Here is a 56,858-nt window from a genome sequence, read left to right as displayed (position 1 = left end):
TCGGCGGGCGCTGCTCGATCAACTCACCGTCGCAGTACACGACCGCACCATCCCCGCCGAGTTTGAGAACAACCTCCGAAGTCCCCCACCCCGCAAGGGATTCCGCCATCGCCGCCGGTCTCCCCGCCGGAACCAGCAGCGCCGCCTCCTCGGCCCCGGCGAACACGATGTCGGCCCGCCCGGCCAACTTCGCCAACTCGGCGGCAGCCTCGGACTCCGTCCACAAAGCGCTCCGAAAGTTCACGTCGAGCGATACCGTCACCCCCGCCTCGACGGCGGCATCCACCGCCGCGTGCACCGCCGCGCGCGCCGAAAGACTCAGTGCGGGAGTGATTCCGGTGATGTGCAGAACTCGCGCGGCGGCAATGGCCGCCGGATCGACCTGTGCGGGCGACAGCCGCGCCCCGGCCAGCTCCCGGCGGTAGTACGTGACCCGAATCCGATCGGCCGTGCGCCGCTCCCGCAGCATGAGCCCGCTCGGCAGCTCCGCATCGACCCGGCATCCCGACACATCCACCCGCTCGGCACGCAACCGATCCAGAATCATCACCCCCACGGCATCCCCGCCGACGCTCCCGATCCACGCACTCGCATGTCCCAGCCGACTCACCCCGATGGCAACGGTCGCCTCCGCCCCCGCGAAATCCAGTCGCATAGTCGCCCCCGGCGCCAAGGGCCCGGGTTCGGTCGCCGCGACCACCCCCAGCGCCTCGCCGAGCGTGACCAGTCCGCCCCTCATGACAGCTGGTCCCGCACCACGGCGGCGCGGTCACGCAGGGCGTCGAGATCGCCTCCGGCGCAGGCGTCCCCGATGAGTGGGGAGCCGATGCCCACGGCTGCCGCGCCCGCATCGAGATACGCCCGGATTTCGTGGAGGCGCACCCCGCCGGTGGGCACCAGCGGAATGTCCGGCAGCGGAGCGTGCACGGCGCGGATGTATTCGGGCCCGCCCACCGCGATGGGGAAGACCTTGACCATGGCGCTGCCCTCCACCCATGCCTGCCGAATCTCGGTGGGAGTCAACGCGCCCGAGATCACCGGCACCCCGAGCCGCCGACCCTGGGCAATGACCTCCGCACTGACGACGGGCGTGATCAGGTACGCGGCACCGGCCTCCACCGCGTGCTCGGCGTCGGCGGCGCTGAGCACGGTACCGGCGCCGATCGGGTGCTCGAACTCCGCGCATTCGCGCAATGCGTCGAGCGCACCCTCGGTGTTCAGCGTGAATTCCACAGCGGTGATCCCGGATTCGTGCAGTACGGCCGCCACCTCGGCGAAGCGGTCGGCCTTCGCCGCGCGCAGGATCGCGATGACCGGTATGTCGGGCCGCAGTACGTCCGGGCGCTGCGGGGTCGTGGTATCAGCGGTCATCGGTGTGCACCAGTCTCAGGTCGGCGAACGGGGTCATCGGGAGGCCGGTGATCCCCGGCGTGCAGGCGAACAGGCGACCGGCGTTCGGTTCCCGGGCCGCGTCGGCCTCGGCGGCCGTGGTGATCACGAGGATGTCCAGGTCCGGGCCCGCGAAGGTGCAGCTCGATACCTGGGAGGGGCCGACTTCGATTTCTGCGCGTGGGCGTCCGGCCGGGTCGAAGGCGCGGACTCGGCCTGCGCCCCAGACGGCGGTCCAGACACAGCCGTCGGAGTCGACGGTCAGGCCGTCGGGTTCGCCGTCGTCGAAGTGGGCGAAGGGGCGGCCTTCATCGGAAGTTCCTGTGGTGAGATCGTATTCGAAGGCATCGATGCGGTGGGTGGGGCTGTCGGCGTAGTAGAGGGTGGCGCCGTCGGGGCTCCAGCCGAGGCCGTTGGAGATGCTCACGCCGGTGCGGAGGGTGGTGAGGGTGCCGTCGGGGTCCAGGCGGTGCAGGGCCGCGCTGTGGCGGGTGCCGTCCTCGGCCATGGTGCCCGCCAGGAGGCGGCCGCGAGGGTCGACCTTTGCGTCGTTGAGGCGGCGGGGGATGTGGTCGGTGGGGAATGGCAGTCTGGCCAAGGGCGTGCGGTCGCCATTGCCGTCCAGGCGGACGATGGTGTCGCCCACGGTCGCCAGGAGGCGGCCGGAAACGCAGGGGAGTACGGCGCTCACGGGCGGGGACAGTGTGAGGGTTCTCGGGTTGGTGAGGTCCGTTGTGGCGGAAGACATTTCGGCCCGGTGAATGTGCCCGGCGCGGATGTCGACCCACAGCAGTTCTCGAGTGCGCGGATCCCAGACCGGGCCTTCGCAGAGGCGGCCGGGCGGGGGAGCGCACACGTGTGCTCTCAGGGTGTCCATGGGAATCCTCGGTGAGGTCAGGTCGGCAGGCCGACGGCGCGTTCGCCGCCGCGGCGCTGCTGGATGACGACGGCGGCCACGAGCAGGGAGCCCTGGGCCACGTTCTGCCAGAAGGTGTTCACGCCGACGACGTTCAGGCCGTTGTCGAGTGCGCCGAGCAGGAGGACCGCGAGCAGGGTGCCGCCCACGGTGCCTTTGCCGCCCTTGAGGGCGCAGCCGCCGAGGGCGGCGGCGGTGATCGCTTTGAGTTCCAGGCCCTCGCTGCCGGATACCGGCTGGCCGGATCCGGTGCGGGCGGTGAGGATGATGCCCGCGATGGCGGCGATCACGCCCGCGAGGACGTAGACGGCGATCAGGTATTTGTTGATATTGATGCCGGAAAGGCGTGCGGCGGTGTCGTTTCCGCCGATGGCGTAGATATTGCGGCCGATATCGGTGTACTTCAGCAGGACGTGCACGGCGAGCGCGACCAGAGCGAGGATGATCACCGGCACGGGTAGTCCGAGGATCTTGCCGCGCGCCAGGAAGATGAAGATATCGTTGCCGAGGACGAAGCCCTGCGCCTTACCGCCCGAAATCAATTGGGCCAGGCCCTTGTAGGCGGCCAGCGTGGCGAGGGTCGCGATGACCGGGTTGACCCGGCCGTAGACGATGATCAGCCCGTTCGCCAGGCCCAACACCAGCCCGAGACCGACGGCGGCCAGCACCCCGAGCAGGGCGTTGCCGGAGGTCGCGGTGAAGGCCATGGCGCTGATGACCGAGGCCACACCGGCCTGCGAGCCGACCGAGATGTCCAGGCCGCCGCAGATGATCACCACCGTCTGCACGACGGCCAGCAGTCCGAAAACCGTGACGGCATCCCCGATTCCGGCAATATTGCGCGGATCGAGATACCCGTCGTTGAGCCAGCCGAAGATGGCCACCACCACCGCCAGCGCGCCGAGGAGGCTGAGATTGCCGGTGCCGATGGCCTGCGCGATCCGGCGCGGGGTGAGGGTGGACAGGCCGCCGAGATAGCGGGCGAGCGCCGGTGGCGCGGCGGAAACCGCGGGCTCCGTGGCCGGTTCGAGTCTTTGGTCGGTCATTGTCTTCCTACGCTTGCGATGTCAGGTCGTCGGCCATGGCGAGGGCGAGAATCGCCTCCTCACCGGCGTCGGCGCGGTCCAGTTCGCCGGTGACGCGGCCCTGCTGCATGACGACGACGCGGTCGGCCAGGCCCAGCACTTCGGGGAGTTCGGAGGAGATCACCAGCACCGCCACGCCGGACTCGGCCAGCTCCTCGATAATGTGGTAGATCTCGATCTTCGCGCCCACATCGACGCCGCGGGTCGGCTCGTCCAGGATGAGCACCTTGGGCTTGCGGGCCAGCCAGCGCGCCAGCACCACCTTCTGCTGATTGCCGCCGGACAGCTTGCGCACCTCCTGTTCGATGGAGGGCGTGCGCACGCGCAGCGCCGCCACATAGTCCAGGGCCAGTTGCCGTTCCGCGCCGCGGCGCACGAATCGCCAGCGCCGCAGGCGATCCAGCATGGCGAGGGTGATGTTGTCGCGTACGCCGCGATGCAGCAGCAGCGCCTGGGCCTTGCGTTCTTCGGGGGCGTAGCCCATTCCGGCGCGCACCGCATCGCGCGGCTGGCGCAGCCGCACGCGGCGGCCGTCCACGCGAACCTCGCCGGAGTGGATGGGCAGATCCCCGGCCAGCGCACCGGCGAGTTCGGATCGGCCCGCGCCGACCAGCCCGGCCAGCGCCACCACCTCGCCCGCGCGCACCCGCAGGGTCACCTCCCACACATCGTCGGTGGTGACCGCGTCCACCTCGAGCATGACCCGCCCGAGCTCGGTGTGCTTGCGCGCGAACACCGTCGACAGATCGCGGCCGACCATCATCCGGACGATGTCCTGATCGTTGGTGTCGGCCGTATCGCGCACCCCGACGAGCGCGCCGTCGCGAAGGACAGCCACCCGATCGGCCAGCTGGAAGATCTCCCGCATCCGGTGCGAGACATAGATGATGGCCAGCCCGCGCTCGCGCAGGCGGCCGATGAGGGCGAACAGCGCATCGGTCTCGTGCTCGGACAGCGAGGAGGTCGGCTCGTCGAAGGCGATCACCTTGGCGTCGGTGGTCAGCGCCCGCATGATCTCGACCAATTGCCGTTGCGCGGCAGTCAGTTTCGAGCCGGTGGTCTCGGGGTCCAGATCCCGGTCGAAGCCGAGCCGGGTGAGGTCGGCCCGCATGCGGGCGCGCAGGGCCGCGCGGTCGAGCATGCGGCCCGCCCGGCGCGGCAGCGCACCCAGGTAGACGTTCTCGGCGACCGACACGTGCGGCACGATCTCCGGTTCCTGCGCGATCACCCGGATGCCCGCCGCGCGCGCATCGGCCGGGCTCGCCAATTCCATTGGCGCGCCGTCGAGTTCGATCCGGCCGGTGTCGGGAAGATGGTCGCCGCCGAGTATGCGGATGAGCGTGGATTTGCCCGCGCCGTTCTCACCCATGAGCGCGGTCACCATACCGGCGGGAAAATCCAGGCTCACCTCGCGCAGCGCCGGAACCCCGGCGAAACTCTTGGCGAGCCCGGACACCCGCAGTCCGGTCAGCTGCACGTGACGCCCGCCTGCTCCCAGTTGCTCGCGTCCACCATCTCGGTCGGCGCGAAGACCTCGGCGGGCATGGCCTTGCCGTTCTTCAGGTAGTCGTACATGGTCTGCACGGCCAGCGCGCCGACATCCTCGCCATTGATGAACAGTGCCGCTTTGAATCCGGTCGGCTTGCCGCCGTGCCATTCCTTGCACGCCAGATACGCGCCCAGGCCGACGCCGAGCACATTGTCGGCGGCGTATCCGGCATTCTGGATGGCCGCGACGCCGCCGCTGACGTTCTCGTCATTGCAGCCCATGACGATCCAGTTCTTGACCGAGCGATTGCCCGCGACCGCGGCGGAAATCTTGTTCTGCGCATCCGAGGGAGTGTTGTCGGTGCCGACCTCGATCACGCGCACATCCGCGCCCGACGCCTCTTCGAAGGCTTGCTGATTCGCTTTCACGCGGTCGGTGCAGACGGTGATATCCTGTTTCCAGGCGTCGATGATGGCGGTCTCCTCGGGCTTCCAGCCCAGCTTCTTGAAGTCCTGACCGGCACGAGTGCCGACCTCGGCGCCCATCTGGGCGCCGCTGAATCCGACTCGGGGAACCAGGTTCTCCTTGGCGCACGCGGCTGGATCGGTGCCATTGGTGCAGATCTGATCGTCGGAGGTGAGCAGGGCGACGCCGCCGGATTTCGCCAGCTGCACCAACTGCGGACCCACCGACGGGTCGGGGACGACCACGATGACGCCGTTGGCCTTCTGGTTGATGGCGTTCTGCACCTCGGTGACCGCCTTGTTGGCGTCATTGCCCAGGTTCACCACCTTGAGGTCGATGCCGAGCTCCTTCGCCTTGGCCTTGGCGCCGTCGGCCTCGCCGATGAAATACTCCTGATCGCCTTGCTTCTGGGCGTACACCAGGCTGATCGGGCCCGTGGTCTGCTGCGGACCGCTCGTATCGGTACCGGATTCCTTGCCCGAGGAACAGGCGCTCGCCGCGAGCGCCAGCGAAATCCCGAGAATCGTCGCACTGGTCCATCGGCGTCGGTGGGTCCAGGACATGAGCACTCCTAGGTGGATCTGCCACAGATTGGCATGAGTTGTGATGCCGGTTACAGTAGGACTTCGGATAACTGTTGTAAATACTGTTGGCGGAATAGAGTTCGCACGGTGATCCGGTATCTTGGCGACATCGGACGGAAGGGATTGGGCGGGGCCGTGTTTCAGCTGACCGCACGGGATATCAGGCGCCGCAACAGGTTCTGCGTGCTGCAGGCGGTCTATGCCGCCGAGGGGCCGACGAGCAGGCAGGACATCACCAAGGCGACCGGTCTGTCCTTCGCCACTGTCGGCAATATGATCGCCGAACTCCTGGATGTGGGCGTGCTGGCCGAGCTCGGCTACGAGGCCCCCGGCATCGGCCGCCCCCGCGCCCGGCTCGCCATCAACCCGGGCCGGGGCGTGCTCATCGGCGTGGACCTCGCCGAAACCAGCATCCACATCGATGTTTTCGATCTCGCCATGGTGGTGCTGCGCTCCACCGAGATTCCGGTCGATCCCACCGCCACCGCGCCCGCCGATATCGCCGACCTCATTGCCCGCGGTATCGAGGAGGTGGTCGCGGCCGATGCCGACAAGGTGCTCGGGGTCGGGGTGAGCGTCCCCGGTCTGGTCGACCCGCAGGCGGGCGTCTCGGTCTTCTCGCCGTACTGGCACTGGCACGACGTCCCGGTGAAGCAACTGCTGGAGGCCCGCCTGCCCTACCCCCTCTATCTCGACAACCCGCTCAAAGCCAGTGCGGCGGCACAACTCTGGTTCGGCGCGGGCCGGGATGTGGACTACCTGATCGTCGTCACGCTCCGCGCGGGCGTCGGCATCGGCGTCGTCATCGACGGCATGCTCTACCGCGGCGTCACCAATAGCGCGGGCGAATGGGGCCACACCAACCTCGTCCTGGACGGCCGCCCCTGCACGTGCGGCCGCAACGGCTGTGTCGAGGCGTATGTCAGTGCCCCCGGAATCGTCGCCACCCTCCGCGAATTCGCCCCCGAGAGCCCACTTCTCACCGGCGACGACGCCACCGTCATCGCTGCCCTGGCGGCGGCCGCCGCCCGTGACGACGAGATCGCCCTGTCCGTCATCGACCGTACCGGCCAATATCTGGGCGTAGCCGTGGCCAACCTGGTCAACCTCTTCAACCCCCGCCGCATGGTCTTCGGCGACCTGGTGGCCCGCCACCTGGGCCCCCGCCTCCTGGAATCGGCCCGCCGCTCCGCGAGCCACCACGCCATGTCCGACCCGTTCGCGGCCGTCACCCTCGAACTGGACGCGTTGTCCCACAACCCCTCCAGCCTCGGCGCAGCCACCTTCGCCCTCGAAGGCTTCCTGGCGGACCGCGAACACTTCGGCTCGGTGGCTGCCCGCCGCGCCCTGCGCGCCTCCACGACCTGAGTCCTTCGGCGAGATCGGCACTGGTGTGCCATGATCGGCGGATGGCAATGAGAAAGGCCCATGGCCGATAGTCGCGCGCTGGCGCTCCACGCCACGCTGCCCGAGCGCTACGACGAGTTCCACATTCTGGCTTCGATGATCGACCACCGCGGCAGGCTTGTCGCTTTGGCCATCGATCCCTCTGAAGGCGTTCCACCCCCAGGGTTTTGGCGTCGTCCGCCCCCGCGCTACACGGCGACGGCGGTGATTTGCGACGGCCCTGAGGTGCGAGAGATCGTGCTGCGTGATCTCGATTGGTGGTTCGGCGAGATCGACACCCTCGGCGATGGTGTGGTGATCGCCGCCGGTCGTTGCGCCCCGGCGGGGACGGAGATCGACCGCTGGGAGTCGGTACCGGAGGAAGAACTGCATCTTCCCGCGAATGTGCGGGTGTTCGATGGTGGCGGGCAGCAGGTGGCCGCCTTCTACGCCGGTGATGCGATCGCGCAGTTGATGACCGATCCGCAGGGCCGGATCTGGACCAGCTACTTCGACGAGGCGACCTACTGGGCGCCCAACGGGGACGGCACCCGCTCCCACCACTTCATGGTGGGCCTGATTCGCTGGGACGACCATGGCGGGACTCCGTGGATGGCATGGTCGCACACGCGCGATGTGTCATGGCTGGACTGCTACTCGTTGAATGTCGGCCGGGAATTCGTCCGCGCGTGCCCGTACACCGAGTTTCCACTCGTCGAAATCGGTTCCGGGCGTGTGGATGTCGTCACCGACAACCCTGTGACCCGCTGCACCGGCCTGGCGGTCTCCGGCTCCGAGCTCGCCTTCCTGGATCTGCACCGGGACGACGGCGCGGTCCGCTGGGAGATCCGCAGGGCCCGCCGAGAGGGGTCGTCCATCGTCGAGACGGGCCGTGAGCGCCTCGTGCTGCCGGACGGTGGGCAGCCGACGGAGTGGGCGCGGGGAAAGGTCGGCCGGGACGGGTCGCTATGGGTGCAACACGGAGACGATCAGCGGCGGTGGTATCACTACGAGATTTGAGGGAGGACCATGGTCGCGGCGGTCGAAGGAGGCGAACGGAGGCCATGATCATGGATCAACGCACCGCGAAGGTAGCCTTGGCCAGGTTGCAACCAGCCGAGAATGGTGCGGTCGGTGGAGCCTCGGCGAAGTAGTCGAGATGGTCCGCGGTGGGGTGGCCGATTCCGACGACGAGGCTGGGCGGGAATCCGGTGAACCAGGTCAGGGCCCGGGAGACGTGCACGACCAGGGGCAGCCACAGGAACGGGTCGAGGACGTAGAGAATGGGCGGGGGGCGTCACGGTCGCCGGTGCTGGGCGGCGCGGCGACGGCGATCTCCAGGGGAACGTCGAGGTCGGAGGGGTGAAACAAGAAAGTTTCGGTGTTGTCGAAGTGGAGTGGTCCGCTGCTTTCCCAGGTGTCGTGGTCGGTGTGTATGTGCATTGACCCAGTTGAGGTTCGATGAGTTTTCGGTCGTTCCTCCGTCTGATCAGGTGACAACGCCCGTACCTGCACGAGTAAAGGAATGATTGCCATGAGTGAAATGCGTGGACTGGGGATCTGTCTGTGGTTCGACGATGAGGGCGAGGACGCCGCTCGGTATTACACCTCGATCTTCAAGAATTCGAAGATCACTTCGGTCGTGCCCTACGGGGAGGCGTTTCCCGGTAAGGCGGGGCAGACGATGGTGGTGGAGTTCGAGATCAATGGGCAGCGGGTGACCGCGCTCAATGGGGGGAAGATGGACTGGGCCTTCAATGAGGCCATCTCGCTGATGATCGACTGTGAGGATCAGGCCGAGGTCGATTACTACTGGAGTGCCCTGAGTGCCGACGGCGGGCAGGAAGGGCCGTGCGGGTGGCTCAAGGACAAGTACGGGGTGAACTGGCAGGTCACGCCGATGCGGTACTACGAGCTCGCGGATCCGGCGGATCCGGCGCGCGCGGACCGGGTCAACAAGGCGCTGGAGTCGATGAAGAAGATCGACGTGGCGGCGTTGGAGCGGGCGGCGGCGGAGGGCTGACCGGACGAATCGAACTGACAGCTCCGGCGTTCCGCGCAATACTGGGGCGCCGGAAACCGTCCGGTACTCGAAACGAATACTGGGGGAACCATGTTCACACGAGGCTCTATGGCCCTGGCCGCGCTCGCGGCCGTCACCCTGCTGAGCGGATGCGCCAGCTCGGACACCAAGACCAGCTCGCCGACCACCACGTCCGCGGCGCAGCAGGCCACCACCACGGTCAAATCCACGACACCGGCGGCGCCGCTGCTGAATCGCCGCGCCGATAACGGCGAGATCGTCCAGCAGGCCGGGCTGGTCGGGATCATTGACCATCATCAACGACACCAATGGCGACTGCGCCGTCGTGGTCACGAACAGCGACCCCAAGGCCCCGCAGGCGACGATCTACGTGCAGGGCAATTCCCAGGCCACCCTCGACTGCATCGCCGGGACCTATTACGTCTACCTGAAGTACGGAACCGACTGGGACCAGGCCGCTCTCGGTTTCACCCGCGATCGCGATTTCTCGAAGTTCGACGACTCCTTCGACGCCGACTCAGACTGGGAGATCCAGCTCCAGCCCTCGATCGGCGGCAACGCCTCCACGAGCGACGTTCCGGCCTTCTGAGTAGCTGCTTGCGGCGCCGAAGGCTCCGACATCCCCCGCCGCCGCGAGCAATACTGGAACGGGGGGAGCCGATTCGGTCCCCCCCGTGAATGAGCTCAGGGGGAGATCATGTCGAAGCGAATCGTATTTGCCGTGCTCGCAATCGCGGCGCTCACGGCCGGGGGATGCGACTTATCCGGTGGAAACCGCGCCGCGCCCGTCACGCACACGAGCCGCGCCGCCACCACCACGACGACGCCCACCACGACGAGAACCACGACACCCACCACCACGACCACCACGCCGCCGCTGCTCACCCGCCGCGGCGAAAACGGCCAGATCTACGAACAGAGCGGCCTGGTGGGCACCGGGAATCTGCGCATTATCAATGACGAGGACCGGGATGTCGCGATCGTGGTGACCAACGACGACCCCAAGAACCCGCAAGCCACGATGTACGTCCACGCCAATTCCGAAGCGACCATGAGCGGAATCTCCGGCAACTACTACGTCTACCTCAAGTACGGAACCGACTGGGACGAGGCCACGCTCAGCTTCACCCGTAGTCGCCAGTTCGAAAAGTTCGACGAGCCCCTCGACGAATGGACCAACTGGACACTGAGCCTGGAGCCCTCACCCGAGGGCAATGCCACCGTCAGCACGGTGCCCGCCTTCTGACCACGGAACGGTGTGCGGCGCACCGCGATCGGCAATATCTTGCGCGCTGTCCCGTAATTCGAGCTGGCGCATGGCTGTTGGCCGTGATCGCATCCGGCCGACGCTATGCTTCGGCGATCGCCGGTCAGGAAGATGAAGACATGGGGAAAACGACGCGGATTCTGGTCGCCTCTCCACTCGGGAAAATCATCGCGCCGACGCTCGACGAATCGCCCACCATCGCGAAGGTGGTGGTGGCGACCGACCGCAAACAGGTGCACGACGCGATCACCGATACGGTGCGTTTCGATGTGGTCGTGGCCGACCTGATCTGGAACAAACCACATTTGGAGTACACCTTCGACGGACTGGACGTGGTCGACATGCTGGCGCTGGTCGACCGCGGGGCCCGGGTGCTGCTCGCCGCGCAGGGGCACAGCATGGAGCAGGACCATCTGGACGAGGCGCGGCTGCTGCCCACCGTCGTCGGCATCTTCGAGAAGTCGGCCGGTCCGGGTCCGCTGCTGGCGGCCATCGACAGTGTCGCGGTCGGGCAGCGCATGGAGTGCCGACCGGCGCCGGGTACGGCCATACCGCTGTACCAGCATTTTCAAGGGCGGCACGGCATTACCGCCGGGCGGCTCGCCGGGGCGATCGCGGCGGGCCGCGCCACCGACGCGGCCAGCCTGGCGGTGGCCGCGGAGGTGGCGGTCAATACGGCCAACAAGGTGACCAGCGCCTATCTGGGGCCGATCATTCAGCAGCGCGGCGAGCACGATCCCGCGCTGCCGATGACGATCGTCGCGGTCTATCGGTGGTGCGGGCTGCATTCCAGATATCTGGTGAGCTGGTGCCGCCGCAACGGCCATATCGACATGCTGCGCGAGGGCCAGCGCTCGCCGAACGTGCCGTTCTCGCGGTCGCGCTGAGCGCGAGAACGGATTGCGTTCGGCTGCTTCAGCGTTCGGCATCGGACGGGTTCGCCGAGAACAGCTCTTCGAGATCGATCCGGTAGCGGCCCGAAGGCAGGGGCGGCCGCCGACGATGATCCGCGCCGCCAGGGCGGCCACTGCCCCGGCAATGCCGACCGCGGTGCCCAGCTGCGGCCAGGACGGCAGCGTCCGGCCCACCTGCCCGAGCGCACGGCTGGTCCGAGCCGAGATGTCCGCACCCACAATGGCCCGCGCCAGCTCGATGCGCCGCCCCGGATCGGCCAGTTCGGCGGCGGTGAGCCGAGCGAGATCGCCCGCGCGGCCGCCGAACAGCGGGGCCTCCGGTTCGAGGTCGAAGCGCTCGATATCGGCGAACGCGCTGTCGCCGTGATCGGTCACCATGACCACCGGTATCCGGGCGGCCCGGGCGCGGAGCCGGATATCCACTTTCATAGCCAGATCGTCCATTTCCTCGATCAGGACGTGCAACCGCTCGGTGCGACCATTGAGGAACGCGGGTGCCGAGCGCGGCGAATAGCCTTGGGCGAGCGCGGTGATCTCGCTGTAGGGGTCGAGCTCCCAGATCCGTCGCTGTGCCAGTAGCAGTTTGGACTCACCGAGATCGCAGACCGAGGCGGGCAATCGGTTCAGGTTCGTCGGTGCGAGGGTGTCGCGCTCGGTCAGCCGGAAGCGGCGCGCGCCGGTGAGCGAGCAGACCGTCAGGGCGGAGGCGCCGACGCTGAGTCCGGCAATGCCCACCAGCGCGGCCGACCACCGGCGCTGCTCCGGACCGTCGATCAGGTATCGATTGCGCGCCGTGCGCAGCCGGTGGAAATGCACGGCGTCGGGCAGCCGCACGATCGCTCGGCGCCAGGGAAAGACGATGAACCGGCTGATCGTGTCGAGCGCACCGGAGCCCCGGGCGGCCGCGACGCGCTGCGCGAGTTCACGGTCCGCGCGGTCGGTTCCGGCTTTCAGCGCCGGGTGGTCGAGGGTGATCAGTTCGGGCAGCGCGCTGTCCCAGCCGTCGACGACACGCAGTCCGGATCCGGTGGCGCACAGGGCGGCAATGCGGTCGGCGTCGATGGCGGGATGCAGAATCTCGATCATGACAGGGCCTGTGTCCACTGGTGTTTGACATCGGTCTCGAATCCGGCGGAGCCGAACTCGTGCAGGGTGATGACCGGTTCGGCCGCGGACCCGATGGTCTGGTGCAGTCGCCGGAATTCGGTGTTGGTGTGATCGAGTGCCTGGATGATCCGATGGCGCAATCGGCGCTGGAAGCCTTCATACGGGGTGGTCCGCATACGCAATTCGATGCGCAGGAGCAGGGTTTGGGCGAATCGCTCGCCGGTCCGGACGGCGAGCACGAACTTCCCGCTGACCACGCCGGAGATGTCGGCATGCTCGAGCGCGGCGCGAATGTTCTCGGGGTAGATCTGCAGGCCGTAGAACGACGCGGCGATATCGGTGCGCCGATGCAGGGCCAGGAACCCGCAATGCTCGCTCGATGTGCGTGGCGTCAGCGCACTTCCGTGCTCGCGCAGGATGGCGTCGAGTTCCCCGGGGGACAGGATCGAGCCTTGATCATTGATGCGATACCGGACCAGCGGAATGGTGGTGTCGGTCGTGAACAGCAGATAGCCGTCCGGATCGATCTCGGTGAAACGGTGTCCGGCATCGTATTCCACGAAGGTCGGCTGGCTCGATCCGCCGCCGAACAGCGCCCGGCCCAAGTCCGGATTGTCGCGGGCTGCGCGCCGAATGGCGATGGTCGCGCGCGTCTCGTGCCCCATGATGCCCGCGTCCGCGGTGCCGTAGATCAGGCAGGTCTCCTCGGGCCGTCCGGGCTTGCCGATCCGGTCGAGCACGTAATCCCGCCAGTCCTCGGTGATCGCCTCGCCCGCCAGCAGCAGCCGAAGATCGTTGTGCAGCACATTGTCCGGTGCGCGGTCCAGGACGTCCTTGACGAACGGCGGATACCCGGCCAGCACCACCTGGTCGTAGTACGGCCCCAGTTGGGCGATGTTCTCCACAATGGTGTCCGGTTCGATGCCCGGCGCGATGACCGATACGCGGTGACCGCGGCGGCGCAGGGCGAGTGCGGCCGCATACGTGTAGGTGCCGCCGATCCAATTGCCCATGGCGAAGCCGACCACCAGCAGGGTCGAGTGCGCCCGGGATCCGAAGCCGTGCCGGAAGATCCGCGAGTACAGCTCGGTGGCCTCGTCCAGGGAGACCAGATCCCGGGGCCAGTAGGTGGGCCGCCCGGTGGAACCCGAACTACACGAACAGGTTCCGGCGCCCGCGATATCGCCGTGCCACATGAGCATGTCCAGGGGGTAGCGCCGCAGATAGTCCGCCTTCGTCGTCGGCGGCACCTGCGCGAAGTCCTCCGGGGTCCGGATCCGCGCCGGGTCGATACCGTGCCCGGCGAGGAAGTCCGCGTAGGCCGGAACCAGGCGGGCGGAGTGCTGGAACACCGCGAGCGCCCGATCGAATCCCGGTCCCGCCGCAAGGGGTGTGTACACCGGCGTCGACATGGCCGGTCTCCTTTCACGGTTATCCGAACCCGTTGTCCGAGTTCGTGATCGGTTGTGCCGCTTCGATCGTCGAAGCCGCGCGGTGCGGTGGGGAAGAAGTCGATACAAGGTCCATACGACGCTGTCACCGGCGCGGTGCCGGGCGATAGCATTTAGCTGTGCCCGAAGGCCCCGGCGTCGGCCCGGACCTGACGGCGATCCTCACCCGGGAGGAATTCGCCGCCGCGCTGACTCGACTCCGGACCACCGCCGGTCTGACCGTCCGTCAGGTCGTCGAGCAGTCCGGCGCGTTGCACGGCACCGTGAGCGGCTGGTTCGCCGGACAGCATTTGCCGACCGAGAGCAATGAGCGCATGTTCCGGGAGGTGCTCTGCGCGTGCGGCGTCCGGACCGCGGCGCAGCAGCTGCCGTGGCTGGTGACGGTGCGCCGCATCCGGCCCACCGCCGGGCGGCGGCGGGAATCCGGTGATATCCCGTATCGGGGGCTGGCGGCCTTCGGACCCGAGGATGCCGAATGGTTCTTCGGCAGAGCGGAATCGACCGCCGAACTCTGTCATCGGGTCGCCGAACTGCGGACGGCCACCGGTCGCGCCCGGCTGCTGTTCGTGATCGGCGCCTCGGGTTCGGGAAAATCGTCGCTGCTGTGCGCGGGCCTGGCGCCGCGGCTGCGCGCGGCGGGCCATTCGCTGCGACTGGTGCGGCCGGGCACGCATCCGGCCGCTGCCCTGGCGGCGGCCGAACCCGCCGACGTGGTGGTCATCGATCAGTTCGAGGAAGCCTGGACCCTGTGCCGCGACCTCGACGAGCGGGCCCGATTCTTCGCCGCGATCGACGATCCGGACGGTTCGGTTCATGTGCTCGGGCTGCGCGCCGACTTCTTCCGGCACGCGGCCGAGGAACCGGTACTCCAGGAGGCCCTCGGCGCACAGCCGATGCTGGTGCGACCATTCACCGAACAGGCCCTGCGCGAGGTCATCGTCGAACCGGCCCGGAAGGCGAAGTGGACCGTCGACGACGATCTGGTGCAGTTGCTGACCGTCGAGCTCGCACCGCGCGGCGCGGCAGCGGCCCACGATGCGGGCGCGCTGCCGCTGCTGTCGCACGCCCTGCTCGAAACCTGGCGGCACAGCAGCCGCCGACGTATGACCGTGGCGGATTATGTCGCGACCGGCGGCATCACCGGGGCCATCCAGCAGAGCGCCGAGGCCGCCTACACCGGATTGACCGGGGCACAACAGGATATGGCCCGCCGGACCCTGCTGCGGCTGGTCACCGTGGAGGAGGACACCCGATTCCGCCGCCGGGTGCAGCGCCGGGAATTGTGCTTCGACGCCGCGAGCGTCGACGAGGTGGACGCGGTCATCGAGCGCTTCGCCGCGCAGCGGCTGCTGACCGTCGCCGCGGAGACGGTGGAGATCTCACACGAGGCGCTCATCGGCTCCTGGGCCCGGCTCGCCGAATGGGTGGACACCGACCGGACCGGACTCCTGGTGCACCGCAAACTGACCCAGGCCACCCAGGTCTGGCTGGACGCGGACCGGGACCCCAGCGCCCTGCTCGGCGCGAATCGGCTCGCCCTCATGCGTGAATGGGCGGCCACCGACGACCACGACGCCGATCTGAACCGGAGCGAACGAGATTACCTCGCCGCCTGCGTGACCCACCACGAGGCCGTCGCGGCCGGTGAACGCCGCCGCACCCGAATCCTGCAGCGCCTGGTCGCCGGGCTGGCGGCCGCCCTGGTCATCGCGATCGTGCTGGCCGCGGTCGCGCTCACCGCCCGATCCACCGCGAACCGCGCCCGCGACCAGGCGCAGTCCCGCCAGATCGCCTTGCAGGCAACGAGTTTGCGGGACAAGGACCCGGCGCTGTCCGCGCAGCTGGCGCTGGCGGCCTACCGGGTGCACCCGACATTGGAGGCCCGGTCGGCCCTGCTCGACTCGTCCGCGATCCATACCCCCGTCCGTCTGCTCGGACCGGCTGGCGGCACGCTCATCGCCGCCGATGCGAGCGGCAGCCTGCTCGCGGTGGGCCGCCAGGACGGGTCGGTCCTGCTCTATCGCCCCGCGGCGCACACGCCGCCGCGCGTCGTGGGACACCTTCCGGCCCCGTCGGGCGCCGCGGGCATGGACGCGCTGGCCGTCGACCGCTCCGCGCGAGTATTGGCCAGGGCGACCGGCGGCCGGATCGAGCTCTGGGACATCGTGGATCCGGAAGGCCCGTGGCAGCTCGCCGCCATGGGAGCGCGAGCCACCGCGTATCAGAATCTGGCCTTCAGCCCCGACGGCCGCGAACTCGCCGCCGGAACCATCGGCACGACCGATATCCCGGGCTGGGATCTCGGCGATCCGGCACATCCGAACCCGCTGCCGCCGTGGGAACTTCCCGCGAGCGGACCCGCGGTCGCCTACAGCCCGGACGGCCGCCTGTTCGCCGCGGGCGGGCACGGGTCGGCGCTGCGGATCTGGGATCGATCGGGCACCGCGACCCCGCTGTCGGATATCGCGAGCGACGGCACCACCGCCGATGTCCAAGCCATCCAGTTTGCCCCGGACAGCGGCACGGTGGCGACGGCCGGGCGCGGCAATGACGTGCGGCGCTGGCGCATCGCAGATCCGGCCGCCCCGGTCCCTTTACCCGCTCTGACCGGATTCGCCAGCTACGTCAACGATCTCACCTTCAGCCCCGACGGCCGCCGACTCGTTGCGAGCAGCTCGTACCACACCACCCGCATCTGGCTACTGGAATCCGACACCCTCGAATCGACCCTGCCCGCCCCGGGCATCGTGGTGTCGGTCCGATTCGCCGCGGACGGCGCCACCGTGGTGACCGGCGGCCTCGACGGCGCCGCCCGCATCTGGTCGCTACCGGGCCCGGTACTCCAGGGAGCCCGCGCATCGGTCTATCAAATGCCGGTGGACCGCACCGGAACCCGAATGCTGGTCGGCACCGGCGCGGCCGACAGCCAGCCGCGCCTGTGGGACCTGACCGACCCGCACGCCCCCCTCGCCCACCCACCGCTCGGCGTGGGCCCGGGCGAGAAGACCACGGGCGCGGTCGCACTCGCGCTCGACGGTTCGGCGGCAGCGGTGGGATCCCGCACAGGCCGCGCCTACCTCTGGGACCTGCGCGACCCCGCGCACCCCCGCGCCGCCGGATCCGTCGCCGCGGTCCAAGGTGTCGTCGGCGCGCTCACCTTCAGCCCTGACGCCGGTCTACTGGTGGTACTCGGCCAGGACCACCGCATAGTCAGCCTGTGGGACGTCACCGACCTCACCACCCCGCACCCCCTCGGCACCCTCGATGTCGGCCCCGGCGTCCCGTCCCTGGCCACCATCAACCCGTCCGGCACCCTCCTGGCCATCGCCACCTCACAGGAATCGGTGCGGGTGTGGGACATTCGCGACCGCACCACCCCCCGCGAGCTTCCCGCCCTGACCGGATTCGCCAACGACGTCGCCTCGGTCGCCTTCGCACCCGTCGACGACCTCCTCGCGGCGGCAGGCGCGGACCGCACCGTCCGCCTCTTCAGCCTCGCCGATCCGGAGCGCCCACAGCAGCGCGCGGTGCTCGACGGCCCCGTCGACGCCATCATCACGGTGAACTTCAGCCCCGACGCCCGCCACATCGCAGGCGGCGGAGGCGGAAACGGAATATGGCTGTGGGACATCACCGATCCCGCCCACCCCACCCGCGTCGCCCTACTGACCGCCTACAACGGCCGCATCAACGAGGCCGTCTACCTCCTCGGCGGCACCCTCCTCGCCGCCGCGGGCCCCGCCATGATCGTCCGCCTGTGGGCAACCGACCCCGCCCTGATCGCCTCCCAACTCTGCACTTCGGGCAGCACGCCCCTCACCCCCGACGAATGGGCCCGCTACCTGCCGGGCGTACCCGACATCGACCTGTGTGCCGAAACCTGAACACTTCTTGCAATATCTTGCCGACATTCACTCCGTACAAGCATATTTCACCGGATTACTCCGAATATGAGCTGACCCCCATGGATTTCGATTCGGCGTTCCAGATCGATGCGAGACTATGGCTGCGCGATAGCCGAATTGCGCGCTGACAAGAGGCACCAGGCGAAACCGATCCTCGGTGCGATAACTGGGAAAGGGCAATGACCGAATCCAACAGGTCGGAACATCCGGAGATCGATTTTCTTTGCCTGCGGCGGAACGCGATCGAGTCCCTGCCCTCCGACATCATCGACGTGGAGACGGAGGAGGACGAGGCGGAGGAGCCGATGCCGCCGCATGTTCCGATCACACACCCGTCCGCGAATGCACGGCTCCCGATCGGGATCCCCGACGATGCGGCGAATATCCGGATCGCGGTGTGGGGCGCGCCCCGCGCGGGCAAGACGACCTATCTGAGCGCGCTCCGCAGGGCCGCACAGGATCCGGTGGACGGCAACGAATGGACCATCTCCGGACGTGACGACGCATCGACCGAATTCCTGATCACCGGGGTCAAACGGGTTCTGAGCAACTTCGAGTACCCGGGGCCGACGACGGCGGTGCGACTGCTGGCCTGGAAGTTCCAGGGAATGACCCATCACGAGAGGAATACCGGATGGTGGGCGCGTCTGCGGAACTGGATGCTGGACTCCACCCGGGACGCGGACGTGGAATTCATTCTCGAGGTGCAGGACGTCCCCGGCGAGGTCTACGCCGGCGCGACCGAGCACCAGCGGCATCTGCTGCACGACAATGTGGTGGAGCGGCTGCTGCGGGCACAGGGAATCGTCTACCTCTTCGATTCCGTCGGGGCCGCCGAGGCCGACACCAATTCTTTCGACTACTACTTCGAGACGGTCGAAAGGCTCCGAAAACGTGCTGTGGAGCAGAACCTGCTCGTGGCGAACGGCCGGTTGCGACACCATGTCTCGGTGTGTGTCACCAAACTCGACAAGGCCGCGGTATTCGATGCGGCCATGGCGGCGGAGGTCGTGTACCGATCCTCCGATGACGCGGTTCCGCAGGTGCCCAAGGAATTCGCCGCCGAACTCTTCAACCGGCTCTGCGGCGACACCGGTTCGCATTTCGTCGCAAAACAGCTCGCGAACGATTTCCTGCCGGGCCGGGTCAAGTACTTCGTGACGTCCGCCTCCGGTTTCCACCTGGACGGTGGTGTATTCGATCGTGCCGATTTCACCAATGACACCGAGGACGGACGGCGATTGCGCTCCGTGGCCGCCCCGATCAACGTGCTGGAGCCGATCATCTCGCTGCACCGCCGGATCACCCATCCCGTGGACGGCGTCGAGTGAAGCCGACGACAAAGACGTCCCGCGCCGGCTGGGCGGTTGCCAGTAAAACCCCGGGACAGCACCAGGGGTACAAGCTTCTCGGCAAACCCGGCGACTCCCGTATCGCCCAGTACCTCACCGGAATCGGGATGAGTATGGGAACCCCGGAAGGTCAGCGCATCGGATACCCCGACGAACTGCCGTGGCTGATTTTCGCGGGTGGTGGCAAGAAACTCGCTCCGCTCGCGGCGGTGGTCCTGCGTGAGTGGTCGGATCAGGTGGAGCGCTACGGGCATCCGATCACCCCGGCCCGCGCCCTCTGGACGGACTGGCCGGGAGTTCCCGACACGTACCACGCGCTACGAGCGAGTTCGGAACCTGCGATGGCCGGCGGTCGACGCGGGCCCGGCGGGTGAGTCGGGGTTCCAGATCGATCTGGCGGCGCCGGCGGCCGACCTGGACCGGGTGGCCGGTGACATCAAGGAGTTCGACGCCGCCTTCGTCGCGGCGATCGCCGCGTGCGTGGCGGCCGGTCGCCGCGTGGCGATTCCGCTCGTCGACGACGTGCCGGTATCGCTCGATGAGCGTATCCGCTTGCTGGACGCGGTCATGGCCCTGTTGCCCTGTGGCGCACGCAATTGTGTCACCGTGTCGACCTGGGCGAGCTACACCACGCAGCATCACGCCGACCTGACGTTCTCCGACGGCGTGCAGGCGGACCAGATCGAGGCATCGATCCGGGATCGCCGACTGCGGACGCCGATTCCGCGCGACAGAAACGACTATCTGGGTGAGCTGATGGGACTGCTCGGCGACGAGTATCCGCTCGAGCTGGTGGTGCAGCGGCTGTACCGCAGCAACGAACCGCTGCGGCGAGTCGCCGATATCACCCCCGATGTGCTGCGCCGCATGCGGCTGCCCAAAGTGGTGCACGGAGAGCTGCTCCGGAACACCGGTTCGGTGGCCCGCGTCCAGGATGCGTTGCAGGAGATTCTGCTCGACACCGCCCTCGTTCCGCCCGAATACCTCGATGGGTGCGTGCGGTTCCTGGCGTCGCGGGCCTGCACGGCGCCGCGTCGAGAGGCGAACCAGGCCCGGGCGGCTCTCATCCGGCACTGGGACGACACGCTCGGCGCGACGCTCGGTTCCCGCTGCCGCGACGAGGCGCAGGCGACCACGGAGTGCGGGGTAGCCTGGCTGGATATGGCTGTCGCCGCGGAACGCACGGTGCCCGGGGCGACGCTCACCTATCTGAGCTCCGCCCTGCGCGACCCGCCGGTGCAGCCGTCCGCCGCCGCATTCACACCCTTGCTGGCAATGGTGCTGCACTACCTGTCGACCACACCCGCCATCGACAAGGAGGCTTTCGAATGCCTGGTGCGGCAACCGCACCTGCTTGCCGGGGCGCTCCAGGTGATCATGCTGCCCGCCAGCGAGGGGCTGGCTTCCCGGGTGAGCAGATTCCTGACCGGTCAGCCCCATCCGGACATTGCCAACCGCGCCGTCAATGCGCTGTTCCTGCATGTCGGCGCCGATCCGCGGCCACTGTGGTTACGACCGATCCTGGCCGCGGCGAGCGGCCGTGTCGATCAGATTCGGGAGACCGACGCGCGGGCACTGTCCGCACTCGGCTCCGACCTGCGGTCCTGTTTCGTCCGCGTGCTGTTCACCATGACGGATCCGCGGATTGCCGTCGATGCCATGGCGCCGATCATGGAGTATCTCTGCACCGCCGAGGACAGTGGCGAGAATCGGACCGCTGTCCGGGAACTCGTGCGGCAGATGGCCGTGCTGTCCGGCGACCACGCACCCGAGCTGCCCGCCGCGCGAGCGAAGTTCGATCTGTGGAGCCTGCTGGTCGGCGCGCCGCGTCACGAGGATCTGGCCGGGCGGCCGGTATCGGAGTATAATGATGCCTTCGCGCAGGCGGCGCGGAAGCTCAATCCGCACTGGACCGGTCAGGTCGCCTCGAATCTGGCCGACTTCCTGGTCGGGCGGGGCCGTTCTCCCATGTCACTCGATCCCGACATTCGCGAGCTGCTGCGGACCTACTATCTCGACCGCCTCACTCGGACCGCGAAAAGTACGCGGCCACAGCGGGTTCGGGAGTTGTAGCGGACCCTGCCCGCGGAATGGTGGCGGATGCTGGCCGACGCCCCGGAGCTGGACTGGTATCGATCGCTGCGTAATCTCGAACAGCGCGCCGCACGCGCGGCGACCGTGCCCGAGATCGCCGAATCGGTCCGACGCGCGCTCGCGAACCCCGAGACGATCCCCGAAGTTTCGGCCCTGTTGACCGGTTACGCCGGGAAATCCGATCCGGCGGATACCGACAAGCTCTTGTCCCTGCTCGTCGGCGGCACGGCCAATGGACGCGGGTGCGCCGACGCGGTGGTGTCGAAGGTTCTGGAGGCACTGCTCTCCGGTGCGTGCGGCGCCACCGCGGCCCTCGAGTTCCGGCGACATGTGCGAGCGCGCAGCACCTGGTATGCCGAACTGGCACAGCGCTGTTCGGTGGCAGAGAGCGCGCTGTCCGGGGACGTGATCGCATGACCTCCTCGATGCGCGGACTGATGATCGCCGGTGCCTTGCTGCTCACGATGCTGTCGACCTCGTGTGGAGACGGCGGGCCTTCGGATGCCGCTCCGGCGGTTTCGGGGACAGCGACGGCCGTACCTGATGCCGCCGACATATCCGCCGACTACATTGTGCTGCTGGATATCTCCGGTTCGATGGCCGAGGCGGGCCGGTACGCGGCGGGCCTCGAGGCGCTGCCCCGGCTGCTCGACGGGTTGTCCGAGGCCGATCGCGTGTCGTTCCACACCTTCGACGCCACGGTCCATCCGATCTATTCGGGCTCGGGCCGACCCGCACCGGAACTCCTCGCCATGCTGCCCGCGGCCCCGGTCACCGACGCGGTGACCGACCTCGGCCCCGCGATCACCACGGTGCTGGACGAATTGGAGCGTTCCGGCAGGCTTCCGATCACCACCGTCGTGCTGATCACCGATGGACTGCCGAACCCGCCCGACGGATCGCCCTATGCCGACCTGTCCGCACCGGCCTGAGACGACCTCGCCCGGCGGGCGCACGGATCGGATCACGCCGGTACGTCGATCTACACGGTGCTGTTGGGCGCAGGCAGCTTCGACGATTCGCAGGCCATGCGGATCTTCGGCAGTACGACCGTGCTGCGCCCCGCCATCGCGCAACAGCTCGGCGAGGAATTCGGGCGCGCCCGGGATCGGATCACGGCCGAGAAAGCGCGGATTGCCGGGGAACAGGTCCCCGGACCCAACGAGGGGGCCGCCGCGGCCACCACCGAGCCACCGCCGGATGTGCCGCAGGGGGGCGCATCCCCGGCCACTACGGCGATCGCACTCGCCGGGCTCCTGGTGGTCGCGGCGGTGGTCCCGATCCTGATCCGGTACGGAATACGCAGGCACCGAGCGGTATTGAGCGGGACGCTGGTGATCAGGTCCGACGCGGACGCGACGGAGTTGCTGCGGCTGCCGCTGCACGGCCATCGGATGTCGCTGTCCGATAATGGTTTTCCCGGGCGTGGTGCGGTCGAACCGGTGTGGTCTACGACCGCGCCATACGAGATCGACCCCGACGTGGTCGCCATCTCCTATTCCCGCGTCGACGGGCTGCCGCCGATCACCGGTCACTGCCGGGCCGGGAAATCGATCATCCTCGGCGGGCACTTCTTCTCGTATTCCCGGAAGGCGGAATAATCATGCTGGAACTGGTTCGTTGGATCATCGCCTATGTCATCGTGCCCGGCACCCTGTTCATCATGTTGATGGCCGCGGTGATCGTCGCCTTCCGCGCACCGCAGTCCCAGCGGCTGTCCGCGGCCGCGGGCGTGGTCGGCGGGCTCATCGCCTTCGGGCTGTACTTCTCGACCACGTTCGAGGGTACGGACGCGGCGGCGAAGGCCGGTTTGGCCAAGCCGCAGGAGGCGCCGTGGATGATCGGTATCGGCGGCTTCGTCATCGGCTTCGCGGCGCTGTTCGTCATTCAGCGTATCCGGCTGCGCCACGGCATGCTCGGGCTGTTCACCCTGTTCCTCACAGCGACCAGCATGATCGCGCTGCGGGGCTACTTCTACGAATCTCCGTACCGCGATGTCGCGGTGCAGTTCGCCTTCGGCTCCCTGTTCGGCATGTTCCTCTATGTCGTCCTGTTCGCACAGCACATCCAGAAGACGTTCCGCAGGTCGGAACCGATAGCACAGTGAGGATCGAGTATGACGCTCTTCCCGAAGTTTTCGGACCTGTTCGTGGGCCATGTGGTCAATCTGAGCCCGGGTGAGCAGCATAAACGGTTCTGCGCGAACTGCGACAAGGTCACTGAGCAGATCTCGATCAGCTACAGCGACGTCCCGGCGCTGCGCAACTTCGCCGGAAGGCATTTCGCCGGACGGCTTTTCGACGCCATTCCGGGTGTTCCGCTGGTAGGCGGCAAACCGACCCAGTGCGACTGCGGGCACGTCACTTTCTGAGCTCGGGGAAATCGCCGCCCCGGATCGGAAGTGCCGCGGTGACAGTGTATTTGCCATTGCCGTTGGATCCGGCTTCGAGGGTGCCGCCGAGCATGGTGACGCGTTCGCGCATGCCGAGGAGGCCGTGGCCGGAGCCGGGGGTGGCTGTGGGGGAGGGGGTGTGGGGGTTGGCGACGTGGATTCGGACCAGGTGGGGGGTGATGGTGATGTCGATGTTGACGGGGGAGCCGGGGGCGTGGCGGATGGCGTTGCTGAGGGCCTCTTGGACTATGCGGTAGGAGGAGAGGCCCGCAGTGGCGGGGACTGTGGAGGTGTCGCCGGTGATTTTCAGGTCGATGGGGGTGCCGCCCGCGCGGACGGAGGCGATGAGGTCGGGGATGTCGGGGAGGGTGGGCTGGGGGAGGAGGGTGGTGTCGCCGGTGCGGAGGACGCCGAGAATGTGGCGCATTTCGCCGAGGGCGTCGGTGGCGCTGGTGCGGATGGTGGCCAGGCGGGCCTTGGTTTCGGGGGCGATGGCAGGGTCGCGGTGCTGGGCGGCTTCGGCTTGGATGGCGATGACGGTCATGTGGTGGGCGACCACGTCGTGGAGTTCGCGGGCTATGCGGGCGCGTTCCTCCCAGAGGGCGGTGAGCTGGCGCTGGCGTTCGGTGGAATCGCGTTCGCGGCGCAGGCTGGTGCTGGTGGCGGCCAGGGCGCGCACGGCGACCACCGTGGACAGGACCAGGCCCGAGACCAGGGCGGAACCGGCTACGCCCATGGGACATTCGGTGGGGCGCAGGTAGAGGGCGAACGCGAGGGCGGTGGCGACCGTGGCCGCCCAGGTGATGGCGGCGGCGCGGGCGGTGGCGCGGATGGCGCCGATGCCCAACACGATGAAATGACTGTTGAGGACCGGATCGACCCAGAGTTCGACCTTGGTGTCCGTGAGAATCGATGCGGCGGAGAGGGCTACGAGCGAGAGGGCCCAGCCCGGATACGGGGAGCGGGTCGCGACGAACACCGCGGCGCCCTGGACGACGGCGAGTACGACGGCCCCCGCGGCGGAGATATCGGTGGCCGCGAGCAAGGTGGCGAACACCACGGCGGCGGCCGCCACCGCCGCCACCGTGGTCAGCAGCAGCGTCTGCCACGGGGCCAGTCGAATGGGCCAGGCCTCCAGCACGCGCGCCGCGATGCTCTTCATGCGTCCATCCTCGTTCATCGGTGGCCTCGATCGAGTCGGCGCGCTAGACGAGGTCGCGGCGGCGGATTAGCCAGACGGCGGCCAGGATGAAGACGACCGGGTAGACGGCCAGCGCGGCAACCGCTTCCGGCCAGTCGAGCAGGATCAGGACACCGGGGGTGGCCTCGCCGCCGAGGGTGCGCAGCTCGCCCGCCAGCGAACCCGCCGCCGAACCGGGCAGGTAATCGGTCACCGTGCCCGCGCTGCCGAGCAGATCGCCGAAGAAGCGAAGCACGTTCTCCAGTACCAGAACCCAGACCAGGCCGAGCCCGACCGCCAGTGCGGGACCGCGGGCGATAATGCCGATGAGCACGCCGAGCATGGTCCACATGCCGAGAATCGCGATACCGCTGCCGATTCCGGCTAGCGAGCGGCCCGGTGACGGCAGCACGATGGGCTGTGATTCCACGGCGGCGATGACGGTCGCCACGGTCAGATCGGCGGTGAACGCCGCGAGCACGATGGCGACCGCGATGGCGAGCAGGGCGACCACGGTGCCGGACAGTGCCGCGAGCCGCGAAGGGCCCTGGGTGAATACGGTTTTCCAGGTGCCCCAGCCGTACCCGCTGCCGGTGGCCAGCGCGCCGAGAATGAGCATGAGCGCGCCGCCGAACACCACGGTGCCGCCGACGAATTCCTCCGGCACCGCCACCGGCATCATCTGTGCCAGCAGCTGTGCGGGCGTCTGCTCGGCGTCCGCACTCGGATCGGTGGAGGTGTAGCTGATGTAGTTGAGCAGGTACATGAAGGTCAGGTTCAGCGTGAACTACACCACGACCAGCACCCACAGCACCGGCCAGCGGCGCAGCCGCAGGAATTCGGCCCGAATGCTCTCCCTCATGACACCGCCTCCGCGTCGATAGCAGTCATCTCGAAGTACGCCTCTTCCAAAGATCGTTCGGTGGTTCGCAGTTCGTGCAGATCGGCGCCCGCCTCGATGATCGCCCGCGCAATGCGCGGCGCGTCCTCCGCGCCCACGTCGACCCGGATCCCGGCCACCGTCCGCGCGGCATTCCCGGCCGCCGCGCGCACGGCCGCCAAGGCCACGTCCTCGGGTTCGGCGCGCACGAAAACCGTGCTCCCGCCGCGCATGTCCGCGACGGTCGTCTCGGCGATGAGCTTGCCGTCGTTGATCACCCCGACCCGGTCGCAGATCTCCTGCACCTCAGCGAGCAGGTGGCTGGACAGCAGGACGGTGTGCCCGGTCGCCGCGAGCTCCTTGATGAGCGACCGCATTTCGGCCATTCCGCCGGGATCGAAACCATTCGTCGGTTCGTCCAGAATCAATAATTCCGGATCACCGAGCAATGCACAACCGACGCCGAGTCGCTGTTTCATACCTTGGGAGTAGGTACGGAATTTATCGTCGCCCCGCCCTCCGAGACCCATGCGGTCGAGTATGTCGTCGACGGTGGATTCCGGAATTCCGCGATAGCGCGCCATGACTCGCAAATTGTCACGGCCGGACAGATACGGATAGAACCCGGGGCTCTCGATGAGAACGCCCAGGCGTGGGAGCGCCGCGGGATCGCCGGGGGCGCACCCCAGCACACGCGCCGTGCCGCTGGTCGGCTCGATGAGCCCGACCAGCATGCGCAGCGTCGTGGTCTTGCCCGCGCCGTTGGGGCCGAGGAAACCATAGATTTCCCCGGCCCGGACGGTGAGGCTCACGGTGTCGACGGCTGTTTTCTCGTTATACTTTTTGGTCAATGCTTCGGTGACCACGATCATAGGAACAACGATATGTTCCGTACCGTCCGAGCACATCCCGCCCGAGAGGGATACTCCGATGTACCCCTCAGGAGTGATGCGCTATTCCACCGCGTGCGGCAGCGAGGGCACCTCGATTTGGAATTCGCCGTGCATTTTCGCGACCTGTTGTTTACCCACGACCGTCTTCATCATGAGATCACGCGCCTTGGTCGCTGCGAAGCCCTCCCAGGAGGAGATGGTGCCGATCTTCCACGAAGCCTTTTGCAGCGCCTCGGTTTCCGGCCGCCGCGCCGCCTCGTAGGCGGACAGGGCCCGGCCCAGCGCCACCCGATCGCGCAGGTCGATCGGCACGATCTGGCCCGCGAGCACAATGGCGTCCACAATGCCCTCGCTCGCCCCGCGGCCCAGATTCGGGGTCACCGCGTGCACGGAATCACCGAGGAAGGCGATCCGGCCCGAACTCCATGCGGGCATCGGCCCCAGCGCCCGGACACCGTGGTGCAGCATGGCCTCGGGCGGGGTCGAGGCGATGAGTTCGCGCACCGGTTCGGGGAAGACCTCGAATCGGCGCAGCAGATCGTTCTTCACGATCCCGGGAGACTCGTCCAGCGGCAGCGTCGGGGTGGCCAGTCCCGCCACCCAGAAGATGTGGTTGTTCCCGCAATCCTTGATCACGATGCGATTGCCCCGCCCGAACAGCAGCGTGAACCTATTCGCGCCGTAGGGCGGCTTGTGCTGCGCCACCGCATGCACCAGACGGTAACTGGCCGTGCGGAGTTCGACCTGCGGAAACACCCGCTGCCGAGTCTGGGAGTTGATCCCGTCGGCCGCGATGAGCAACTCCGCGCGTTCCTGCCGCCCATTCTCGAATGTCACGGTGACGCCCTCGTCGTCCTGCTCGACGCTGATCGCCCGGTGATTCAAGTGGATGGGCCCCAGATCCGGTGAACCGGACAGGGTTTCGATCACATCCGAGCGCCGGATCATGACCGGCATCGGCGCACCGTACATCTCGGCCAGCTCCGCCAGCGGCGCGTGATACAGCGGCGTGCCGTTCTGATTGAAGAACTGCTGACGGTGCACTTCCGCGCCGCGCCGCCGGATCTCGTCGGCCAGGCCCAGTTCGGCGAAGGCCTTCATGCCCTTGACCCAGATCTGCAACGAGGCGCCGACCGTGCCGAAGGCCGCCGCCTGCTCGAACAGCGGCGCCTCGATCCCGACCCGGCGCAGAGCGATGCTCGCGCTGAGCCCGCCGATCCCGCCGCCGAGAATGATCACTCGCCCGTTCGATGTGCTCATGTGCGCTCCTGGTGTGTGCGAGAGGTGCGGTTGACGAAGTCGAGATCGAAGTCGCCGGAACGGAATTCGGGATCGGCCAGGATGGCGTCGCGATGGAAGCCCGCGCAGGTGGTCAGCCCCGGACCGGTCAGCACGAGCTCGTCGAGCGCCCGGCTCATGCGATCGATGGCGGCGGGCCGATCCGCCGCCCACACGATCACCTTCGCCAGCAGCGCGTCGTAGTAGGGCGACACCGTCATGCCCTCCTCCAGGTGGCTGTCCACCCGCACCCAGGGCCCGGCGGGCGGACGGTACGCGGTGACCCGCCCGGTGGACGGTGCGAAGTCGCGCTCCGGATCCTCGGCATTGATCCGGCATTCGATGGCGTGCCCGCGAAATTCGATATCGGACTGCCGAATCCGCAAGGGCCGCCCCTGCGCGATACGCAGCTGCTCGGCTACCAGATCCACCCCCGACACCATTTCGGTGACCGGATGCTCGACCTGCAGGCGCGCGTTCATCTCCATGAACCAGAACCCGCCGTCGCGATCGAGCAGGAACTCCATTGTCCCCGCACCCTCGTACCCGACCGAGCGGGCCCCGGCGACCGCGGCCGCGCCGATGGCCGCGCGCGTGGCGTCGTCCAGCGCGGGGGAGGGCGATTCCTCGAGCAGCTTCTGATGACGGCGCTGCACCGAGCAGTCCCGCTCCCCGAGATGCACCGTATTGCCGTAACGGTCGGCGAGGACCTGCACCTCGATATGGCGCGCGCCCTCGAGATAGCGCTCCAGATACAGGCTGCCGTCACCGAAGGCCAGACTGGCCTCGGTCTGGGTGCGCCGATAGGCGTCCTCGATCTCCTCGCGCGCCCGCACCACGCGCATACCGCGCCCGCCGCCACCGGCGGCCGCCTTGAGAATCACCGGATAGCCGATCCGCTCGGCGATCTCCTCCGCCTCGGCCGCGCCGGTCAGCGTGGCGGTGGTGCCCGGCAGCAACGGCAGGCCCGCCTTGCTCATGAGCGCGCGGGTCACGGCCTTGTCGGCGAGACTGGCCATGGTCTCCGGTGACGGCCCGACGAAGATCAGACCCTCCTCGGCGCACACCGAGGCGAAATCCGCGTTCTCGGAAAGGAATCCGTAACCCGGATGGATGGCGTCGGCCCCGGTGCGCAGGGCCGCGCCGATGACATTGGGAATATTGAGATAGCTGCGCCCCGGTTCGGGCGGGCCGATGCACACCGCGTCGTCGGCCAGCCGCACCGGGATCGACTCGGCGTCGGCGGTGGAATAGACCACCACACTGCGCAATCCGAGTTCGCGGCAGGCCCGCACCACGCGCAGCGCGATCTCGCTGCGATTGGCCACCAGCACGGTCTTGATCGGACGCTCGGAGTCCGCGGCAGCCGTCATGACGCGATCTCCATTCGTGCGGGTTCGCCCGGCTCCAGCAGGATCAGGCGCTGCCCGTACTCGACGACCTCACCGTCGGCGGGCAGGATTTCCACGACCCGCCCCGCCTCCGGCGCGGTAATGCGGTTCATGAGCTTCATCGCCTCGACGATGGCGACGACCTGCCCCTCCTCCACGTAATCACCCGGCGCGACAAAGGGATCGGCGCCGGGTTCGGGGGAGCGGAAGAAGTGCCCGACCAGGGGCGACTCGACGGCCACGGTCGAGGACTCCACCTCCGGGGTCGCCGGATCGATCTTGACGACCCGTTCGGGGCGCGGGCCGCCGCCGATCGGTTCCTCGGCCCATTCGATCTCGAGGTCGTATTCGCCCGCGCGGATCCGCACCCGGCGCGGCTGCGGATCCAGATCGGCGACCATGCCCCGCACCTCGCGGATCATGTGGCTCAGCGATTTGTCTGTGGTCATGTCGGTGTTCTCCAATCGACAGGTATGTCACGATCCGAAGGCGCGGAACTTGCGATACCTCGCCTCGACGAGGTCGGGTCCGGGCACGGCGGAGAGTTCGTTCAGGGCATTGGCGACGGCCGCGCGCAGATCACCGGCCATGGTCACGATGTCGGGCGCCGCCTCGGCCTCGGGGATTACGCCGTCCACGACGCCGAGCCGAAGCAGTTCCGCCGCGGTGATTTTCAGGGCTTGCGCGGCCGCGCCCGCGGCGCTGCGGGTGCCCCACAGGATGGCGGCGCACCCTTCGGGACTGATGACCGAGTAGTAGGAGTTCTCGAAGATGAGCACGGTGTCGGCGACGCCGAGCGCCAGCGCGCCGCCGCTGCCGCCCTCGCCGGTCACCACGGCCACGATCGGCACCGGCAACCGGCTCGATTCCATAATGGCGCGCGCGATCGCGCCCGCCTGTCCGCGTTCCTCGGCGCCGATGCCGGGATACGCGCCGGGCGTATCGATCAAGGTGACGATCGGCATGCCGAACTTGGCGGCGTGCCGCATGAGCCGCAGGGCCTTGCGATAGCCCTCCGGTTCCGGCATCCCGAAGTTGCGGGCAATGGATTCCTTGGTGTCGCTGCCCTTTTCATGGCCGATCAGCATGACCGTGCGGCCGCCGAGCGTGGCCGGACCACCCACGAGCGCCGCACTGTCGGCGAACATCCGGTCACCGCGCAATTCGATGAACGAGTCGAACGCCACGGCCGCGATGCTCAGCGTGGTGGGCCGTTCCCGTTCGCGGGCGAGCTTGACGATCTCCGCCGCCGGGCGCGCCGTGACGGCGTCCGGATCGGTGATCGTGACCGGCGGGATCTGCGGGCTCGCCGTCGAGTTCGGCCTGTGTGCGGCAAGGACTTTGGCCAAGTAGGGACGCAGCTGCGCACGCGTCACGACCGCGTCCAGCAGGCCGTGCTCGACCAGGAATTCCGCGGTCTGGAAACCGGGCGGCAGATCCTCGCCGATGGTCTCCCGGATCACGCCGGGCCCGGCGAACCCGATGAGCGCACCCGGCTCGGCCACCAGCACATCGCCCAGCATGGCGAAGGAAGCGGTGACCCCGCCGAAGGTCGGATCGGTCAGCAGGCACACCACCAGCAGGCCCGCCTCGTGCAGCCGGGCGATGGCCTGGCTGGTCTTGGCCATCTGCATGAGCGAGATGCTGCCCTCCTGCATTCGCGCGCCGCCCGACGCGCAGACGATCAGCAGCGGAAGCCGCTCCGCCAGCGCGCATTCCGCGGCCCGGGTGACCACCTCGCCGACCGCGCCGCCCATGGAGCCGCCCATGAAGCCGAACTCCATGACCGCGACCATCAGCGGCGTGCCGCCGATCATGCCGACGCCGTAGCGGGCGGCATCGCGTTCCCCGGTCTTGGCGCGCGCCTGCTCGATACGCTGCCGGTAGGGCTTGTGATCGCGGAAGTCGAGCACATCGCGAGTCTCGATATCGGCGTCCTCGCCCGGTAACCACGACCCGTCGTCGAGCAGCAGCTCCAGCCGCCGTCGCGCATCCAGGCGCAGGTGATGCCCGCAGCGCGCGCACACCCGCAGATTGCGCTCCAGTTGCGGCTTGTACTGGTATTCCGCGCAGGACGGGCATTTCATCCAGGTGGATTCCTGGTCGGTGCCGGTCCTGCCGACGGCGTCGATCAATTCGGTCATCGGACTTCTCCGTTCAGCTCTGACTTCTGGACCCGCCGCGCGAGGAACTCCCGCAGCGCGTCCGCGACGGGACCGGGCGCGTCGGAGTGCACGGCGTGACCCGCGCCGGGTACGAAGACGTGGCTGCCGTGCGCCAGCCGCGACAGTGCGCGCCGCACATGCGCGGGCGTCATGAGCGCACCCGCTGCCTGATCGCCCTGCACCAGCAGCACCGGGCAGCGCAGCCGGGACAGCATCTCGTCGGGATCCTGTTCGCGCTGATTGCGGCCCTCCACCCAGCGCTGATTCAATTCCGGATCCGCCAGCCGCAGCGATACCGCGATCGACCGCATGGCGTGGTTGGGCCGCGCGTAGGGGACCATGGCCTCGCGCTGCTCCGGACTCATCCGGTAGAGGGCGGAGTCCACGATGACCACGCCCCGCACCAGCTCCGGCCGGGCCGCCGCGACCATTGCGGAGATCCAGCCGCCCATCGAATGCCCGACCAGCACTACCGGCCCGGCGATTACCTCGGTGACGAACTGCTCGATATCGGCCGCGAAATCGGCGAGCGCGTAATGGCCCGCGACCCAATCGGATCGGCCGTGCCCGCGCAGATCGGGGGCGTAGATATTCCAGCCGGGCCCCAGGGCGCGCATGAGCAGCCGGAAGGTCTGCCAGCGCGCGCCCAGCCCGTGCAGCAGGCACAGCGTCGGTTCGCCGTCCCCGCTGACATGGGCGTATTCGAGTGTCCCCGCGCGGGTGCGGAAACGTCCCGACTCGATTGCCCTCATGGTCAGGCCCAGACCAGGGTCATACCGGCGTATTTCCACTTGCTGGTCTCGATCGCCAGCAGCATGACCTTGTCACCGGTCCGCACCTTGCCGGTGCGGGCGGCCTCGTCCAGGGCCAGCGGGACGGCGGCCGATCCGGTGGCGCCCACCCGCTCGATGTTCTCGTACACCTTGTCCCGCAGGGCGAGCCACTCGTCGGTGAGCAGCCCGGCCGCCTCCAGTTCGCTGGTCATGTACCCGGCATTGCCTTCCGGGACCACCCAGAGCGCGATGTCCTCGGCGGTGACGTCACTGGCGTGGAGCAGCTCGCGCAGCGACCGGGTGACCATGTGCGGCAGGAACTTTCCGGATTCGACCACATCGACCTTCAGTTCGACGAGGCGTTTGGCCAGCGCCTGCTTGTGCAGTGGCGCGTGGGTCGCGCCGCCGACCACCTGCATCCCCGGCTTCTTGAGCCCGCCCATGGTCAGGATCGAGGACCCGAGCACGCCGGACCGGACATCCGGTGCGGCTTCCTCGGCACGCAGCACAATGGCGCCCGCGCCGTCGCCGAAGGTGTAGGCCACCAGCCGATCCCGCATGCGGATCCGCTCCGGATCGGTCCCGCGGTACATGGGGACCAGCAGTGGTGAGATGGCTTCGCTGCCGATCACCAGGGCGGTGCGGAAGGTGCCGCGCTCGAGATAGCCGCGCGCGATATCGGCGGCCTCCACGAAACCCGCACAGCCGGAACGGACCTCCATGGTGGCGCACTCGGCAATGCCGAGGTGCTGCTGGACGAAGGTCACCGCGGGCGGCAGCTGATACTCCGGGCTGACGGTCGACATGACGATCAGGTCGACCTCGCTCGCCTCGAGGCCCGCCCGTTCGAGCGCCGCCGCGGCCGCGCGCGCCGCCATCTCGGAGTTGGTCACCAGGTGTTCGCCGGTCTCCGGATCGATCATCCAATGCCGCTGCTTGACCTGGATGCCCTCGAGAATGTCCTCGGGCACCGGACCGAGCAGCACCTCGACCTGCTTGTTGTCTATGGGGTCGCCGTGCAGGTAGCTGCCGGTGCCCACGAGCTGAACAGAGAAACCGTTCGTAGCCATATCGGTTGTCGTCCTTCGTTTCTCGATCTAGGTCAGCTCGCGACCGGGGCCAGCACGATGCTGAAATGGGTGCCGCCCAGCGAGGAGCTGTTCACCAGCACCGCGCCGCCGCTGGTCCGGCCGGGATGGAATGCGGCCAGCGCCGCATTGAGCAGTCCGCCGACGCCGATCTGCTCGCCGAGGGCCCGCTTCGCGGCAATGCGCTGTGGTCCGCCGTCGCCGAAAAGCCTGCGCAGGGCGATGCGTTCGGGGACGTCGACGGCGCGCAGCCCGGTTTCGTTCGTCCAGACCTGGGCGATATCGGAGTCCGCCACTCCGGCGCTCTCGATGGCCGCCCGCATGGCCCGCTCCATGGCCGCGCCGCGCGGATCGGTGCGGCCCACGCCGAGCGCATCGGAGACCGCGGCATGCCCGAGCACTTCGGCGTACACGGTCGCGCCGCGGCGGCGCGCATTGTCGTAGCTCTCCACAACGACGGTCGCCGCGCCCTCGGCGAGCGCGAACGAATCCTCGGCTCCCATCGGCAGACCCAGCCGCCGGTAGCCGCGGGCCACCAGCGGGGTGATGGTGTCGGCGGCGGTGGCCAGGATGGCCCGCGCGACCCACCGACACCAGGTCGTAGCCGTAGCGGAGGGCATTGGCGCCCGCCGCGTGCCCGGCCGTGACGGTGGAGGTCGGCCCGAGCGCGCCCAATAGGGTGGCGACGCTGCCCGCCGCGGCGTTGTACACCGTGTTCGGGAAGACCGCGGGATTGGCCGCGGCCGCACCTTCCTCGCGCAGTGGGCGGACGAACTGCTCCATGGCCTGCATGGGTCCCAGCCCGGTCCCGAAGACCACGCCGACCTGGTTCGGATCATCCGAAATCAGGTCCTCGCCAGCGGCTTCGAGGGCCTGGCTCGCGGCGAAGGTCGACAGCAGGCCCAGCCGATCCATCCGGCGGGCCTCGCGCCGCGTGAGGTGATCGTGCGGGTCGGCGCCGATCAGCCCGAGCCGGATACCCTCCTCGAGCCGCGCGCAGTCGCGGCCCTCGGCGACCGCCCGCAGCGCCGCCTCCACGCCCACGCCCGCCGGGCCGACCGCGCCCGCGCCGGTGATCACCACGCGGGTCACCGGCGCCGCGGGCCGGACCGCATCGGCCGCCCGGTCGGCGAAGACCACGCTCGCATTCGCACCCGCGAAGGCGAAGTTGTTCGAGATCGCCGTGTGCGCCTTGCTGATTCGCGGCGTGACCGGAATATGGTCGAGCACGCACTCCGGATCGGGCTTGACCAGATTCGCCGTCGGCGGCAGCACGCCATTGCGCAGCGCGCCGACGGTGATGATCGCCTCCACCGCACCGGTGGCGCCGAGCAGATGCCCGATCATGGACTTGGAACTGCTCACCGGCACCGTATCGGCGGCCTCGCCCAGCGCCAGCCGGGTGGCGGCGGCCTCGGCGCTGTCATTGCGCGGGGTGCCGGTGCCGTGGCTGTTGATGTAGCCGATATCGCTGTCGCGCAGGCCCGCCCACTCGATGGCGGAGCGGATCGCCCGTGCGGCGCCGGTGCCGTCGGGTCGCGGCGCGGTGGGGTGGTAGCCGTCCGCCGAGAGCCCGTAACCCCGGATCTCGCACAGCGGTTCGACATCGGCGGCCGCGGCCAGATCGGCGCGCGCCAGCACCAGCATGCCGCTGCCCTCGCCGAGCGAGAGCCCGGTGCGCTTGTCCTGGTAGGGCGCCGCCGGGGTGGGCGAGAGCGAACCGAGGGAGTTGAAGCCCGCGTAGGCCACATCGGACAGCGCGTCGGTGCCCCCGGCCAGGACGATATCCGCGCGGCCGAAGGCGATCAGATCGGCGGCGTATCCGATCGCGTTCGCCCCCGCGGCGCACGCCGTGTTCACAGACAGCACCGGCCCGGCGCAGCGGAAGTGCGCCGCCAGCGATTCCGCGATCGCCTGCGGCGGACCGTACATGGCCAGTTCGGCGGTGCCGTCGCCGCTGACGTCGCCCAGCCATTCCAAAGTGCTGAGCAGGCCCGCATTGCAGGTGCCGAGCACCAGGCCGCGGCGCTCCGGCTCCACCTCGGCAATGAGCGCGCTGGAGGCGTCCATGGCCTCGGCGGCGGCCGCGAAGGCGAAATCGAAAGCGCGGTAACGGAATCCGCCCACCGTTGCCGCGATGGGCGAGGGCGGCACGGGGGAGCGGACCTCGCCGCCGATGCGGGTGCGGTATTCGTCCATCGGGAGGTGTTCCACCGGGCGGATGGCGACATGCCCGGTGCTGACGCCGTCCCAGAGCGCCTTGGCCGTATCACCCTGCGAGGTCACCGCGCCGACGGCGACGACGACAACGGTCCGCAGCGGGGTTCGCTCGAAGTCTTCTCGTTTCTTCACTGGGGCACTCCTGTTCATGGTCGAGACGCGCCATCTCAGAGGCGCTTGACGGCCAGCGCCGCGGATTGGCCGGACAGTCCGCGGCCGATCGCGAGGGCGTAGCCGGATCGCAGTTCGCGTGCCACACCGGGCACCCAGTCCAGGTCGCACTCCGGGGCGGGCGACTCCAGGTTCAGCGTCGGCGGCACCGCGCGGTCGCGCAGTGCCGCGGCAGCCAGCGCGACATTCAAAGGTCCTGCGGCGGCGAGCAATTGGCCGACCGCCGGTTGCACACCGCTGGCCAGTACGGTGTCCGCGCCCGCGCCGAGCGCGGTCCGCAGTGCCCGCGCTTCCGCCGCGTCCGCGCGCGGGACGGCGGCGCCGTCGGCGGCGATATAGCCGACCTCGGACCCGTCGATCCCGGCCTCGCGCAGGGCGGACCGGACGGCGCCGGTCAGTCCGCCGCCGTCGCCCCAGATATCGCCCGGCGCAACGGGATCCAAACCGCCGGCGAAACCGACGATCTCCGCGTAGGGTTCGATGCCGCGTGCGAGGGCGGCGTCGTACTCCTCGAGGATCAGCATGCACGCGCCCTCACCGATCACCGATCCGCTCGCGTCCCGGTCGAACGGCCGCACCGCTCCCTCGTCGGCGCGGTCGGTGAGCAGGCCGAGACGGTCCAGCTTCGACATGCACCACCACGAGACGCCGTCGTCGAAGCCGCCCGCGACGGCGCGGGTGGTCTCACCGCGGGCAATGGCGCGATAGGCATTGCCGATGGCGCTGATCCCGGCGTCCCCGGCGCCGGACTGGAAGGCGCTCGGACCGGCGAAGCCGAATTCGTCGGACAGGAAGAACATTTCGGCCGACGGCAGGCGCTCCACGAAGAACAGCGGATACATGTCCGCCGCCGCACGTCCCAGCCGGGCGATATCGATGGTCCCGTCCGCGCTGCGCGCCGCCACCGTGGCATCGAGCACGTGGCGGGAATTGGAGATCTGGTTCTCGCTGGCTAGATAGACCCCGACCGTATCGTTGCCGGGCGTGTGCGGATAGATTCCCGCCTCGTCGGTGGCGAGCCGCACGGCGGCATGCGCCAGCTGGTTGGCCCGTGTCATGAGGCGCAGCGATTTACGGTTCCGCACAAAGGGTTTGGCATCGAGACCGGTGATCTCCGCACCCAGTCCGGTGCGCAGCGACGACGGGTCGTAGTGGGTGATGCGGCGCACCGCGCTGTCCCCGGCCAGCAGCGACTTCCAGGTCTGGGTGAATCCGAGGCCCAGGGGCGACACCACGCCGATGCCGCTGATCACAACGCGTTTCATGGGATTTCCTTCCCTCGACCCGAGTCGTGGGTCATGGTCAGCTCACGCGCGAGCACCACCACGGTGTCCGCGCAGGTGATCCGGCCGGAGAGCCGCGCCTGCGCGTCGTCGCGCACGCGAATCTCGGCCTCCAGCCGGAGCTGGTCGCCCGGGCGCACATAGTGGCGGAACTGCACCCGGCGGGCGCCGGTGAGTTGCCAGCGCCCACCGGCGGTCGCGGCCAGCAGGGTGCCGGACAGGTTCGCCAGCCCGTGCAGCAGCAGCACGCCGGGCAGTACCGGGAACCGCTGGAAGTGGGTGTCGAACACGGTCAGCGTGCTCGGCACATTCGCCACCGCGACCGCGCGGGTGCCGATGTGCAGGTCCACGATCCGGTCCAGGCACAGCCCGCCCGCCGCGGCGAGCTGGTCGGGTGGCACCCGCAGACCGGTGGCGGCGTCCCAGCGCGGTGCGGCGTGGATGGCGTCGATACTCACGGCGCCTCCAGCAGGAGCGAGGCATTGGTGCCGCCGAAGGCGAACGAATTCACCAGGGCGACCGACAGATCGGCCTTGCGGGCCTCGTTCGGCACATAGTCCAGATCCAGTTTGGGATCGGGTTCGGTGTAGTTGATCGTCGGCGACACCACGCCGTCGGCGAATCCGAACAGCGCCGCCAGCGCGTTCAGCGCGCCCGCGCCCGCGGTCAGGTGCCCGGTCATGGACTTGGGGGAAGTGACCAGTAACTCGTAGGCGTGCGATCCGAAAACCTTTTTGATGGCGGCAGTTTCGGAGATGTCGTTGCCCGGCGTGCTGGTCCCGTGCGCGTAGACGCAGTCGACCGCAGCGGGATCCACCCCGGCGTCGGCGATGGCCTTGGCCATGGCGGTAATGGAGCCGCCGCCGTCGGGGGGCGAATCGGTGATCCGGTAGGCGTTCATGGTGGACGCGTATCCGGTGATCCGCCCCAGGATGCGCGCGCCGCGCGCCTCGGCCACCCGCCGGTCCTCGAGCACCAGCAGTACCGAACCCTCGCCGAGCACGAAGCCGTCGCGATCCGCGTCGAACGGTTTGGAGGCCTTGGTGGGATTGTCGTTGTAGCGCTTGGTGAGCGCGCCGAGCAGAGTGAACCCGGAGACGTCCAACCAGGTGGTCAGGGCGTCCTGACCACCGGCGACGGCCATGGTGATCTCACCGGACTGGATGCGGCGGAACGCTTCCCCGAGTGCGTGCGTCGCCGATGCGCACGCGGTGCTGATCCCGCTGATGGGCCCCCGGCAGCCGCCCACCTCCGCAATGGCGGACAGGTCGACGCCCTGATCACAGCGCCACACGCTGTCCGGCTCGCGGCGATGGATGACCGCGCCGCTGGTGGTGCGGCGGGTGAGCCCGATATCGGCCAGTTCGGCGGGATCGGGGCGGCCGACGTGGCCGCCTACGAATACGCCCCGGTTCCACACCTCGTGCGGCTCGAGATCACCCGCCTGCGCCAGCGCCTCGGCGGCGGCGACCACGCCGAATCCGCCCGCCCGGCTGAGCAATTCCCATTGCTGGACGTCCAGCAGCTCCGGTGCGGGGGCGAAGTCGCGCACCATCCCGGCGATCTGGACCTCGAACGAGCCCGGATCGAAGGTCTCGATCCGCCCGACGCCGCTGCGACCCTGGGTCAGCGCCGACCAGGTGTCCGGGGCCGTATTGCCGACCGGGGTCACCGCGCCGATGCCCGTAATGACGACCTCGTTGTTCATAGTTGGTTCCCGCTTCGCAGTAGTTGCTCACGACCGCGCACCGCGTCGGCGTCCTCGAGCGTCTCGGCGTCGATGAGCGCGCACATGAGGTCCTCGACCTCGAGGACGACGCGGTCGCCGACGCGTAGCCGACCCGAGACCACGATGGTGTCGCCGGTGGCCTGGATCTCGGCCGCGGCGAGGACATCGTCGCCGGGGCTTACCGTCGAGCGCGCGGTCATGGCGCCCACCGACAGCAACACCGCCCGGTGTTTGCGCTCGGTGCTCAGGTAGACCAGCCAGGCCGCGCTCTGGGCGAGCACCTCGAGCTGGATGGGCAGCGGCATGTGGCTGCCGATATCATCTGTTGCCCAATATGTTTCGCTGGAGCTGGTGCGTTTGACCGCCTCGATCCGAGTCCAGGGCTCGACGAGGTCGATGCGGTCGACCAGGTGGAATCTCATGGCTCAGCTCGCTGCGGCGGCGGCATGCTGATCGACCATGTCGGCCAGGTTGCGCACGGTGAACAGGCTCATCACGTCCTCGGCGGCCAGTTTGCCGGTGAGTTCGGCCGGATCGATCTGGGGCATCACCTTTTCCAGCTGCGCCAGCCCGATATCGGAGACGACTCCGTCCTCGGTGCCGAACTGCTCGTCGGGAATGCCGCCCTGAATGCGCTCTCTCAGCTCGTTCGTCGTGATCTTGACGCCCAGGCGGCGCTCGATCCGGAACAGGATGTCGAGCAGATCGATCGACTCCGCGCCGACCTCCCCGAACAGGGTCGCATCGGCTTCGACCTCGTCGACATCCAAGGCGACGGCCTCGGCGACGATTTCACGGACGGCCTCGATGACACTGTTTTCGGACATGGTTGTTCCCTCATATCTGTGATCTGCGAAATTGCGCAGGAGAGCCGAGCCTGCATTGGCTGCGGTGCGAACTCCGTTGCACCCCCGTCGATTACGGGTGGCACACGGGTACAGATGCGCCCGCTGGTTAGCGGCGGGCGTTCTTCTTCAGTGGTTTGCCGAGCAGCAGGGTGCCCCCGCCCATGCCGTCGATCGGAATCAGGGCGCCGCTCAGGTGTGCGGTATGCGGCGCGGCGAGGAAGGGGACCAGTTCGGCGACCTCATCCACCGTGGTGGCGCCCGGTACGGGCACCTGGGAGATGATGCCGTCGCCGCCGCCGGCGCTGAGCACGTCGGCGATCATCTCGGTCTCCACGAAGCCGGGTAGCACGGCGTTAACTCGGATCCCGAATCTGGCGAACTCGAGCGCCGATGCCCGAGTGAAGGAGTTGATGGCCGCCTTGGAGGCGGCATAGCCGGAGGCGCCGAGCCAGGCCCGTTCGCCCATGACCGAGGAGACATTCACAATGGCCGCACCGTCCTGCCGCGCGAGCGCGACGCTGGCGGCGCGGGTGCCGTTGAAAACGCCTCCGAAATTGACACGCATGACATCGAGCCAATCGCTTTCCGTCATCTGCATGATCAGTTGATTGCGGGTGATGCCCGAATTGTTAACAAGGATGTCGAGGCGTCCGGCATTCGCCAGGGTCTCCGCGACGACCGCTTCGGCTTCGTCGTAGGAGGAGATATCACCTCGTATTGCGATGGCCTTTCCGCCGTCACGTTCGATGTCCGCGACGACTTCCTGTGCGGCCGCTTCGCCGCGAAAATAGTGGACGGCGACGAATGCGCCTTCCGAGGCCAGTCGGCGGCAAATCGCGCGACCGATCCCACCTGATCCGCCGGTTACCAATGCGGCCCGGCCGGAGTGAGTTGCTGACATGTGATCCCTCCCCGGGGTCAGCTACGGAAAGGTGGCACAGTACGGATCGGACGATCGCATCCACACTTTCCGAAACCGATGATCCAGTGCGAATGAAGGTGCTACAACTAGATAAAACGTGACGCTCGTCACAATAATCCGGTTCGAACGGTCGCTGAATTCTCAAGCGCTACTTGGCATCTCATTGTTCCCCCGGATGTGATCGTGCAGGTAGCCGACATATTCGGGGGCAGGCCGCCCCGCGTCGCGAATGCCGTGGTCGCGCGCCCGCAAGCGGGTATTGAGAAGTCTCGCGACATCTGAAATTCACCGATTCGTATCAATGGGGATTAATTGGTCGGTCGTACGACTTGTTTTCGAATACGAGATTCTTCGCAAAGAGAAGTACAGACCAGATGGCATTATTTGAGGTGCATGACATGACACATGAATGTGTTGTCCGCGCGGCGGCGGTCGGCTCAATTCGAGCTTGCAATTGAACAACCGCCGTCGAGCGCGCATAATCGCCACCGGGGGGCGGGTCTCGATGTCGCGACGAATTGCCCCCCTGTGCCGTGCGGCCGTCGGCCGACGAAGTTTCTGATACCCGTAGTATCGGTTGGAGTATCGACATGCCATCGACATCGTTTTTGTTTCCCGGGCAGGGTTCGCAGCGCGTCGGGATGGGACGTGATCTGCGCGACAGTTATCCGGAAATCGTATCGCCGTTGTTCCGCACCGCCGACGACATTCTCGGATTCGAGTTGTCGCAATTGTGCTGGGCCGGACCGGAGGATCGCCTGGAGCGCACCGACATCACCCAACCGGCGATCTTCGTCGCCAGCCTGGCCGCGCACCGAGTGCTAGCCGAAATGTTGCCAGAGCCGGTGGTGGCCGGGCACAGTCTGGGCGAGTACACCGCGCTGGTTGCCGCGGGCGTGCTCGAGTGGACCGACGCCCTCACCCTGGTGCGGCGGCGGGGCATACTCATGGCGGAGGTCAACGAGTCCACCCCTGGGGCCATGGCCGCCGCGCTCGGACTGCCCGGCGCCGAGGTCGAGCGGATCTGCGCGGCGGTCCGCGCCGACACCGGCGCGGTGGTGGAGGTCGCGAACTTCAATGCCGACGATCAGACCGTGGTGTCCGGCAGCGTGGCCGGGGTCACGGAATTCACCTCCCGCGCAACCGCACTCGGTCTGCCCGAGGTGAAGGTGAAGCGGCTCAAGGTCGGCGCGCCGTTCCACAGTTCGATGATGGCCGCGGTCGAGGCCGAGTTCGCCACGGAGCTCGCCCGGGTCCGGTTCGCCGATCCGGTGATTCCGGTGATCGTGAATGTCACCGCGCGGCCGGTGCGGACGGGGGAGGAGGCGCGGGCCGCGCTGCGGGCGCAACTCGCCGGATCCGTGCGCTGGAGTGAATCCCTGCGCACGGTCCGCGAATTCGGCGTCGACGCCTTCGTCGAGGTGGGCCCGGGGCGGGTGCTCACCGGGCTGTGCAAGCGGGCCTATCCGGAGATCGCGAGCTACTCGGCGGGGGAGGCGCGGCGGATCCAGGCGATCGTCGCCGAGCTCGGTGCGGTGCCCGCCGCCGAGGCGGTGTGATCAGCGGCGCTGCTCGATGCGATCCCAGAATTCGACGGCCAGTGATTCGTAGCGAATGCCGAATTCGAGCACGAGCAGTTCATTGGCGTCACTGTCCGGATCGCGGGACAGCGAATTGTGTGCGTTCTGATAGCGATCCAAGCGTTGCTGATGTGCGAGTTTCTCGCCATCGGCCACCTTGGCGACGTCCTGCGGCGAGGTGAGACTGCCGAAATACAGTTTGAGCAAACCACTGTCGCGCAGCTCGTGCGTCGGCGAGTCCGCGCCGCAGGAGAGCCATTCTTCCAGTTCTGCCCTGCCGAGATCGGTGATACTATAGATCCGTCGTCGGCGTCCCGTGGGCTCCTGATATCCGGACAGCAACTTCTTCTCGGTGAGACGCTCTGGCTCAGCGTAGATTTGGGAGTGCAGGAAGGACCAGAAGAAGCCGATCGATCGGTCCACATGTTTCTTGATATCGAACGGTGTGCATGGTCCCGTACGTGCCACCAAACTGAGGACCAAATATGATGTCGGGCTGAGCTTTAGATTCGACAAAGCAGCTCACTCCTCTTATATCGGATAGCGGCGTATGGATTTCGGGGCGTCGCTTATGACGGCGCGCCACGCCGGTCGCTACTCGAGCGGCGCGGCCCCGCCCCGGATGGTGTGAAATTCGTTCGAGTACTGAGAAAATCACATACTCCGCTATCCGGGTCTCATCCTGTGGGCCGGGCTATACATTTCGGACTGTGGGGCTGTCAACGCGCGACAGCACTGCTCGAGTGGCGACGACACGCCACTCGGGGGAGGGGTTCTCCGCTCCGTTTGCTTCGGCGGGAGCGTGTCGGAAGCGGTTGCAGCACAACAAGATTCGTGTTGTCCGGCACCCGGGCCGTCAGGACCGGAGCAAGTCGCCCAGGGTTTCGCCGGCCATCTCGAGGACACCGGGCCGGTGCCCATTGGCCACCATATTGACAACCAGTCCGTCGACGCCGTGCGCCAGGACCTGATCGGAGATCTGCTGCGCCACTTCCTTGGGCGAGCCGATGAACAGCTTGCCGTCCATGGAGGCGCGCACTCGGCCGACCTTGGCCGGATCGCCGACCCGGGCGGCGAACATCTCGTCCACGACCTGGTGCGCGCGTTCGGAACTCTCGTCCATGGCCACGAAGGCGAGGTAGCTGACATCGAGGGTGGAGCGCTCGCGATCGGCCTCTTCACACCGCTGCCGCAGTGCCTCGAGTTTGCGCGGCAGGTCCACCGCGTCGCAGCCGATGCTGAGGTGATCGGCGTAGCGGGCAGCGAGCGCGAAGGTCTTCTTTTCGCCCTGGCCGCCGAGCATGATGGGCAGATCATTGCGCATGCGGGGCTCATTGATGGCGTTCGAGACCCGATAGTGTTTTCCGTCGAAACTCGGGCGGGTGCCGCGCAGCATCGGGGTGATGATTTGCAGCGCCTCGTCGAGTTTCTCGAAGCGATCGGTGAAGGTGCCGAATTCGTAGCCGTAGGAGAGGTGTTCGAGTTCGAACCAGCCCGCGCCGATACCGAGCATGGCGCGGCCCCGGCTGATGACATCGAGGGTGGTGACGGTCTTGGCGAGCAAGGCGGGATTGCGATAGGTATTGCCGGTCACCAGGGTGGACAGTTGCAGTTTCTCGGTGCTGGCGGCAATTCCGCCGAGTGTCGTGTACGCCTCGAGCGTCGGGCCGAACGGCGGGCCGAATCGCTGATAGAAGTGGTCGGTCAGGAATAGTGTGTCGAAGCCGGATCGCTCGGCCTCCCGAGCCTGGGCGACAACGGCCGGGAAGATCTCGTCGACGGCGGCGCCGAAATTGAAGTCGGGCATCTGGTATCCGAGGCGGACGATGGCTCGCCCAGCTGCGTGTGTCATCTCTGCTCCCAATGTCTTATGAATCGGCGGTCGTATCCTGCGAATTCAGACGTCTCTGCGATGGAGGGCGCGGCGCGCCAGGGCCAATACGCTCAGCGTGACGGCGACGACGATCGCCAGCCGCGGCCAGCCGCCGAGTGCGCCGATGAGTTCCGGTGCGGCATCCGCGCTTTGCGACAGTTTTCCGACCACCGCACTCGGCGCCTGAATGGTCGCCAGTTTGTGCAATTCTCCGAATGCCGTGGCGGAGGCCGCTTCCGGCAAAACCACGTGCGCGCTCACCGCGGCCACGGCACCGGCGGAACTGCGCAGCAGGAAGCCGAGCGCCAGGCCGAACAGCGCGACCGCGGGAAAGACGGCCACAATGCCGAGCAGTCCCGGAAACGGTTCACCGGCAGCGTATTTGGATCCATCGATGGCCAGCACGCCGACCAGATAGGTGAGGGTCGTGGCCAGCGCGCCCACGAGGGTGCTGATGCCGCCCGTGACAAGGACCTTGGCCGCGAAGAGGGCATCTCGTTGCGGTGTCGCCGCGAGCACCGATCGAATGGTGCCCGAGGTGTATTCGGTCGACATGACCAGCGCGCCCCACGCCCCGATGAGCGCGATGGGCAATGTCATTGCGGTGAAGGCCCCGCCGATGACCGTATCGGTGGTTTCGAGGCTGTTGGACAGGCCCACGACCCCCGCCGTCAGCGGGCCGATCAGCAAGGCCAGCGTCGGCAGCAGCCAGAGCGCCCGGGAGGACCGGATCTTGATCAGCTCGGAGGCGGCCTGGCAGCGGATCACGGCCCAGGTCGGCGCGGACGGGGTCGCGGTGGTGGTGGTCTTTGTTGTCGTGGCGGGCGCGGTGGTGGTCATGCCGACTCCTGGAGTACTTCGCGGTCCTGGAAGGTGTGCTGGCCGGAGACCAGCTGGGTGAAGACCTCTTCGACCGATGCGTTGATCGGCGTCAGTTCGTCGAGGGCGATGCCGCGCTCCGCGGCGGCCCGCCAGATCTCACGGGACGGGATACCGCGCACGGTGGCGGTGTCACCGCGGATCTCCATGCGGTCGCCGAGGAGCTGCGCCAGCGCCGTGAGATCGCTGCCGCGCACCCGCACGCGCGGTTCGGCATTGCGCGCCACGAAATCGGCGGTGGGCTCGTCGGCGACAATGGTGCCGCGGCTGATGACGAGCAGATGGTCGGCGACCAGTTCGGTCTCGCTCATCATGTGGCTGGACAGCAGTACTGTTCGGCCCTCGTCGGCCATGGCGCGCAGGGTCTGGCGGATCCAGCGAATGCCCTCGGTGTCCAGGCCGTTGACGGGTTCGTCCAGAATGAGCACCGACGGATCGCCGAGCAGCGCCGCGGCGACGCCCAGGCGCTGCCGCATGCCGAGGGAGAAGCCCTTGACGCGCATATCCCCGACATCGGACAGGCCGACCCGGTCGAGCACCTCGTCGACACGGCGGCGCGGAATGCCATTGCTGGCCGCCAGGAATGCCAGATGGTTGGCGGCGGTGCGGGAGGGCAGCACATCACCGGCATCGAGCAGCGCGCCGACGGTGTGCAGGGGGTAGGTGAGGTCGCTGTAGCGGCGGCCGACCAGGCTGACCTCGCCCGATGTCGGGGTGTCCAGGCCGAGCATGAGCCGCATGGTGGTCGATTTTCCCGAGCCGTTCGGCCCGAGAAACCCGGTGACTCGGCCGAGTTCGACAGTGAAGGTGAGATCTTCGATGGCCCGAGTCTTGCCGTAGTACTTGGTCAAGCTGCGTGCTTCGATCATGCATCCGATCGTATTTTTCGGAGCATTGAGCCACATCCATCGTCAGAGCCAAGTTTCGGAGTAGTCCCTGAGAGGGACCCGCCGATCCGCACCGCCCGCGCTCACGCGATTACTGTGTGTCACAGGGTGGTACGAGTCCGTGACGCCGCAGTGTGTCTGCGCCGTCCGAGCAGGAGGGGTCGATTCCGTTGCCGGAGAACGAGGTCCACGACGCATCGGCGAACGTCCGCGTCCTGATCGCCGACGATCAGGAACTGGTCCGCGAGGGTCTGGCCGTCCTGCTGGACACCCAACCCGATATCGAAGTGGTGGGCCAGGCCGCCGACGGCCGCCAGGCCATCCGCGAAACCGAGCGCCACGAACCCGATGTCGTCCTCATGGACGTCCGCATGCCCGTCTGCGACGGCATCGAAGCCACCCGCGCCATTACCGCCGCGGGCCCCACCAAGGTCATCGTCCTGACCACCTTCGACCTCGACGCCTACGTCTACGCCGCCCTGCGCGCCGGAGCCTCCGGCTTCCTCCTCAAGGAATCCTCCGCCCAATCCCTCGGCGACGCCGTCCGCATAGTGGCCACCGGCGAAGCCCTCCTGGCCCCCTCCGTAACCCGCCGCCTCCTCTCCGAATTCGCCCGCCAGGACCGCCCCGCCCCCTCCGCCGAAAAACCCGCCGACCTCACCACCCGCGAAACCGAGGTCCTGGTCCTCATAGCCCGCGGCCTCTCCAACGCCGAAATAGCCCGCGAAATGATGATCTCCGAGCAAACCGTCAAAACCCACGTAGGCCGCATCCTGGACAAACTCCAACTCCGCGACCGCACCCAAGCCGCCATCTACGCCTACGAAACCCGCCTGGTCAACCCCCGCTGACCCGTTTCGGGCACCGGCTGCGTGGTGTCAGTCCTGGCGGTCGGGGAGATCAGAGCAGACCTTCACGTACGGGATGCTCGGGTCGACCAGGGTGCGCCATTCTTCGAGGCTCATGTTCGATCCGAGCTTGGCGCACAGCGCCGCGGGATCGGGCTCGTACATGGGCCAGAACCGAACCGTGCCATCACGACTCGCGGACAGCAACCGCGTGCCGTCGATGCTGAAGACGAGACTGGTCACCGGCGCCGCGTGACCGACGAGTGGGTCACCGATCGATTCCCTGGTTGTGGTGTCCCACAAACGGACCGTGCTGTCCATTCCGGCCGAGGCGGCGATCCTTCCGGTCGGGTCGAAGGCGACGGCGAAGACCGTGTCCGCGTGTCCGGTGAAGGACGTGCCGATTTGATTCCGCGTGTTCGCATCCCATATCCGTACGGTCCGATCGACACCACCGGAGAGAATGCGCTGTCCATCGGGGCTGAAGGTCAGGCTCGACACCGTTTCGGTATTCCCGGTGAGCGACGGCACGGCAGGTTGGCGCGTATCCACATCCCACAGCCGAATAGTCATGTCTTGGCCGGTGGATGCGAATTGTCTGCCGTCCGGTCGGAAGGAGACCGCGAGAACGCTTCCCGTGTGGTCCGAGATCGGTTCGCCGATGGGATTGCCGTTACCTCGGTCCCACAGGCGCACCGTTTTGTCGGTACTCCCTGACACGAGCCGACTCCCGTCCGGGCTGAACGCCAGAGTCATGACGGCGCCGGTATGGCCGCGAAGGGGCTCGCCGATGCTCTGCCCGGTTGCCATATCCCAGAAGCGAATCAAGCCTTCCGCATCGCCTGCGGCGATGCGAGTGCTATCGGGAGTGATCGCGACGCTGATGATGTCCGTGGTCCCTCCGATGATCGGTGCGCCGATCGCTTTGCCGGTGGTCGCGTCCCAAATGCGAATGGCGTGGTCATTGCCGACAGAGACGATGCGAGCGCCGGAGCGATCGAGGGCGATGTTGTTCACCCAGCCTGTGTGCCCTGTCAGAGGAAGATCGGTGGCGTCCCAGATCCGAACGGTGCCGTCCTGGCCACCGGATACGATGCGGCTGCCATCGGGGCTGAAAGCAACCGCCCAGACAACGTCGGTATGGCCGTCGAACGATTCGCTGATCTGCGCTCCGGAGGCGGCGTCCCACACCCGCACCGAGGTGTCATCGCTTCCCGAAACGATGCGGGTTCCGTCCGGGCTGAATGCCACCGTGTCAACGGAGTTGCTGTGGCCCTTTATCGGCATGCCGACGAGAGCTCCGGTGGAGGTGTTCCATACCCGTAGAGTGCCGTCCTGACTCCCCGAAACCACACTGTCTCCGGCTGGGCTGAACGCCACGCTCATGGCATACATCGAGTGGCCCGTGAGCGGAGCGCCGACCGGTTGGCCGGTATCTGCGTCCCACAAGCGAACGGAATTGTCCGCACTGGCCGAGGCGATCCGATGTCCGTCCGGGCTGAATGCGACACTCCACACCGATCCGCGGTGACCGGTCAAGGGAGTGCCGATCTGGAGGCCGGTCTCGAGATCCCAGATGCGCGGCGTCACTTCGATGCCGCTGGATACGATGCGCCGTCCGTCCGGGCTGACCGCGACGGACAAGACGGTTTTGGGGTCGGCATGGATAGGTTCGCCGACCGCGAAACCTGTACGCGCATACCATATCCGGACGGTCCCGTCGACACCGCCGGTGACGATCCGACTGCCATCGCGAGTGACCACGATTCCGGTGATCGCGCCGGTGTGGCCGGTCCAGGGTTCGCCGAGTGGCCGTCCCGTTCGGGCGTTCCAGCGTCGAATCAGCCCATCCTTGCCTCCGGACAGGACAGTGGTGCCGTCTGGAGTAAAGGCTACCGCCGCAACCATTTCCGTCGTGTCGGCGACGGACAGCAACCGCCGCCGGTCGTGACGCGTGGCGATAATTGCATTGTCGGTCGCCGAGCCGGGCGCGAGCGCTTGCGCGGCCAGCACCAGCCGGATGGCCGTCGCGTCACCGCCTGCAGCGGTTCCATTGAGCAACTCGGAACTTTGTGTGAGCAGCCGCTGTGCGACCGCCTCCCGGTGTCGCGCCTCGGCATCGTTTCGCGCATTGACGACGGTAGAGGTGATGACGATGCCAACGACGATCGCCAGGAGAAGCGCTGTATTGGCAGCCACCAGGGCCCAATTCAATCGGGTCCGTGTCTTTTCGATTGCTTCGGAGAGATCTGCCGCGCCATCGATCGTCTTGCGGTAGCCCTGGGGCCGGGCTGCTTCGGCCGCAGCGCGATCGTCTGCGGCGACCACCACGCGGAGTTTGTGCCGATGTGCGGCTTGCAGTTTCTCCGGGATACCACTGACGCCGACGAGGGTAGTGCCGTCCATGGCCGCGGTTACCGCGCATTTGGCGTCGAGCTTCTTCGGGCGCAGCAGGCGAAGTCTCGGGTGCCGGGGCGCAAGATCGTCCAAGGCCACCGCGAGGGCCGCACCCAAGGAGCCGCCGACAATCGAATTGCAAGGATCGCCATCCATGGCGACGACCGACCACACCACACAGACGCCCATGCCCGCCAAGCGACTGGTCTCCCACGCCGCACGCATGCTTTCCGGAACCGAGCCGTCGGCCTGCAGGAAGCTCATGACCGCCGGATCGGGATGCAGTCCGCTCGGACCCTTCTTCAGTAGGTGGAGCCGCAGCAAGCCTGCGGCTCCCCGGCCGTCTTGTTTCCGCTCGGCGAAAAGGACACGGGCGGTCGCGGATCGGGCTCGCTTGGGACGGGCACCGGCAAGTTCGAGGGCGAGCATGACGACATAACCACGGGCTGGTTCGGACTCCTGAGCCAACAAGTGGGCGACGATCTCCTGCAGGCGTTTGTTGCCCACGAGCGCGGGTGAATCCGCCGCCAGAAGCGGCACATCGGCGGAGATCAACCCGGATTCGGCGGCGTGGACGAGAATTTCCCGACATGCGGACTCGGGGTCTCCAATGCCTGTGATGCCCGCCGACAATGCCAAGATCGCCTGTGCCGCAGAGAGATCAGGGATGGTCCTCCCGCGGATCGGTGTCTTCCGTCGGTTCGTGGACTCATTGAATGCCGCGTACTCGGGTCGGTCCGGTGCCGCGAGTTCGGTCACGGCATCTGGTCCCTGCGCAATGGCATTGCGGCACAGGGTCAACCAGAGTTGGTGTCGGCCTGTCAGCTTGTCGCGAAGAAACGCCGTGTCGATGTCACCGCCGGCGGGCCTCTCAGGATCGGCCATCACTGCCCAGCCTCGATTGCCGCGCGGATCGGATCGGACAGGGCGAGGGCTGCCGCGGCTTGGTCCCATGTCAGAGCGAGAACGGCGGTGGAATGGCTGACCGCGTAGGTGACTGCCGCGGAATCCTCCACCTGGATCCCGGATACGCTGACGAACTCTACGAGTGTCAGGTCAGCCCAGTATATTTCTGCGGACGTATCGAGGTATCCGACGAGAGTTCCCTCCGCCGCGTTCTCGATCAGCAGCAGGAGCAGATCCCGATGGTCACCGCGATCGGCGCGTAAATGGCACACCTCGCCCACCTTCACACCGGCCCTTCGCATCTCGACTCGAACCCGGGTGCGTCCGCGATCGGTGAGCGCGCACTCGAGAACGACACCGAGGCGCGCATCCTCGTATCTGCGGCGAGGCAGGTCCGAACTGGCGGCCTTCGCCTCGTGGTGCGTGGAATGTTGCCAGAGCATCCGATCGACGCGGTAGCGCGGTCACCGTCGCGGTGCGTTCGTCGCTGTCACCGGATACGACAGTGCAGGTTGGTGATTGGCGTGTAGCCAGAACTTGGGTGGCTTCCGTCGAGACGGGTGCACCCCGGCGCTCGGCTTCCCGGGCGGCGAGTTCGGCGAGCTCGTGTACGGCCTCGTCATGGTTCTCCGAGTGCTCATTCGGGGTGTCACCCACAGTCTGGGACTGTGTCAGGGACGCCATCCGGCGAGCCTGCGCTGCGGCTATCGTCCCCGGAGGGGCACTCAGAATGCGTGCGGCTTCCGCGGAGACGGGTACGCCGCGACGCTCGGCTTCGCGCGCGGCGAGTTCGGCGAGTTCGCGTACAGCCTCCTCGTACTCGTGCGGTGATTCGTTGGTGAAGGGGCCCATGTTCGTCGACATCAGGCGCCTTCCTGATTGCCCTCGGTCGGTGGTATATGCGCCTGTATCAGAAGAAAATCGGCATACTCGCCGATCTTGCTGGAAAGGTCGACGGCATCGAGTTCGGCCGCGCGGTCACTGAGGCTGTGCAGCCACCCTGCCCGAGTTCGAAGCGGTGCACGCTCATCCTTCTGGATGAACTCGAATATCTTCCATTGCTGGTCGACATCGTGTCGCCGACGTTCCTCGGCGCGGTTGGCGTCTGCGGTCGAGGTCGAACGCCGGGCGACAGCCCAGGCTGCTGCGGCGGCGACGAACGCGCCGGAGATTGTGCAGATTCCAGTGAAAGTCAGCGACGCATACCACGCAGGATTCGTGCATGCGCTGACCAGAAGGCCGGGCATGCGTGCATCCTTACACCTTGAATCATGCACGGTGCGGCGTACGAGCAAACCAATCGTATGCGCTTGATAACCCTGGGCTGCAACGTAATTTGCTTGACACTGTTATGAACTGGACGCCCGCGCAAATTCGACATTGGGCTGGAACTCGAGAGGTCTGTGATGTCCATGAGTAGGTTCTCCCGTGCCGTCTCCTGCGGGGTTGTCAGTGCCGCAGCGGTTTTCGTGCTCGCGCCGACGGCTCCGGCGGATCCGCCGGAGTGGGAGGTGCCCAAATCCTGTTCCGGGGTCTTCTTGACCAGTGACGGGTCGGCCGAGGTCGAATCCTGCGTCTATCGGTACGAGGGGAAGCTGGTGGCGTATGGCAGCCTGACCGTTAAGACCGGTGGGTCGACCATCGACAACTGCACTATGGTGGTGAAGGTGATCGACAAGGACGCGTATACGACCGTGGCGAACGAGGAAGTCGCGAGCAGCGGGGCCATGCCCTGTTTCAATGGCAGCTATCCGTCGCCGCCGCTGCGGATCGACGCGGCAGCGGTCGTGGCCGGGCATCGGTATGCCAGTTATACCGAGATCACCAAGGACGGCAATGGCCTGATCCGGATCTACAGCCCCGATTTCGTGGCGTAGTTCGGGCATCGCCGATTCCTTCGGGGCGCGGTTCGGGTCTACCTGTCATGAGCATTCCCACCACCATGCGCGCCCTGGAGCAGACCTCTTTCGACGGCCCGCAGGATATGCGCCTGATCAGCGATGCGGCGGTGCCGGTGCCGGTGCCGGGTCGGGGCGAGGTTCTGATTCGCGTCACTGCGGCAGGGGTCAACTTCGCCGATGTGTCGAAGGCCCACGGGCGATTCCGGGGTGGTCCGCGGCCGCCGTATCTGGCGGGGTTCGAGGCGGCGGGGGAGGTCGTCGCGGTAGGGGAGGCGGTGCGCGAACCAGCGCCGGGTGCGCTTGTGATCGGTGTCGGTGACGGGGCTTTCGCTGAGTATTGGGTGCTGCCCGCGGCCGCGGCGGTGCCGGTGCCCGCGGGGTGGGAGGCGGCGCAGGCGCTCGGCATGGTCGTGAATTGGCCTACCGCGCTGGCCGAGCTCAGGCCGCTGGGCGGCCTCGTAGCGGGGGAGACCGTGCTCATCCAGGCCGCGGCGGGTGCGACCGGGCAGGCGGCGGTGCGGATGGCCAAGCATTACGGTGCGACGGTCATTGCCGCCGCGTCGCCGGATAAGCACGAGACGGTGCGGGCGCTGGGTGCTGACCACGTTGTGAATTCGCTCGAGGACGGTCTCGCCGACGAGGTGTTGCGGTTGACCGGCGGGGCCGGGGCCGATCTGGTGCTGGAGTCGGCGGGCGGGGCCGGGTTGGCCGCGAGCGTGGCCGCGGCCAGACCGGTCACGGGGCGGGTCGTGGTCTTCGGTCTGGCGGGCGGTGAGGCCGCGATCACCAACTGGGAGTTGGTGTACGAGCATCAGGTTCACCTCGTCGGGCTCAATATCGGTGTGCTGATGCGGTCGGCTCCGGACATGTTCGGACAGCTCATGGGGGAGATGGGTGCGCTCATCGCGACCGGCGTGCTGCCGCCGGGACAGCCCACCGCCTACGCACTGGCCGACGGTCCGAAGGCCTTGGCGGAGCTGGACTCCAGGGCCACCGTCGGCAAACTGGCCCTGCTGCCCGCCTAGGCTCGGGGTATGACCTCGCAGTCGCAGTCGCAGTCGCAGTCGCAGTCGCAGTCGCAGGCGGTGCCGGATCGGGACGGGTTCGGCGAGACCGAGCGGTTTCGCCGGGAGTTGCTGGCGCACTGCTATCGCATGGTCGGCTCGGCGCACGATGCCGAGGATCTGGTGCAGGAGACCTATCTGCGGGCGTGGCGTTCCTACGCCGGGTTCGAAGGCCGCGCATCGATTCGGACCTGGCTCTACACGATCGCCACCAATGTGTGCCTCACGGCCTTGGAGTCGCGCCGCATCCGAGTGCTGCCCTCCGGGCTGGGCGGTCCGTACGACGGGCCCGATCGTGCACCGAATCCTCTTGTGCAGGGGACGGTTTCGTGGCTGGAGCCGCTGCCGGACGCGTGGATCGCCCCGGCCGACGACGATCCGGCCGCCGTGGCGGTCACCCGGGAATCGGTGCGGCTGGCCCTCATCGCGAGCCTGCAACACCTGCCCGCCCGCCAGCGCGCGATTCTCCTGCTGCGCGAGGTGATGGCGTTCTCCGCACCCGAGACCGCGGCAATCCTCGGCACCACCACCGCGGCGGTCAAGAGCGGATTGCAGCGCGCCCGCGCCAAACTCGACGAGCTCGATCCCAAGCCCGAAAAACCGCTCGAGCCAACCGATCCGCGCGCCCGCGCACTGCTCGACGGCTACATCGCCGCATTCGAACGCGCCGACGCCACACTGCTGGAACAGGTCCTGCGCACCGACGCCACCCTGGAGGCGACACCGTTCCGGGACTGGCAGGCGGGCCGTTCGATGTGCATCCGGATGCTCGCGGCCCACGTGCTCGGCGCAGCGAGCGACTGGCGCATGATCCCCACCATCGCCAACGGCCAGCCCGCCGCCGCCGTATACCACCGCGACGCGACCGGCGCCCTCCGCGCGACCGGCATCGTGGTCCTGGAACCCACACCGACCGGCGTGTCCCGCATTGTCGCCTTTCACGACGACCCCACGCTGGTCACGACATTCGGCTTCCCGGGCGCTCACCCGAACTTCGTGCCAGGATCCCAGGATGCGTGACGGAATCTGCTCGAAATGCTCCGCGCCCACGGTCCACGCCGCCCAGAACGGCCTGCGGCTCGGTGAAGATTCACACGCCGTCCTCATGCCACACACCGGCCCCGGCTTTCGCGGCATCCTCCAGGGTCACAACACCACCGGTCTGTGGCAGTTCGCCTGCACCACTTGCGGATACCTGGAGATGTACGTACTCGACGCCGCCGCGATCGGATTCATTCAGCAGCGCTGGACACCGGTGCCGCGCGCACCGCAGTGAGGCCGCGGCAATTCGATGGCGGTGTGTGCCGGGCGCCCGGTTCCCGCGGGCGCGGCGGTGAGGCCGCGCAGGGTGGCATTGCGTCTTTCGAGGGCAGCCGCAGTCGTGGGGAAAAGCGCCGCATCGCCCGCGCCGACCAGCGCCTGGTTCATTTCGACGAATCCACGCAGGTCGCGCTCGTAGGCGGCGAAGGTGGCGGCGTGGTCGCGATGGGTCGCCAGCGCGCAGGCGAGCACATGCGCGCCGACGAGGGCGAGGCTGGATCCCTGCCCGGTCAGGAAGGACAGGGCGTAGGCGGCATCGCCGACGAGCGCGATCCGCCCGCTGGACCAGCGCGGCATACGAACCTGGCTCACCGTGTCGAAGAACGGGTCGCTCGCGCGGCGCATGGCGGCGACCACGGCCGGGATTTCCCAGCCGTCATCGGCGAAAGTGGTTGTGAAGAGGTCGCGGAAGGCCCCGGGATCGCGGAGGACGTCGTAGTGCGGTTCGGGGTGCGCGAAGGCGAGAAGTGCGTGCACCTCGTCGCTGTCTCCGGCGGCGTAGAGCGCCGCAGCCCTGCCGGGTCTGTTCCAGACGGTCACCTCACGGGAGAGCCCGAAGATGTCGGGCATGGTGAACAGAGCGAAGCAGTACCCGAGATGGTGGCGGAACAGCTGCTCGGGGCCGAATACGAGTTCCCTTGTGCGCGAGTGCATCCCATCCGCGCCGAGGACCAGATCGAAGCTGCGCCGCGCTCCGCTGCGGAAGGCGACGTCGACACCGTGCTCATGCTCGGTGAGCGTGTCGACGGAGTCGTCGAATACGAACTCCACGTCGTCGCGGACCGCCTAGAACAGCACTTCCGTCAACTCCCCGCGCGGCACCTCGATATCACGCCCCTGCACGCCGCCGGAGACCGTGTGCGGCGAAAGCGCCACCGCCACACTGCCATCGGCTTCGAGGAAGGTCATCCGGCGCGATTCGATATGCGCCTCCCGAAGCCGCGGCAGGATCCCCATACGCCGGGCCACCTCCACCGCGGCGCCGCGCACATCGATGGGGTACCCACCGCCGCGCACTCCCTCGGCCTTCTCCAGCACCGTCACCGCGAAGCCGAACCGGTGCAGCCAGTAGGCCACGGCCGGTCCCGCGATGCTCGCACCGGAAACCAGGACTCTGTTATGCGACACGAGAGAACCGCCCCGCCGAGTGGCGGCCGCGCCGGGTGCCCCGCACGAGCGCGAGAGCGGGCGCCGCGGCGATCGCGAACGCGCCGGAAGCCATTGCGATATAGGTGAATACACCCGTGGCCGAGTTCGCCGTCGCACCGTCGACGACGACGGCGGTCGACTCCAGTACGGCCGCGCCCGCGAAGTTCAGCACCACCGAGCCGATCGAGACCATCACCATGACCAGGCTCGACACAATGCCCTGGCGTTCGGCGGGCGCCAGGCTCTCGGCCATATTGAAGCCGGACGTCCCGAGCGAACCCACCGTGACACCCAGCAGGAACGCGAAGCAGAGCGCGGCGGGCAGCCGCGCGGCCCCGAGGAACATCCCCACGCTCACCGCGGTTCCGAGCAGGATCGTCCCGGCCAATGTCCGGGCCGGTCCGATGCGCCCATCGAGCCATCCGGCCGCCGGACCGCCGAGCATGACCCCGAGTCCCGGCGCCGCGAGCAACAGGGCCACCGAGCCCTGGTCGGCCAGTCCGTACCCGAGTCCCTGATCGGCGGAGACGTCACCGATGAGCGGGAGGAGTTGCAACATGCTCTGATACGAACCGGCCCCGAGGAATACGACGAGCAGCGTGAGCATCAAGGGCCCACCGAGGTTCCTGACGTCGATCAGGGGGTCGGGCTTGCGGCTCGACACCAGAAACCACCGGGCCAGCGCCGCGCCGCCGCCGATGAGCAGAGCCATCGGTCCGGCCGCGAGCCAGCCGAGGACCGAGCCCAGGCTGAGGTAACCGAGCACCCCGGCGAGACCTCCGCCGAGGAGCAGCGCGCCGCCGACGTCGATCGTGCCCGGCGTCGTGCTCGGGGATTCGGGAATGACGAAGCGTACGCAGATCGCCATGGCGACGGCGACGAAAGTCGATGCGAGGAAAAGGATCTGGAAGCCGTACTCGGTCGCCAGCCGCTCGACGAGGAACCGGGGTGCGATATTGAGCACCGCGGAACCCGAGGTCACGATGCCCACGATGATCATCGCGATTCGGGGTGCGCACACACCTCGCACGATCGCGACGGAGAGGAACATGGCGGCCAGCGCCGCCCCCTGGAGCATGAGGCCCGGAATGAATATCCAGATGCTCGGGGCGACCGCGCACAGCAGCGCGCCCGCACCGCTGAGTAGCAGGGTCAGGACGAGCACCCGGCGCTTGCCGTAGATGTCGGCGCTCTTGCCGAGCAGCGGCGCCCACAGCACGCCCGCCAGCATGGCGGTGGCATTGAGCCACGCCGCCTCGTCGGTACCGAAATGGTCGAGCATGGCCGGAAGGACGAGCAGCGGCGCGGTGATCGCCGAGTCGACCACGAAGTTCACCATGGCCAGGACCGCCACCAGGACGATGAGCTGCCCGTTCCATCTCGTATGCGGTCC

Annotated in this window: 55 protein-coding genes and 2 pseudogenes (1 of these 57 running past the window's edge); 21 read left to right on the top strand and 36 right to left on the bottom strand. The window is 67.7% G+C overall.

What is annotated here, in order from left to right; genetic code table 11:
• The 6 genes in view from NC4_RS15445 to NC4_RS15420 are tightly spaced (at most 17 nt apart) and all read right to left on the bottom strand, a layout consistent with a single transcriptional unit that may run on beyond the window.
• Nucleotides 1-739, bottom strand: partial view of a sugar kinase gene (locus tag NC4_RS15445; protein ID WP_067538250.1) — the 5' portion only. Its footprint begins 206 nt before the window's first position; the window shows 739 of its 945 coding nt (coding positions 1-739); the start codon lies at nt 737-739; its stop codon lies beyond the left edge, outside the window.
• Nucleotides 736-1,371, bottom strand: coding sequence for a bifunctional 4-hydroxy-2-oxoglutarate aldolase/2-dehydro-3-deoxy-phosphogluconate aldolase (locus NC4_RS15440; RefSeq protein WP_067538247.1), 636 nt, complete (start codon nt 1,369-1,371; stop codon nt 736-738). Before NC4_RS15440 ends, NC4_RS15445 begins: the two co-directional genes overlap by 4 nt.
• Complete coding sequence (locus tag NC4_RS15435) at nt 1,361-2,266, bottom strand: SMP-30/gluconolactonase/LRE family protein (RefSeq protein WP_067538244.1); 906 nt, start codon at nt 2,264-2,266, stop codon at nt 1,361-1,363. Before NC4_RS15435 ends, NC4_RS15440 begins: the two co-directional genes overlap by 11 nt.
• Nucleotides 2,267-2,283: 17 nt before the next feature.
• Complete coding sequence (locus tag NC4_RS15430; RefSeq protein ID WP_084529157.1) at nt 2,284-3,351, bottom strand: ABC transporter permease; 1,068 nt, start codon at nt 3,349-3,351, stop codon at nt 2,284-2,286.
• A gap of 7 nt (nt 3,352-3,358) precedes the next feature.
• Complete coding sequence (locus NC4_RS15425) at nt 3,359-4,867, bottom strand: sugar ABC transporter ATP-binding protein (RefSeq protein ID WP_067538241.1); 1,509 nt, start codon at nt 4,865-4,867, stop codon at nt 3,359-3,361.
• Nucleotides 4,858-5,907, bottom strand: a complete 1,050-nt coding sequence (locus NC4_RS15420) for a substrate-binding domain-containing protein (protein WP_067538718.1) — start codon at nt 5,905-5,907, stop codon at nt 4,858-4,860. Before NC4_RS15420 ends, NC4_RS15425 begins: the two co-directional genes overlap by 10 nt.
• A gap of 204 nt (nt 5,908-6,111) precedes the next feature.
• Here NC4_RS15420 and NC4_RS15415 point away from each other — a divergent pair, with 204 nt between their 5' ends.
• The gene (locus tag NC4_RS15415; RefSeq protein WP_245721701.1) at nt 6,112-7,296 is read left to right on the top strand and encodes an ROK family protein; all 1,185 of its coding nucleotides are present in this window, start codon (nt 6,112-6,114) and stop codon (nt 7,294-7,296) included.
• 60 nt (nt 7,297-7,356) lie between these two features.
• Nucleotides 7,357-8,334, top strand: a complete 978-nt coding sequence (locus NC4_RS15410; RefSeq protein WP_067538235.1) for a hypothetical protein — start codon at nt 7,357-7,359, stop codon at nt 8,332-8,334.
• Between the two features lie 55 nt (nt 8,335-8,389).
• On the opposite strand, the gene NC4_RS40235 is transcribed toward NC4_RS15410, so the two are convergent.
• A complete protein-coding gene (locus NC4_RS40235; RefSeq protein ID WP_157554760.1) occupies nt 8,390-8,557 on the bottom strand; it encodes a hypothetical protein in 168 nt (55 codons plus the stop codon).
• A 291-nt stretch (nt 8,558-8,848) separates the two neighbouring features.
• Here NC4_RS40235 and NC4_RS15405 point away from each other — a divergent pair, with 291 nt between their 5' ends.
• The 4 genes from NC4_RS15405 (at nt 8,849) to NC4_RS15390 (ending at nt 11,512) form a co-directional block, all read left to right on the top strand.
• Nucleotides 8,849-9,337 carry a VOC family protein gene (locus NC4_RS15405; protein ID WP_369690754.1) on the top strand — a complete coding sequence of 163 codons (489 nt, stop codon included), beginning with the start codon at nt 8,849-8,851 and terminating at the stop codon, nt 9,335-9,337.
• Between the two features lie 307 nt (nt 9,338-9,644).
• Nucleotides 9,645-9,947, top strand: coding sequence for a hypothetical protein (locus NC4_RS15400; RefSeq protein WP_067538232.1), 303 nt, complete (start codon nt 9,645-9,647; stop codon nt 9,945-9,947).
• Between the two features lie 108 nt (nt 9,948-10,055).
• Nucleotides 10,056-10,604, top strand: coding sequence for a hypothetical protein (locus NC4_RS15395; RefSeq protein ID WP_067538229.1), 549 nt, complete (start codon nt 10,056-10,058; stop codon nt 10,602-10,604).
• A 140-nt stretch (nt 10,605-10,744) separates the two neighbouring features.
• A complete protein-coding gene (locus NC4_RS15390; RefSeq protein WP_067538705.1) occupies nt 10,745-11,512 on the top strand; it encodes an MSMEG_1198 family transcriptional regulator in 768 nt (255 codons plus the stop codon).
• 462 nt (nt 11,513-11,974) lie between these two features.
• Here the strand turns inward: NC4_RS15390 and NC4_RS39015 are convergent.
• A pseudogene (locus NC4_RS39015) lies at nt 11,975-12,625 on the bottom strand (ThiF family adenylyltransferase); the annotation flags it as partial.
• Nucleotides 12,622-14,058 (bottom strand): phenylacetate--CoA ligase family protein, encoded by a 1,437-nt coding sequence (locus NC4_RS15380; protein WP_067538224.1) that lies wholly within the window; start codon nt 14,056-14,058, stop codon nt 12,622-12,624. The pseudogene NC4_RS39015 and the gene NC4_RS15380, both read right to left, overlap by 4 nt.
• A gap of 158 nt (nt 14,059-14,216) precedes the next feature.
• Here NC4_RS15380 and NC4_RS15375 point away from each other — a divergent pair, with 158 nt between their 5' ends.
• From NC4_RS15375 to NC4_RS15335, 9 genes are all read left to right on the top strand, one after another.
• Nucleotides 14,217-17,981, top strand: a complete 3,765-nt coding sequence (locus NC4_RS15375) for a WD40 repeat domain-containing protein (RefSeq protein ID WP_067538221.1) — start codon at nt 14,217-14,219, stop codon at nt 17,979-17,981.
• Nucleotides 17,982-18,181: 200 nt separating this feature from the next.
• The gene (locus NC4_RS15370; protein ID WP_067538216.1) at nt 18,182-19,333 is read left to right on the top strand and encodes a hypothetical protein; all 1,152 of its coding nucleotides are present in this window, start codon (nt 18,182-18,184) and stop codon (nt 19,331-19,333) included.
• Nucleotides 19,330-19,728 carry a hypothetical protein gene (locus tag NC4_RS15365; protein ID WP_157554758.1) on the top strand — a complete coding sequence of 133 codons (399 nt, stop codon included), beginning with the start codon at nt 19,330-19,332 and terminating at the stop codon, nt 19,726-19,728. Before NC4_RS15370 ends, NC4_RS15365 begins: the two co-directional genes overlap by 4 nt.
• 49 nt (nt 19,729-19,777) lie before the next feature.
• The gene (locus NC4_RS15360; RefSeq protein WP_067538210.1) at nt 19,778-21,427 is read left to right on the top strand and encodes a hypothetical protein; all 1,650 of its coding nucleotides are present in this window, start codon (nt 19,778-19,780) and stop codon (nt 21,425-21,427) included.
• A gap of 27 nt (nt 21,428-21,454) precedes the next feature.
• On the top strand, nt 21,455-21,865 hold the full coding sequence (locus tag NC4_RS15355) for a hypothetical protein (protein ID WP_067538207.1): 411 nt from the start codon (nt 21,455-21,457) through the stop codon (nt 21,863-21,865).
• Nucleotides 21,862-22,380, top strand: coding sequence for a VWA domain-containing protein (locus NC4_RS15350; RefSeq protein WP_067538206.1), 519 nt, complete (start codon nt 21,862-21,864; stop codon nt 22,378-22,380). The genes NC4_RS15355 and NC4_RS15350 overlap by 4 nt, the downstream gene beginning before the upstream one ends.
• Nucleotides 22,381-22,443: 63 nt before the next feature.
• Nucleotides 22,444-23,049, top strand: coding sequence for a hypothetical protein (locus NC4_RS15345; RefSeq protein WP_218021160.1), 606 nt, complete (start codon nt 22,444-22,446; stop codon nt 23,047-23,049).
• 2 nt (nt 23,050-23,051) lie between these two features.
• Nucleotides 23,052-23,555, top strand: coding sequence for a hypothetical protein (locus tag NC4_RS15340; RefSeq protein WP_067538201.1), 504 nt, complete (start codon nt 23,052-23,054; stop codon nt 23,553-23,555).
• Between the two features lie 9 nt (nt 23,556-23,564).
• The gene (locus NC4_RS15335) at nt 23,565-23,819 is read left to right on the top strand and encodes a hypothetical protein (RefSeq protein WP_067538200.1); all 255 of its coding nucleotides are present in this window, start codon (nt 23,565-23,567) and stop codon (nt 23,817-23,819) included.
• Here NC4_RS15335 and NC4_RS15330 read toward each other — a convergent pair.
• The 17 genes and pseudogenes from NC4_RS15330 to NC4_RS15255 form a co-directional block, all read right to left on the bottom strand.
• Nucleotides 23,809-25,002 (bottom strand): sensor histidine kinase, encoded by a 1,194-nt coding sequence (locus NC4_RS15330; protein ID WP_169814810.1) that lies wholly within the window; start codon nt 25,000-25,002, stop codon nt 23,809-23,811. The two genes, NC4_RS15335 and NC4_RS15330, sit on opposite strands and share 11 nt — an antisense overlap.
• Nucleotides 25,003-25,045: 43 nt before the next feature.
• Entirely contained in the window at nt 25,046-25,786 is a 741-nt protein-coding gene (locus NC4_RS15325) for an ABC transporter permease (protein ID WP_245721700.1), read from the bottom strand.
• A 92-nt stretch (nt 25,787-25,878) separates the two neighbouring features.
• On the bottom strand, nt 25,879-26,772 hold the full coding sequence (locus NC4_RS15320) for an ABC transporter ATP-binding protein (RefSeq protein ID WP_067538194.1): 894 nt from the start codon (nt 26,770-26,772) through the stop codon (nt 25,879-25,881).
• A gap of 81 nt (nt 26,773-26,853) precedes the next feature.
• Nucleotides 26,854-28,053 carry an FAD-dependent monooxygenase gene (locus NC4_RS15315; RefSeq protein WP_084529155.1) on the bottom strand — a complete coding sequence of 400 codons (1,200 nt, stop codon included), beginning with the start codon at nt 28,051-28,053 and terminating at the stop codon, nt 26,854-26,856.
• A complete protein-coding gene (gene accC / locus NC4_RS15310) occupies nt 28,050-29,444 on the bottom strand; it encodes an acetyl-CoA carboxylase biotin carboxylase subunit (protein ID WP_067538189.1) in 1,395 nt (464 codons plus the stop codon). Before accC ends, NC4_RS15315 begins: the two co-directional genes overlap by 4 nt.
• A complete protein-coding gene (locus tag NC4_RS15305; RefSeq protein ID WP_067538702.1) occupies nt 29,441-29,911 on the bottom strand; it encodes an acetyl-CoA carboxylase biotin carboxyl carrier protein in 471 nt (156 codons plus the stop codon). The genes accC and NC4_RS15305 overlap by 4 nt, the downstream gene beginning before the upstream one ends.
• A gap of 27 nt (nt 29,912-29,938) precedes the next feature.
• A complete protein-coding gene (accD, locus tag NC4_RS15300; RefSeq protein ID WP_067538186.1) occupies nt 29,939-31,606 on the bottom strand; it encodes an acetyl-CoA carboxylase, carboxyltransferase subunit beta in 1,668 nt (555 codons plus the stop codon).
• Nucleotides 31,603-32,379: an alpha/beta fold hydrolase gene (locus NC4_RS15295; RefSeq protein WP_067538183.1), complete on the bottom strand. Its 777-nt coding sequence runs from the start codon at nt 32,377-32,379 to the stop codon at nt 31,603-31,605. The genes accD and NC4_RS15295 overlap by 4 nt, the downstream gene beginning before the upstream one ends.
• Nucleotides 32,380-32,381: 2 nt before the next feature.
• A complete protein-coding gene (locus tag NC4_RS15290) occupies nt 32,382-33,470 on the bottom strand; it encodes a 3-oxoacyl-ACP synthase III family protein (protein ID WP_067538180.1) in 1,089 nt (362 codons plus the stop codon).
• 32 nt (nt 33,471-33,502) lie between these two features.
• Nucleotides 33,503-33,991, bottom strand: coding sequence for a beta-ketoacyl-[acyl-carrier-protein] synthase family protein (locus tag NC4_RS42655; protein ID WP_245721726.1), 489 nt, complete (start codon nt 33,989-33,991; stop codon nt 33,503-33,505).
• Between the two features lie 100 nt (nt 33,992-34,091).
• Nucleotides 34,092-35,858: pseudogene (locus NC4_RS15285) on the bottom strand (beta-ketoacyl synthase N-terminal-like domain-containing protein); the annotation flags it as partial.
• Nucleotides 35,859-35,875: 17 nt separating this feature from the next.
• Nucleotides 35,876-37,144, bottom strand: coding sequence for a beta-ketoacyl-[acyl-carrier-protein] synthase family protein (locus tag NC4_RS15280; RefSeq protein ID WP_067538177.1), 1,269 nt, complete (start codon nt 37,142-37,144; stop codon nt 35,876-35,878).
• Nucleotides 37,141-37,620, bottom strand: a complete 480-nt coding sequence (locus NC4_RS15275; RefSeq protein ID WP_084529153.1) for a 3-hydroxyacyl-ACP dehydratase FabZ family protein — start codon at nt 37,618-37,620, stop codon at nt 37,141-37,143. The genes NC4_RS15280 and NC4_RS15275 overlap by 4 nt, the downstream gene beginning before the upstream one ends.
• The gene (locus NC4_RS15270) at nt 37,617-38,870 is read right to left on the bottom strand and encodes a beta-ketoacyl-[acyl-carrier-protein] synthase family protein (protein ID WP_067538172.1); all 1,254 of its coding nucleotides are present in this window, start codon (nt 38,868-38,870) and stop codon (nt 37,617-37,619) included. The genes NC4_RS15275 and NC4_RS15270 overlap by 4 nt, the downstream gene beginning before the upstream one ends.
• Nucleotides 38,867-39,313 carry a hotdog family protein gene (locus NC4_RS15265; protein ID WP_067538165.1) on the bottom strand — a complete coding sequence of 149 codons (447 nt, stop codon included), beginning with the start codon at nt 39,311-39,313 and terminating at the stop codon, nt 38,867-38,869. Before NC4_RS15265 ends, NC4_RS15270 begins: the two co-directional genes overlap by 4 nt.
• 3 nt (nt 39,314-39,316) lie before the next feature.
• Complete coding sequence (locus NC4_RS15260) at nt 39,317-39,718, bottom strand: acyl carrier protein (protein ID WP_067538160.1); 402 nt, start codon at nt 39,716-39,718, stop codon at nt 39,317-39,319.
• Between the two features lie 127 nt (nt 39,719-39,845).
• Nucleotides 39,846-40,640: an SDR family NAD(P)-dependent oxidoreductase gene (locus NC4_RS15255; RefSeq protein WP_067538159.1), complete on the bottom strand. Its 795-nt coding sequence runs from the start codon at nt 40,638-40,640 to the stop codon at nt 39,846-39,848.
• A gap of 611 nt (nt 40,641-41,251) precedes the next feature.
• On the opposite strand from NC4_RS15255, the gene fabD reads away from it, so the two are divergent.
• Complete coding sequence (gene fabD, locus NC4_RS15250; RefSeq protein WP_067538155.1) at nt 41,252-42,220, top strand: ACP S-malonyltransferase; 969 nt, start codon at nt 41,252-41,254, stop codon at nt 42,218-42,220.
• Here the strand turns inward: fabD and NC4_RS15245 are convergent, their stop codons facing one another.
• The 4 genes from NC4_RS15245 to NC4_RS15230 all read right to left on the bottom strand — a co-directional run bounded on the left by NC4_RS15245 (nt 42,221) and on the right by NC4_RS15230 (nt 45,862).
• Entirely contained in the window at nt 42,221-42,709 is a 489-nt protein-coding gene (locus tag NC4_RS15245) for a PadR family transcriptional regulator (RefSeq protein WP_281186298.1), read from the bottom strand.
• A gap of 388 nt (nt 42,710-43,097) precedes the next feature.
• A complete protein-coding gene (locus NC4_RS15240; protein WP_067538146.1) occupies nt 43,098-44,093 on the bottom strand; it encodes an LLM class F420-dependent oxidoreductase in 996 nt (331 codons plus the stop codon).
• A gap of 45 nt (nt 44,094-44,138) precedes the next feature.
• The gene (locus NC4_RS15235) at nt 44,139-44,954 is read right to left on the bottom strand and encodes an ABC transporter permease (RefSeq protein ID WP_084529147.1); all 816 of its coding nucleotides are present in this window, start codon (nt 44,952-44,954) and stop codon (nt 44,139-44,141) included.
• Nucleotides 44,951-45,862, bottom strand: coding sequence for an ATP-binding cassette domain-containing protein (locus NC4_RS15230; protein ID WP_067538695.1), 912 nt, complete (start codon nt 45,860-45,862; stop codon nt 44,951-44,953). Before NC4_RS15230 ends, NC4_RS15235 begins: the two co-directional genes overlap by 4 nt.
• Before the next feature lie 188 nt (nt 45,863-46,050).
• Between NC4_RS15230 and NC4_RS15225 the strand changes: the two genes are divergently transcribed.
• Complete coding sequence (locus NC4_RS15225; RefSeq protein ID WP_067538142.1) at nt 46,051-46,731, top strand: response regulator; 681 nt, start codon at nt 46,051-46,053, stop codon at nt 46,729-46,731.
• Between the two features lie 27 nt (nt 46,732-46,758).
• Here NC4_RS15225 and NC4_RS15220 read toward each other — a convergent pair whose 3' ends face one another.
• The 3 genes from NC4_RS15220 to NC4_RS15205 form a co-directional block, all read right to left on the bottom strand.
• On the bottom strand, nt 46,759-50,010 hold the full coding sequence (locus NC4_RS15220) for a WD40 repeat domain-containing protein (RefSeq protein WP_067538139.1): 3,252 nt from the start codon (nt 50,008-50,010) through the stop codon (nt 46,759-46,761).
• On the bottom strand, nt 50,010-50,318 hold the full coding sequence (locus NC4_RS15215; RefSeq protein WP_157554755.1) for a hypothetical protein: 309 nt from the start codon (nt 50,316-50,318) through the stop codon (nt 50,010-50,012). The genes NC4_RS15220 and NC4_RS15215 overlap by 1 nt, the downstream gene beginning before the upstream one ends.
• A gap of 576 nt (nt 50,319-50,894) precedes the next feature.
• Nucleotides 50,895-51,278 (bottom strand): hypothetical protein, encoded by a 384-nt coding sequence (locus tag NC4_RS15205; RefSeq protein WP_067538131.1) that lies wholly within the window; start codon nt 51,276-51,278, stop codon nt 50,895-50,897.
• A gap of 165 nt (nt 51,279-51,443) precedes the next feature.
• On the opposite strand from NC4_RS15205, the gene NC4_RS15200 reads away from it, so the two are divergent.
• The 4 genes from NC4_RS15200 to NC4_RS15185 are packed head-to-tail and all read left to right on the top strand — an operon-like array spanning nt 51,444 to nt 54,272.
• Nucleotides 51,444-51,908, top strand: a complete 465-nt coding sequence (locus NC4_RS15200) for a hypothetical protein (RefSeq protein WP_157554753.1) — start codon at nt 51,444-51,446, stop codon at nt 51,906-51,908.
• Nucleotides 51,909-51,955: 47 nt separating this feature from the next.
• Nucleotides 51,956-52,957 carry a zinc-binding dehydrogenase gene (locus NC4_RS15195; protein WP_067538127.1) on the top strand — a complete coding sequence of 334 codons (1,002 nt, stop codon included), beginning with the start codon at nt 51,956-51,958 and terminating at the stop codon, nt 52,955-52,957.
• Nucleotides 52,958-52,966: 9 nt separating this feature from the next.
• Nucleotides 52,967-54,016 carry a sigma-70 family RNA polymerase sigma factor gene (locus NC4_RS15190; protein ID WP_067538124.1) on the top strand — a complete coding sequence of 350 codons (1,050 nt, stop codon included), beginning with the start codon at nt 52,967-52,969 and terminating at the stop codon, nt 54,014-54,016.
• Nucleotides 54,009-54,272, top strand: a complete 264-nt coding sequence (locus tag NC4_RS15185) for a hypothetical protein (RefSeq protein ID WP_067538121.1) — start codon at nt 54,009-54,011, stop codon at nt 54,270-54,272. Before NC4_RS15190 ends, NC4_RS15185 begins: the two co-directional genes overlap by 8 nt.
• Here the strand turns inward: NC4_RS15185 and NC4_RS15180 are convergent.
• The 3 genes from NC4_RS15180 to NC4_RS15175 all read right to left on the bottom strand — a co-directional run.
• Nucleotides 54,233-55,087, bottom strand: coding sequence for an FAD-dependent monooxygenase (locus NC4_RS15180; protein ID WP_218021156.1), 855 nt, complete (start codon nt 55,085-55,087; stop codon nt 54,233-54,235). The two genes, NC4_RS15185 and NC4_RS15180, sit on opposite strands and share 40 nt — an antisense overlap.
• A 15-nt stretch (nt 55,088-55,102) precedes the next feature.
• The gene (locus tag NC4_RS41620; protein ID WP_218021149.1) at nt 55,103-55,444 is read right to left on the bottom strand and encodes a Rossmann-fold NAD(P)-binding domain-containing protein; all 342 of its coding nucleotides are present in this window, start codon (nt 55,442-55,444) and stop codon (nt 55,103-55,105) included.
• On the bottom strand, nt 55,434-56,858 hold a 1,425-nt coding region (locus NC4_RS15175), incomplete at its 5' end, for an MFS transporter (protein WP_218021147.1). The genes NC4_RS15175 and NC4_RS41620, both read right to left, overlap by 11 nt.

The sequence above is a fragment of the Nocardia crassostreae genome (assembly GCF_001613405.1).
Taxonomy (GTDB): Bacteria; Actinomycetota; Actinomycetes; order Mycobacteriales; family Mycobacteriaceae; genus Nocardia; species Nocardia crassostreae.
Note: the sequence above shows the minus strand (reverse complement) of the source record. Positions and strands in the feature narration are given on the sequence as shown.

What these genes read in the sequence shown, in the direction of transcription:
- NC4_RS15440 (WP_067538247.1), bottom strand. Translation starts at nt 1,371, where the DNA reads ATGACCGCTGATACCACGACCCCGCAGCGCCCGGACGTACTGCGGCCC.
- NC4_RS15435 (WP_067538244.1), bottom strand. Translation starts at nt 2,266, where the DNA reads ATGGACACCCTGAGAGCACACGTGTGCGCTCCCCCGCCCGGCCGCCTC.
- NC4_RS15430 (WP_084529157.1), bottom strand. Translation starts at nt 3,351, where the DNA reads ATGACCGACCAAAGACTCGAACCGGCCACGGAGCCCGCGGTTTCCGCC.
- NC4_RS15420 (WP_067538718.1), bottom strand. Translation starts at nt 5,907, where the DNA reads ATGTCCTGGACCCACCGACGCCGATGGACCAGTGCGACGATTCTCGGG.
- NC4_RS15410 (WP_067538235.1), top strand. Translation starts at nt 7,357, where the DNA reads ATGGCCGATAGTCGCGCGCTGGCGCTCCACGCCACGCTGCCCGAGCGC.
- NC4_RS15405 (WP_369690754.1), top strand. Translation starts at nt 8,849, where the DNA reads ATGAGTGAAATGCGTGGACTGGGGATCTGTCTGTGGTTCGACGATGAG.
- NC4_RS15395 (WP_067538229.1), top strand. Translation starts at nt 10,056, where the DNA reads ATGTCGAAGCGAATCGTATTTGCCGTGCTCGCAATCGCGGCGCTCACG.
- NC4_RS15390 (WP_067538705.1), top strand. Translation starts at nt 10,745, where the DNA reads ATGGGGAAAACGACGCGGATTCTGGTCGCCTCTCCACTCGGGAAAATC.
- NC4_RS15380 (WP_067538224.1), bottom strand. Translation starts at nt 14,058, where the DNA reads ATGTCGACGCCGGTGTACACACCCCTTGCGGCGGGACCGGGATTCGAT.
- NC4_RS15370 (WP_067538216.1), top strand. Translation starts at nt 18,182, where the DNA reads ATGACCGAATCCAACAGGTCGGAACATCCGGAGATCGATTTTCTTTGC.
- NC4_RS15355 (WP_067538207.1), top strand. Translation starts at nt 21,455, where the DNA reads ATGCTGGCCGACGCCCCGGAGCTGGACTGGTATCGATCGCTGCGTAAT.
- NC4_RS15350 (WP_067538206.1), top strand. Translation starts at nt 21,862, where the DNA reads ATGACCTCCTCGATGCGCGGACTGATGATCGCCGGTGCCTTGCTGCTC.
- NC4_RS15340 (WP_067538201.1), top strand. Translation starts at nt 23,052, where the DNA reads ATGCTGGAACTGGTTCGTTGGATCATCGCCTATGTCATCGTGCCCGGC.
- NC4_RS15335 (WP_067538200.1), top strand. Translation starts at nt 23,565, where the DNA reads ATGACGCTCTTCCCGAAGTTTTCGGACCTGTTCGTGGGCCATGTGGTC.
- NC4_RS15330 (WP_169814810.1), bottom strand. Translation starts at nt 25,002, where the DNA reads ATGAAGAGCATCGCGGCGCGCGTGCTGGAGGCCTGGCCCATTCGACTG.
- NC4_RS15325 (WP_245721700.1), bottom strand. Translation starts at nt 25,786, where the DNA reads ATGTACCTGCTCAACTACATCAGCTACACCTCCACCGATCCGAGTGCG.
- NC4_RS15320 (WP_067538194.1), bottom strand. Translation starts at nt 26,772, where the DNA reads ATGATCGTGGTCACCGAAGCATTGACCAAAAAGTATAACGAGAAAACA.
- NC4_RS15315 (WP_084529155.1), bottom strand. Translation starts at nt 28,053, where the DNA reads ATGAGCACATCGAACGGGCGAGTGATCATTCTCGGCGGCGGGATCGGC.
- accC (WP_067538189.1), bottom strand. Translation starts at nt 29,444, where the DNA reads ATGACGGCTGCCGCGGACTCCGAGCGTCCGATCAAGACCGTGCTGGTG.
- NC4_RS15305 (WP_067538702.1), bottom strand. Translation starts at nt 29,911, where the DNA reads ATGACCACAGACAAATCGCTGAGCCACATGATCCGCGAGGTGCGGGGC.
- accD (WP_067538186.1), bottom strand. Translation starts at nt 31,606, where the DNA reads ATGACCGAATTGATCGACGCCGTCGGCAGGACCGGCACCGACCAGGAA.
- NC4_RS15295 (WP_067538183.1), bottom strand. Translation starts at nt 32,379, where the DNA reads ATGAGGGCAATCGAGTCGGGACGTTTCCGCACCCGCGCGGGGACACTC.
- NC4_RS15290 (WP_067538180.1), bottom strand. Translation starts at nt 33,470, where the DNA reads ATGGCTACGAACGGTTTCTCTGTTCAGCTCGTGGGCACCGGCAGCTAC.
- NC4_RS42655 (WP_245721726.1), bottom strand. Translation starts at nt 33,991, where the DNA reads ATGGGAGCCGAGGATTCGTTCGCGCTCGCCGAGGGCGCGGCGACCGTC.
- NC4_RS15280 (WP_067538177.1), bottom strand. Translation starts at nt 37,144, where the DNA reads ATGAAACGCGTTGTGATCAGCGGCATCGGCGTGGTGTCGCCCCTGGGC.
- NC4_RS15270 (WP_067538172.1), bottom strand. Translation starts at nt 38,870, where the DNA reads ATGAACAACGAGGTCGTCATTACGGGCATCGGCGCGGTGACCCCGGTC.
- NC4_RS15265 (WP_067538165.1), bottom strand. Translation starts at nt 39,313, where the DNA reads ATGAGATTCCACCTGGTCGACCGCATCGACCTCGTCGAGCCCTGGACT.
- NC4_RS15260 (WP_067538160.1), bottom strand. Translation starts at nt 39,718, where the DNA reads ATGTCCGAAAACAGTGTCATCGAGGCCGTCCGTGAAATCGTCGCCGAG.
- NC4_RS15255 (WP_067538159.1), bottom strand. Translation starts at nt 40,640, where the DNA reads ATGTCAGCAACTCACTCCGGCCGGGCCGCATTGGTAACCGGCGGATCA.
- fabD (WP_067538155.1), top strand. Translation starts at nt 41,252, where the DNA reads ATGCCATCGACATCGTTTTTGTTTCCCGGGCAGGGTTCGCAGCGCGTC.
- NC4_RS15240 (WP_067538146.1), bottom strand. Translation starts at nt 44,093, where the DNA reads ATGACACACGCAGCTGGGCGAGCCATCGTCCGCCTCGGATACCAGATG.
- NC4_RS15235 (WP_084529147.1), bottom strand. Translation starts at nt 44,954, where the DNA reads ATGACCACCACCGCGCCCGCCACGACAACAAAGACCACCACCACCGCG.
- NC4_RS15230 (WP_067538695.1), bottom strand. Translation starts at nt 45,862, where the DNA reads ATGATCGAAGCACGCAGCTTGACCAAGTACTACGGCAAGACTCGGGCC.
- NC4_RS15220 (WP_067538139.1), bottom strand. Translation starts at nt 50,010, where the DNA reads ATGGCCGATCCTGAGAGGCCCGCCGGCGGTGACATCGACACGGCGTTT.
- NC4_RS15205 (WP_067538131.1), bottom strand. Translation starts at nt 51,278, where the DNA reads ATGCCCGGCCTTCTGGTCAGCGCATGCACGAATCCTGCGTGGTATGCG.
- NC4_RS15200 (WP_157554753.1), top strand. Translation starts at nt 51,444, where the DNA reads ATGAGTAGGTTCTCCCGTGCCGTCTCCTGCGGGGTTGTCAGTGCCGCA.
- NC4_RS15195 (WP_067538127.1), top strand. Translation starts at nt 51,956, where the DNA reads ATGAGCATTCCCACCACCATGCGCGCCCTGGAGCAGACCTCTTTCGAC.
- NC4_RS15190 (WP_067538124.1), top strand. Translation starts at nt 52,967, where the DNA reads ATGACCTCGCAGTCGCAGTCGCAGTCGCAGTCGCAGTCGCAGTCGCAG.
- NC4_RS15185 (WP_067538121.1), top strand. Translation starts at nt 54,009, where the DNA reads ATGCGTGACGGAATCTGCTCGAAATGCTCCGCGCCCACGGTCCACGCC.